Source organism: Pseudoalteromonas prydzensis (assembly GCF_001661495.1).
Lineage (GTDB): Bacteria > Pseudomonadota > Gammaproteobacteria > Enterobacterales > Alteromonadaceae > Pseudoalteromonas > Pseudoalteromonas prydzensis.
The window spans coordinates 57,672-100,334 of record NZ_BDDT01000016.1; the positions used below are offsets into that span (position 1 = coordinate 57,672).

Consider the following 42,663-nt stretch of genomic DNA (forward strand, 5'->3'; position numbering starts at 1 on the left):
TTTAGGGCAACGACCAATAATCTGCTCGGCAACGGTTTTTACTAAATTGCCAGAAACGCGAATAATACCAACGCCACCACGACCAGGGGCGGTTGCTTGTGCTGCAATTGTATCTTGATTGATCATGCTAGTAATTTACCAACTTTATGAATAACGATATGTGCGTATTGTAACCTATGCAGTTATTTGTAGCGAATAGCTGCGGCTAAAAACAGCCAATAAAAAAGGCGACCGAAGCCGCCTTTTTCTAAGTAAAAGAGCTATCAGCCCCTAACTTTTATTCCTTTCTTTTCCATACCGCGGTAAATGATCAGCATTTGCGCGATTGAAATCAGGTTAGACACTAACCAGTAAAGTACTAGGCCAGATGGGAACCAAAGGAAGAACACAGAGAAGATAACCGGCATAAAGGTCATCATCTTTTGTTGCATTGGATCTTGAACCGTCATTGGTTGTAGCTTTTGCGTCACAAACATACTTACACCAAATAAAACGGGTAATACGTAGTATGGGTCCATTGCTGATAAGTCAGTTAACCATAATACAAACTCAGCATGACGCAGTTCTGTTGATTCTAAGAATACGTAGAATAAGGCTAAGAAGATTGGCATTTGTAGCAAAATAGGTAAGCAGCCACCCATAGGGTTTACTTTCTCTTTGCGGTACATTTCCATAGTCGCTTGACCGAATTTTTGACGGTCATCGCCATACTTTTCTTTTAGTGCAGCCATTTTAGGTTGTAGGGCACGCATTTTCGCCATTGACGTATATTGCGCTTTAGTCAGTGGGTACATTAGTGATTTAATGATAATAGTGATGGCAATAATTGCTACACCCCAGTTACCTAAAATGCCGTGTAACCACTTCAATAGCACAAATAAAGGCTGAGAGATAAACCATAACCAGCCGTAATCTACAGTTAAATCTAAGTTCGGGTGAAGTGCAGCTAGTTTGTCAGACTCTTTCGGGCCCATGTAGTAAGTAGCACCAAGCGTTGCTTGCTGGTTAGCTTGTACATTTACCGGCTCACCTTTAGCACCAATAATTGCTGCGTTGCCCTTAGCTATTAAGCTGTAAAGGGTATTTTGCTGTTCTTGCGAAGGCACCCACGCACTTACAAAGTAGTGCTGAATAAAGGCAATATAACCACCTTGGGTATTAATGCTAAGGTTTTTGTCGGCCATATCAGAAAAACTGTATTTTTCGTATTTTTCATCGCTTGAGCCGTAAGCCGCACCTAAGTAAGTTTGATCAACTAAGCTGCCTTTTTCTTGTACTGTGCGCTTTACTTGCGTATACAGCTGTACTTGAATTGGCTCGGCGGTGGTGTTGTTTACTGTGTACTCTAAAGCTACATCGTATTCACCTTTTTTGAATACATATGTTTTAGTAAAGGTAACACCTTTGCTATCCGTAAACGTTAAAGGAACGCGTAACTCATCACCCGTTAGAGCAAATGTTTTTTGCTCAGTGTGATAAACAGGGCGACCTTCTGCTGATGCGTCAGGGCCATTTAAGCCTATTAAACCACTTTGCGAGAAGTATTGGTTGCCATCTAAGACACCCAATAGCATATAAGGTATGCCACTATCTTTTTTATCTTCGTATTGCAGTAAGTCGGCTTCAACAATATCACCACCACGGGTGTCAATTTTAACTTTGAAAACGTCAGTGGTAATTTCAATAACCGAACGTTTCGCGGTTGTTGCTGCAGTTGGTAATTCACCGTCAGTTGATGATGGAACATAATCATCTGAGTCAGGGGAATTTGTTTGTAGTGTTTGTGTGTTGGCACTAGGATCGACTTTTGGTGCGTTGTAGTCATTATTCCACTCTTGGAACAATAAAAACGATACAAGCATCAAGCCGATGAATAAAAACGTGCGTTGCGATTCCATAACAGCTCTTATTTCTCGTGTTGGTGGTTAATATGGGTTAATTTTTCAGGTACGGGATCATCCCCACCTGAATGTAAAGGATGACATTTTAATATGCGTTTAACCGCTAACCAACTCCCTTTTACTGATCCATGCAAATTAATTGCTTGAATAGCATAACTGGAGCAGGTTGGATTAAAACGACAATGCGGACCTAACAGCGGACTAATCCACTTTTGATAACCACGAATTAATAACACTAAACAGCGCTTAGGAAAAGCAACAAGTGGTTTTAGTAACCTCATGATGTTCTAGCCTCTGCGTAATATTTAGTGAATGGATACCATGAATTTAAACGCCCAATATAGAATTTTAAATGCATGATTAAAAGGTGAGCTAAAGATACCTTAATTAACCCTATAATTCTATTGCTATTGGCTTTGTTTATTGGATTTAGCCGATTTGTTGGGGCGTTTTTTAAACGGCGGTGGTTTTGGTGCACCTGGTTTACAGCGTTCGTTAATTTTACGCCATAATTTAGTGAGTTGTTTGGTTAGCTCTTCATTTGACTGTTCATCTATACCACTTTTAACCATCAGCACAATATCGATATTATCAATAGTATGTTGGTTTAAACGAAAACTTTCGCGAGCAAGACGTTTAATACGGTTTCGTTGGCAAGCTTTTTTAACCCGTTTTTTAGCGACTGTGAGTCCTAAGCGAGGTTTTGCTTGGTCATTGGGTTTTGCTAATAAGGTAAAGAAAGGAGTTGCGGCCCGAGCGGGTTCATTAAAGATGCGAGAGTAATGCGAGGGAGTTAACAGACGTAACTCCCTGCCAAAGTTAAAGTCTTCCACTTATATATTAAGCAGAAAGAACTTTGCGGCCTTTAGCGCGGCGACGAGCTAATACTTTACGGCCATTTACAGTTGCCATGCGAGCACGGAAACCGTGTGCACGTTTGCGTTTTAAAACGCTAGGTTGAAAAGTTCTTTTCATAACAATTCCATCCGATCGGTTAAAGGTTAAAACATCCTATGCAGGTCGCGATCCTGGCACAGGTGCCATTGCGAGCGCGAGATATTATCGATGAAGCGCCTTAAAGTCAACCATAATCGCACTTATAATAGAGAGGGGATAATAGATAGAGTTGCGGGATCTGCTAGGATCCTTATATTTAAGAAGTTTTCCACAGGCTCTGTATAAAAAGTGCATAAAAGCTTGGGGTAACTAAAATAGATCACATAATTTGATCGCGATCTAAGCCCTTTTTTGCTATGATCATGGTTTCGAGTTAAAAATAATTGTTGTTTAAAATCAGTGTATTGATTGTTTTTTATGGCGAGATCATATTTTTCAAAAAAATCAATCTTGTACTTGTGGATAAAGTGCCTTCATAATACTCGGTCTTGGGTTAATAAATTGCCTAAATAATAGTAATAAACGTATGATTTTCCATCATTAAAGATGAACGGGAATAAATACTAAATCCTTGGGAGTTTAACTGTGTATCTGTCGGTTTGGCAAAGTTGTTTATATGTATTGCAAGATGAACTGCCTTCGCAGCAGTTCAGTATGTGGGTAAGACCACTTCAAGCAGAAAGTACCGAAGATACCCTGACGATTTACGCACCTAATCGTTTTGTACTCGATTGGGTGAGAGAAAAGTACTTAAACCGCATTAACGAGCTACTCGTCGAAATATGTAAAGATGAAGCACCAGAGCTACGATTTGATGTTGGTAGTAAACCAATTTTGAATACACAAGTAGCAGCACCAACTGGAGCCAGTGTTTCTTCAGCGCCTACAAACCAGTCTGCCACTAATAAACAGCAACCAAAAGCAGCTAAAGTTGTGGTTGAGCCAGCGCCTAAGTCTGGTTATAAATCAAACATTAAAGAAAACTACACCTTTGATAGTTTTGTTGAAGGTAAATCTAACCAGTTAGCTAAAGCCGCCGCAACTCAAGTGGCTGATAATCCAGGTGCAGCCTTTAACCCGGTATTTATATACGGTGGCACTGGTTTAGGTAAAACGCATTTATTACACGCCGTTGGTAATGGCATCATGGCAAATAAGCCAGACGCTAAAATTGTTTACATGCATTCAGAGCGTTTTGTGCAAGACATGGTGAAAGCATTGCAAAATAATGCCATTGAAGAATTTAAACGTTATTACCGCAGTGTTGATGCATTAATGATTGATGACATCCAATTCTTTGCTAATAAAGAACGTTCTCAAGAAGAATTCTTTCATACTTTCAACGCGTTACTTGAAGGTAATCAACAGATTATTTTAACCTCAGACCGTTATCCAAAAGAGATTGAGGGGGTTGAAGACCGCCTTAAATCACGCTTTGGTTGGGGTTTAACCATTGCGATTGAGCCGCCAGAGCTTGAAACGCGAGTGGCTATTTTGATGAAAAAAGCGCAGCAGAGTAAAATTAATTTACCCCATGAGGTGGCCTTTTTTATCGCTAAAAAATTACGCTCAAATGTACGTGAGTTAGAGGGCGCACTTAACCGTGTGATTGCCAATGCAAACTTTACAGGCCGACCAATTTCGATCGACTTTGTAAAAGAAGCACTGCGAGACTTGCTTGCTCTGCAAGATAAGCTGGTCACCATCGACAACATTCAGCGTACTGTGGCAGAGTATTACCGTATTCGTGTTTCAGACTTGCTATCAAAGCGCCGTAGCCGCTCTATCGCAAGGCCGCGTCAAGTCGCTATGGCATTGTCTAAAGAACTCACTAATCACAGCTTACCTGAGATTGGCGATGCCTTTGGTGGGCGTGACCATACCACGGTATTGCACGCGTGCAGAAAAATAAAATCACTACGTGATGAAAGTCACGAAGTAAAAGAAGATTACCAAAACCTAATAAGAACATTGTCATCTTAGGGCTGACTTTATTATGCAAATAACTATATCAAGAGAACAATTTTTAAAACCTTTGATGCAAGTGTCGGGTGCAATTGAGCGCAAACATACCTTGCCTATTTTATCTAACGTGTTGTTAGAGGTTGAAAATGGTGAACTTTCAATGACAGGGACAGACCTTGAAATTGAACTGGTCGCAAAGGTTTTTGTTGGCGATGATACCGCCGATGCTAAATTGACTTTGCCAGCTAAAAAATTACTCGATATTTGTAAAAGTCTGCCAGACGGTTCAGATTTAACGTTGAGCAGTCAAGATCACCAATTATTATTGACCAGTGGTAAAAGCCGCTTTTCATTAACCACACTTGCTGCTGAAGATTTTCCTAATCTTGAGCAATGGGATGGTGAGGTTGAGTTTCAACTTACTCGCTTAGAACTACGTAAGTTATTAGAAAGCACTCATTTCTCAATGGCTAACCAAGACGTACGTTATTATTTAAATGGTATGTCGTTTGAAGTTGATAATGCGGATATTAAAACAGTGGCAACAGATGGCCACCGTTTAGCGATTGCGCAAAAGCAATTACCGCAATCGTTAAATACTCAACGTCAGCTAATTATTCCGCGTAAAGGCGTGCAAGAAATTATGCGCTTGATGGTTGCTGATGATGAATTGGTAACCATTCAATTTGGCGCTAATCATATTCGTATTTTAGATACTGAATTTACTTTTACCAGTAAATTAGTGGATGGCCGTTTTCCTGATTACCGTCGAGTATTACCGCGTGGTGGTGATAAAGTGATTACTGCTAATCGGGAATGGTTACGCAGTGCTTTTCAACGTGTATCTATTTTATCAAACGAGAAGTTTAGAGGTGTACGCTTAAACTTATCGAATGGACTACTAAAAATTACTGCCAATAACCCAGAGCAAGAGCAAGCTGAAGAAGTGGTTGAAGTTAGTTACCAAGGTGATGACTTAGAAATTGGCTTTAACGTATCGTATGTTTTAGATGTATTAAATACATTAAAAACAGAAGACGTTTTATTTACGCTTGCTGATTCTAACAGTAGTGCGTTGATTGAAGGTGCCGGCGATGAAGAAGCCATGTATGTTGTTATGCCAATGCGCTTATAAGGCACTATGAGTTTAAGTCATTTGAGCCTCAATAATTTTCGTAATATTGAGGCGATCACTGTAGAGCCAGTGAATGGTATTAATGTAATTTATGGTGAAAATGGCAGTGGCAAAACCAGCCTTTTAGAGGCTATTTATTACCTTTCTCATGGCAAGTCTTTTCGTACGCCAAAGCACAAAAGTATCATTCAACACCAGAAAGAAAAATTTACCATTCATGGTCGCAAGTCACTTTATAACTTATCGATACCGATTGGGATTAGTAAGACACTAAGTGGCGAGACAGAATTAAAAATACAGGGTAAGTCCAGTCGTCGCGTGTCTGAACTTGCCCAGTTAATGCCAGTACAAGTGATCACCCCAGAAAGTTATTCATTATTTTTTGGTGGTCCAAAAGAGCGCCGTAAGTTTTTAGATTTAGGATTGTTCCACGTGGAACAAGATTTTTTTTATCTTTGGCAATCGTTTAATAAAGTTTTAAAACAGCGCAACGCATTGCTGAAAAGTAAACCTAAGAATTATTTTGACCAAATCAAGTTTTGGGATAAAGAATTTGTTAGACTGGCAGAACAAATAAATAATTTACGAATTGCGTATATAAGTAGGTTTAAGCAGCAGTTTTTTGATAAAATGTGTGCAGAATTAACGCTTATACGCGATTTAGAAATAAGTTTTTATGCGGGCTGGAAAGAGAGCGAATCTCTAACTGAGGCGCTTGAGCAAAGCTTTGAGCGCGATAGTCGCCAAGGCTTTACCAATAAAGGCCCCCATAAAGCAGATTTCAGTTTTAGTGTCGCTGGCAACAGTGTGGAAAATACCTTTTCACGTGGTCAATTGAAACTATTGCTTTATGCGTTAAAAGTAACGCAAAATAGTTTGATTGAGTCAGAGACAGAAAAGCAATCAATATTGCTAATAGATGATCTACCTTCAGAGTTAGGGGAAGATACGAAAGAGAAAGTAGGACAATTATTGTCACACTGTAGCTCTCAAATATTTATCTCTACAATTCAATCTGAAAGTATTTCTGCTGTGGTGGAACCCATGCAACGAGAACTACAAATGTTCCACGTGAAACATGGCAACCTAATAACAAGATAAGTGGGATTAACCATGTCTGAGAATTACGATTCGTCGAGTATTAAAGTACTAAAAGGATTAGACGCAGTAAGAAAGCGTCCTGGAATGTATATAGGGGACACCGATGATGGCACAGGCTTGCACCACATGGTGTTTGAGGTCGTTGATAACTCTATCGATGAAGCTTTAGCAGGTCATTGTGATGACATCTACGTTACTATTCATTTAGATGGTTCTGTCTCTGTTCGAGATAACGGCCGTGGTATTCCAACTTCAATTCATGAAGAAGAAGGCGTATCAGCTGCTGAAGTAATCATGACGGTACTGCATGCCGGCGGTAAATTTGATGATAATTCTTACAAAGTATCAGGTGGTCTGCATGGTGTAGGTGTATCTGTAGTAAATGCATTATCAGAAAAATTGAAGCTAACAATTCGCCGCGAAGGCAAGTTACACGAACAGTTTTACACTATGGGTGTGCCAGACGCTCCTCTAGCTGTGATTGGTGAGTCGGAAACGACAGGTACTGAACTACGCTTTTGGCCCAGTGGTGAAACATTTACTAATTTAGATTTCCATTACGATATTTTAGCGAAACGATTACGTGAATTATCATTCCTGAACTCGGGCGTGAGCATCATCTTAAATGATGAGCGCGAAGAAAATAAAACGGACCACTTCAAATATGAAGGGGGTATTCGTGCCTTCGTTGAATACTTAAACCGTAATAAAACACCAGTTCATAAAGGTGTTTTCCACTTCACTCACGAACGTGAAGAAGATGGTATTAGCGTTGAAGTTTCAATGCAGTGGAACGACGCATTCCAAGAAAACATCTATTGTTTTACTAATAACATTCCACAACGTGATGGCGGTACTCACTTAGCCGGTTTTAGATCTGCGCTTACTCGTACGCTAAACAACTATATGGAAAAAGAAGGCTTTAACAAAAAAGCTAAAACAACTAGTAATGCTACAGGCGATGATGCCCGTGAAGGCTTAACTGCTGTTGTTAGTGTTAAAGTTCCTGATCCTAAGTTCTCGTCACAAACCAAAGATAAGCTCGTTTCTAGCGAAGTTAAATCTGCGGTTGAGCAAGCAATGGCTGAAAAATTCACTGAGTTTTTATTAGAAAACCCAATGGATGCGAAGATTGTTGTTGGCAAAATTATTGATGCCGCTCGTGCTCGTGAAGCAGCGCGTAAAGCCCGTGAAATGACACGTCGTAAAGGTGCAATGGACTTAGCCGGCTTACCTGGTAAGTTAGCTGATTGCCAAGAAAAAGACCCAGCACTTTCTGAACTATACATAGTGGAGGGTGACTCTGCTGGCGGTTCAGCTAAGCAGGGCCGTAATCGTAAGAATCAAGCGATTCTGCCACTTAAAGGTAAAATCCTTAACGTAGAAAAAGCACGTTTTGATAAAATGTTGTCTTCACAAGAAGTAGCAACATTAATCACAGCATTAGGCTGTGGTATTGGCCGTGATGAATATAACCCTGAAAAGCTACGTTATCACCGCATTATTATCATGACCGATGCTGACGTCGATGGTTCGCACATTCGTACGTTACTATTGACCTTCTTCTATCGTCAAATGCCAGAAATCGTTGAACGTGGCTATATTTATATTGCTCAGCCGCCACTTTATAAAGTGAAAAAAGGTAAGCAAGAACGCTACATCAAAGATGATCCTGCATTAGTAGATTACCTAACTTCATTAGCCTTAAACGGTGCCGCACTTTATACCAGTGCCGATGCGTCAGCGCTTGAAGGTGAAGCATTAGAAAAAGTGGTTCACGATTATCAAAACACAGTTAAAGTAATTGAACGCTTAAAACGTAAATATCCAAATACGGTAATGGAGCGTTTAATCTATCAAACAGAGCTGAATGAAGCTGACCTTGCTGATGAAGCGAAAGTAATCGCTTGGACTAAAGAGCTTGTTGATGATTTAGTAGACCGCGATGAAGATGCAACAATCTTTGCTGCGGCAACTGAGCATGACACTGAACGTAATTTATTTTACCCAGTGATCAATATTCGCCAACACGGTGTAGATAAAGCACATGTTCTTAGCCATGATTTCATCACTTCTCGTGACTATAAACGCATTGCAGTGACGGGTACTAACATTGCAAATATCCTTGAGGAAGGTGCGTATATTCAGCGTGGTGAGAAAACATTAGCTGTTGATAACTTTGTGGATGCATTGGAATGGTTAATTGCTGAATCTAAGCGTGGACTCTATATCCAGCGCTATAAAGGACTTGGTGAGATGAACCCTGATCAGCTGTGGGAAACAACCATGGATCCATCAGCTCGTCGCATGTTGCAAGTTACCATTGAAGATGCAGTTGGTGCAGACCAATTATTCGCAACCTTAATGGGTGACCAGGTAGAGCCACGTCGTGAGTTTATCGAAACTAACGCACTACGTGTAGTTAACCTAGACGTATAATTGCGAGTAATAATTTTGAAAAGGAGCCAATTGGCTCCTTTTTTATTGGCTGCAATTGCACAAACTGCTTAAAACATGACTACGCACAAGGTATACTGAGGGTAATTTTCACGCTACATCACAGCAGATACTAAAAGCCAAATATGCAAAAATATGACGTTAAAACCTTTCAAGGTTTGATCCTGGCTTTACAGGATTACTGGGCACAGCAAGGCTGTGTCATTATTCAGCCACTTGATATGGAAGTTGGCGCGGGCACATTCCACCCACAAACATTTTTAAAGTCGATTGGCCCTGAGCCGATGTCGAGCGCGTATGTACAACCATGTCGTCGTCCTACTGATGGTCGTTATGGTGAAAACCCAAATCGCCTGCAACATTACTATCAGTTCCAAGTAGTATTAAAACCATCGCCAGAGAACATCCAAGAGCTCTATTTAGGCTCTTTAGCCGCTGTTGGCATTGATACCCTAACTGACGAAGTACGCTTTGTAGAAGACAACTGGGAGTCACCTACATTAGGTGCGTGGGGACTAGGTTGGGAAATTTGGTTAAATGGCATGGAAGTAACTCAGTTTACTTACTTCCAGCAGGTCGGTGGCTTAGAGTGTTCGCCAGTAACGGGCGAGATCACATACGGTCTTGAGCGTTTAGCTATGTACATTCAAGGCGTAGATAGTATCTATGATCTAGTTTGGGCTGATGGTCCAATGGGACGTGTTACTTACGGTGACGTATTCCATCAGAATGAAGTTGAGCAATCAACTTACAACTTTGAACATGCAAATGTAGAAGACTTATTCGCACAGTTTGATAAATGTGAAGCCGAAAGCCAAAAGCTAATTGAAGCAAGCCTACCATTACCCGCTTATGAGCAAGTAATGAAAGCATCACATGCATTTAACTTATTAGATGCACGTCACGCGATTTCAGTAACAGAGCGTCAACGTTATATCTTACGTGTTCGCGCGTTATCTAAAGCGTGCGCTCAAAGTTATTATGATAAACGCGAAGCGCTTGGTTTCCCGCTGTGTAAGGATAAGTAAGCATGTCAGCACAAAATTTATTAGTAGAAATTGGCACTGAAGAGTTGCCACCAAAATCATTGCGTAAACTTGCTGAAGCATTTGCAGCAAACTTAACCGCTGAGCTTGAGAGCTTAGAGCTAGCTCACCAAGGTGTGAGTTGGTATGCATCGCCACGTCGTTTAGGTTTACAAGTAACCGCGCTTGAAGCACAACAACAAGATAAAGAAGTTGAAAAACGTGGCCCGGCAACCAAAGCCGCATTTGATGCCGAGGGTAATCCAACTAAAGCAGCAATAGGTTGGGCACGTGGTTGTGGTATCGAAGTTAAGGATGCCCAAACACTTGAAACCGACAAAGGTGCTTGGTTGTTACACATCGCAAAAGTAGCAGGGCAACAAACAACGGCATTAATGAATGACGTTGTAAATAAAGCGCTTGCGAAATTACCTATCCCTAAACCAATGCGTTGGGGTGCGAATAAAACACAGTTTATTCGTCCAGTTCATACCGCAACTATTTTGTTTGGCAGTGAGTTAATCGAAGGCGAAGTGCTTGGTAAAACAGTGAGCAATAAACTGCAAGGCCATCGTTTTCATCACCCAGAAAAAATTAGTATTAACCATGCTGATGATGTTTTTGAGGTGCTTAAATCTGCATACGTTGTTGCTGATTACCAGCAGCGTAAAGCACAAATCCGCAGCCAAATTGAAGCCGCGGCAAAAGCAGTTAATGCAGTAGTTGCAATGGATGAAGATTTACTTGAAGAAGTAACCTCATTGGTTGAATGGCCTGTCACATTGACAGCTACATTTGAAGAAGCGTTTTTAGATGTACCAGCCGAAGCGCTGATCTACACCATGAAAGACGACCAAAAATACTTCCCGTTATTAGATCAAAACGGCAAGCTACTTAATAAGTTTTTATTTGTTTCAAACATCGAAAGCAAAAACCCAAGCGTGGTTATCTCTGGTAACGAAAAAGTAGTACGTCCACGTTTAGCGGATGCACAGTTCTTCTTTGAAACAGATAAAAAGAAAACCCTAGAAAGCCGCTTAGAATCGCTGGATAGCGTATTATTCCAAAAACAACTGGGTACGTTGAAAGATAAGTCAGAGCGTATTGCTGCACTTGCTGGTTACATTGCTGAGCAACTAGGTGCAGATAAAGCACTGGCTGAGCGCGCCGGCTTACTAAGTAAAACAGACTTAATGACCGAAATGGTGATGGAGTTTACTGATGTTCAAGGTGTTATGGGGATGCATTACGCGCGCCATGACGGTGAAGCCGAAGATGTAGCAATTGCACAAAATGAGCAATACATGCCACGCTTTGCAGGCGACAGCTTGCCAACAAACTTAATCAGTTGTGCAGTTGCTATTGCTGATAAGTTTGACACGCTCGTGGGTATCTTTGGAATTGGCCAAGCACCAAAAGGCGATAAAGACCCGTTTGCACTTCGTCGTGCTGCGATTGGTGCTTTGCGTATTATGGTAGAGAAAGAGCTGCCGTTAGACATTCTAGACTTAGTTGCTAAATCACAAAGCTTATTTGGCGAAAAGCTAACTAACTTAAATGTATCAACCGACGTATTTGAGTTTATGCTTGGTCGCTTCCGCGCTTGGTATCAAGATGAAGGTATTGAAGTCGATGTTATTCAAGCTGTACTTGCACGTCGTCCAACGAAACCTGTTGATTTTGACCGTCGTGTTAAAGCGGTAAGTCACTTCCGCACACTAGACGCCGCAGAAGCGCTTGCAGCGGCTAATAAGCGCGTAAGCAATATTCTCGCTAAGAACGACATCACCAGTCAAGGTACTGTGGAACAGAGCTTACTAAGCGATGATGCTGAAAAAGCCTTAGCATCACAAGTGGCTAAATTTGCTACTGAGTTAGCGCCACTTTATGCCGCTGGTAATTATCAAGAAGCGCTTGCACAATTAGCAGGTATCCGCGAAAGTGTTGATAATTTCTTCGACAACGTGATGGTAATGGCGGACGACGAGGCCGTGAAACAAAACCGTTTAGCATTACTAAGCCAGCTTAGTGGTCTATTTTTAGATATTGCTGATATTTCTGTTTTACAGAAATAATATCAATTCAGCTTAGCTTAAAAAGCCAGCAGCTACGCTGGCTTTTTTGTATAAGGGATAACCGATGAAACGTATATTAACAGTGGCTATGGTTGCTTTATTAAGTGCTTGTTCAAGCCAAATACAATTACCAGATATTAGCGACGTACTGCCAGATCAAGAGCTTGATCGCAGCATGTACTTACGTGGTGATTTCAATTTATGGGATGCGGAAACGCAATACGAATTTGCCCAAGTTGCACCTGCGCTATACCAAGCAAATGTGAAATTCTCAACACCAGGCAAAGTATACGAATTTAAAATTGCCGATATGGATTGGAGCGCAGGTTATAACTGTGGATACAGCGAACAAGATCCATCTGGCCAAGCGTTGACTCTTGGACAAAGTGTTATCGCCGATTGTGATACGACCTATAACTACTTCAGCTTCACCCCAGCAATAAAAGGCAGCTACATCGTCAGTATTGATTATAGTAACTATGATCAACCGAAAGTGACGATAACTAAAAAATAGCTGTAAGCTATAAGCCGTCAGCTTTCAGTTGCCCGAGTGAATTGATAGATTTATTAGTAAAGAGGTTTAGTTGAGCAAATGAAAAACTATATAGAGTATTACATTCAGGAAGGTGACGGCCAAGGCTATAGCATCAAAGCTAAAGAGCTAACAATTGATGAAGCTGTAGAGTATCAGAAGAAATATAAAGCACTGTCTCGAAAATTTGAAATTGAAAATATTTTTGATGTTTTTATAGAAGAGTACAAAAGTTTTAAGGGATTACTTTATGAAGCTCAATTGTCCCAAGAGATGGATAATCATTCAGGGCTCAGTGCTAATATCGAGGATCATAGGACACGAACAAAGCTCAACGTATCCTATTTAGGTGTCCTAAATACAGGGAAGCTATTGCTTGATCGTTTATATTATAAAAACAATGGAATAATAAAAAAAATAGATGAATCAGCTTTTTCTGAGTTTATAACTGAAAGAATAAGTGTTTTCAACAATAATCAGCTTTATGCTTTTGCTTGCAACTATAGAAATATTTGTCAGCATAAAGTTCTTCCAATAAACAGGTTCTCCTTATATGAAAATCTAAAACAAAATGCAGTCAAATTTACCATACCTCTAGACCTTACTTCTTTTAATGATAAAGATAGGGAGCAACTTTTTTCAAAACTTGATCCTGACTTTAAAAAATTTCTCAAAAGAGAGGGGAAAATAGACTTGAATCGGGTCATTGATGGTTACTTTGAAGGTATATTTGATTTAATGATAAGTTTAAGAAGATTGGTTAAACCAGCTGTGAATGAAGCTGAAAATTATTTAAAAAATAACGATGATAATTTTGGTAAGCAATTAAAAGCACCTACTTTATATATAAATGAAAAGGAAGAATTTAATTTTAATTTCGAGTGGTTTGAGGTTGCTCACTTTTTAGAAAAAAAGAATTCAACATACCTTAAAAGCTCACAGGTAACTAGAACACAATATATTGAAGAACCTAGAACCTAGAACCTAGAACCTAGAACCTAGAACCTAGAACCTAGAACCTAGAACCTAGAACCTAGAACCTAGAACCTAGCACCTTTCTACAATCCTTTCTTCACTAAGTACCTATACGGCAAGGCATCTACTTCTTTGGCGACTAATGTGTGATCCATAAAGCGGCAGAAGCTGGGGATGTCGCGGGTGGTGGAGGGGTCGTCGGCGATAATTAATAAGGTTTCGCCATTTTCCATTTTGCGTACCGCGCTTCTGATCATCATTACAGGCTCTGGGCAACGTAGGCCGATGGCGTCTAATTGGTGATCGGGGTTATCAAAACTCATGGCGGTGACCTTAAAGATAGTGGCGCTTAACGATTAATTTAAGGTTGCTAGTTTAACGGCCTAATCGCAATAAATAAAGTCACATCACGAATGCATATTCGGCCATAAAGGTAATTTGAAAAAGCACATAAAAAAACCGCGTTGATTTGTAAATCAACGCGGCTTTTTATACCAAGAGATGGTTAACGTGTTTCAGCTAATTAATCTTGAACACGTTCAAAAACGGTGGCGATGCCTTGGCCTAAACCAATACACATTGTCGCTAAACCGTATTTTGCGTTTTTGTCTTCCATTAAGTGGATTAATGAGGTGCTAATACGTGAGCCTGAACAACCCAAAGGATGACCAAGAGCGATAGCGCCGCCGTTTAAATTCACTTTTTCGTCAACTACATCGGCAAGACCTAAATCTTTTAATACTGGTAGTGATTGTGCTGCAAATGCTTCGTTAAGCTCAGCAACGTCGATATCATCAATAGTGATACCGGCTTGCGCGAGTGCTTTTTTACTTGCTGGTACTGGGCCGTAACCCATGATTGATGGATCGCAACCAGCAACCGCCATTGCTTTAACACGTGCACGAATTGGCAAGCCTAATGCTTTAGCTTTTTCTTCGCTCATTACTAACATTGCTGATGCGCCGTCAGAAAGTGCAGAAGATGTTCCCGCTGTTACTGAGCCCGATGCCGGATTAAACACAGGGCGAAGCTGTGATAAGCCTTCTACGGTTGTTTCTGGGCGAATTACTTCGTCATCTTCAACTAAAATCAGTGAGCCGTCTGCGTCATGACCTTCCATCGCAAGAATTTCACGGCGGAAACGTCCTTCAACTGTTGCTGCATGAGCACGTTGATGTGAGCGATAGGCAAATTGATCTTGCTGCTCACGGGTAATACCGTGAATAGTTGCAAGGTACTCTGCGGTTAAGCCCATTGAGCCAGATGCTTGTGCAATTGAAGTTGCTAAGCCTGGGTGAAAATCATTACCGTGAGTCATTGGCACGTGGCCCATGTGCTCAACACCACCAATTAGGTAAGTATCACCGGCGCCGGTCATAATTGCGCGAGCTGCGTCATGCAATGCTTGCATTGATGAACCACATAAACGGTTAACGGTTACCGCAGGCACTGTGTGTGGAATGCCAGCAAGTAATGCGGCATTACGAGCAACGTTAAAACCTTGCTCTAATGTTTGCTGTACACAACCCCAATAGATGTCGTCAATCGATGCTGGATCAACCGCTGGGTTGCGATCAAGTAGGCCCTTCATTAAGTGAGCACTTAAATCTTCAGCACGCTTATTTTTAAATACACCGTTTTTTGAACGGCCCATTGGCGTACGGATACAATCTACAATTACTGGAATATTCATGGTCTTATCCTTCCACCTTATAGAAAACACGGCCTTCTTCAGCCCATTTACGAGTTTGTTCTGATACTTGGTAAATCGCACCAAGGTGAGCGTATTTGTCTGCCGTAGCAACAAAATTAGCCAGTCCTGTTTGATCTAAGTAACGGAACGCGCCGCCTCTAAATGGAGGGAAACCAATACCGTAAATAAGCGCCATATCAGCTTCTTGTGGAGAAGCTACAATGTTCTCTTGCAAGCAAAGCAGTACTTCGTTGATCATTGGCACCATACAGCGGTCGATAATTTCTTGCTTATCAAACTCTTTTGGAGCATCTGTGATTGAGCTAAGTAATTCAACTGCTTGCGGGTCTTGGGCTTTTTTCAAGCGACCACGTCTGTCGGGCGCATATTGATAGAAACCTGCTTTGTTCTTTTGACCAAAACGTTTTTCGTTAGCAAAAACAGTCACAGGATCTTTCTCTGCACGAGACATGCGCTCAGGGAAGCCGTCAGCCATTACACCAGTGCAGTGATAAGCCGTATCAATACCGACAACATCAAGTAGGTAAGCCGGGCCCATTGGCCAGCCAAATACGTTTTCCATCACTTTATCTACTTTGGCAAAGTTAGCGCCTTCAACAACTAATTTACTAAAGCCTGCAAAGTATGGGAATAAAACGCGGTTTACAAAGAAGCCAGGGCAGTCGTTAACTACAATTGGTGATTTACCTAGCTTTAAGGCGTAATCAACAACTGCATTAATGGTTTTTTCAGACGTTTTCTCGCCGCGGATAATTTCCACTAATGGCATTTTTGGCACTGGGTTAAAGAAGTGCATACCACAGAAATTTTCAGGCTTCTCAAGGGCTGTTGCTAACTCGTCAATACGAATAGTCGAAGTGTTAGAGGTTAAAATAGTGCCTGCTGGCATGTCTTTTTCTAGCTGTGCTAACACTGATTGCTTAACTTTCGGGTTTTCAACAACCGCTTCAACGATAATATCAGCACTTTGTAAGTCGCTATCGTTAAGGGTTGGTTTGATTTTGCCTAAAGTCGCAACCATTTTTTCCATAGCCATATGGCCACGTTGTACTTTTTGACCAAGCAGCTTAGAGGCTTCACCCATACCTAAATCAAGCGCATCTTGTTGGATGTCTTTCATGATAATAGGCGTGCCTTTATACGCAGATTGGTAAGCGATACCGCCGCCCATGATACCAGCGCCAAGTACAGCGGCTTGATTAATTGTTACATCACTGCCTTTAGCTTGCTTACGTGCTTTACCTTTGATGAACTGATCAGCAAGGAATATACCCGTTTGTGCGGCCGCTTCTGGGGTGCGAGCAAGCTTAGCAAAGTTGGCATTTTCGATTGCCATTGCTTCAGCGCGCTCACTGTTAGCGGCTGCTTTAATGGTGCGAACCGCCATTACCGGCGCTGGGTAGTGGCCTTTGGTTTTACCCATTACCATACCTTCAGCCATTGCAAAGCTCATACCTTGCTCAACGCGGTTTAATTTAAGAGGTTGCAGCTTAACATTGCGTTTAGCTTGCCAATCTAGCTTGCCAGAAATGGCTAATTCAAGCGTTGAAATACCTGACTCTAAAAGTTTGTCAGCACTAACTACTGCATCAACTGCACCTACTTTAAGGGCATCTTCAGCGCGGTTTTCAGCACCTGAGGTGATCCAAAGCATGGCATTATCGGCACCAACGATGCGTGGTAAACGAACTGTGCCACCAAATCCAGGCATTATGCCTAGTTTCACTTCTGGAAGACCAATTTTAGCGTTAGAGCTTGCAACGCGATAATCGGTAGCAAGTACCCACTCACACCCACCACCAAGTGCTAAGCCGTTTATAGCGCTTAGAGTTGGGAAAGGTAAATCTTCTAATGCATCAAAAACATCAGTAGCATCTTTGATCCAGGTAACTAATTCAGTTTCTGGTTTAGTAAAGGTAGGTAAAAACTCGAAAATATCGGCACCAATAATAAAGTGGTCTTTATCACTGGTAAAAATCATGCCTTTGATATCAGTATTTGCTGCTAATTCTTTTAATGCAGAGGCGCAATCTTTCAAGGTTTGCTGAGACAAAGTGTTTACAGAACCTGCAACACAAAACTTGAACTCGGCGATATTATCCTTGATGAAAGCAACTTCAAAGGAATCGCTTTTATATAACATTATTATTCTCCCTAGTGTGTGAACTAAGACTGGTACGATGAGTTTGCATTTCAATCAGTGTGCTTGCTTTAAATTAAAAATGCAACGAAAAATTTACCCACCAAGCTTTCTACTGGTTAAAATATAGCTTGTTTGGTGCTAAGGTGTAGGAGAAGTGTTTGTCTTTTATTTACCTTTGAATATTTAAGGTCATCATGAAAAAACAATTTTTAAGCTTTGCGGCAGCTGCATTATTATTTCCTTTATTTTCTGCCGAGGCTAATACAGAACATGACGCATTTTTAGATGCGGAGAAAACAGCTAGATATGGAAGCTATCAAGAGTTTAAGGAAGCTGTTGAGCAACTCGAACACCCATTAAAGCCTTATGTTGAAAAAGCATATTGGCAACGCCATCCAGATATCGAACACCAATCTGAAATTGAGCGTTATTTAACTATTTATGAAAATACGCCCTTGGAATGGCCAGTGCGTAAAGCCTGGTTGCTGAATTTACAAAAGCAAAATCGCAAAGCGGCTTTTATTAATAATTACCGCGAAACCTCAAACAGTGAATTGACCTGTACTTTTTTGCAATATCAGCTTGATCTAGGAGCGCCTGAAAAAGCGATTATGAATCAAGTGACTGATTTGTGGGCTGTTGGTAAGTCACAACCAGAAGAATGTGACCCACTATTTAATACCTGGCGTAAAAAAGGTTATATGAGCCAAGCGCTAATATGGCAGCGTATTACTTTGTCTGCACAAGGTGGCTCACAAAGTTTACTGCCATACTTAAAAACCTTATTACCGAAAAATGAGCAATACTTAGCTGATTTTTATCGCAAAGTACGTAGCGATCCGAGTGCCGCTGCGGGCATGTACCGCTATAAAAATAAAACAGCGAAAGAAGGTGAAATTGCCCATTACGGTATTCAGCGGTTAATTTGGCGAGATAAAACCTTAGCGCTTAAAGCATGGGAAAAGCTAGATAAAATGTTTGATTATTCAGACGAGCAAAAAGCCGATGTGTATTATACCTTTGCTTTAGCGCTGGCATCAAGTGGCCACCCCGAGGCGCGTTTTTGGTTGAGTAAAGTCCCTAAAGATCGTCAAGATCGTAAACTAATGCAATGGCAATTAGGCAACATGCTGAAAACCCGAGACTGGCCAGGTATCATTGCGTTTTTTACTGGCAAAGAAAACTTAAGTCTTGGCCAACAGTATTGGTTGGCTTACAGTTTAGAGCAACGTGGCGATAGTGAACGCGCTAAAGTAATTTGGCAAACCGTAGCGAAAGAGCGCGATTATTATGGCTTTTTAGCTGCTGCACGATTGGGTTTACCAGTAGAGCTTAATAACCAGCCATTGCTTGTTAGTGATAAATTAGTGGCTGACGTAGCGCAGGCACCCGGTTTTAAACGAGCAAAAGCTTTTTATGAACTTGAGCGTTTTACTTCAGCGCGCAGAGAGTGGAACTACTTAACGGGTACCTCGAGTGATGAAGAAAAGTTAGCCGCATCAAAACTAGCGGCAGAATTAGATTGGTACGACAGTACAATTTATACCTTGGCGCAAATTAAAGCATGGGACTATGTGGAATTGCGATTTCCATTTGCTTTTCAAGATTTATTTGAGCGCTACAGTAAACGCAATCACATTGATGTAACATGGAGTATTGCTATTTCGCGTCGAGAAAGCTCTTTTGCACCTGATGCGCGCTCCCATGCTAATGCCCGTGGATTAATGCAGTTACTGCCAAGTACAGCAAAATATGTAAATAAAGGCACAGTCTCTAGTAAGCGGTTAAATCAGCCGAAAACGAATATACGCTTAGGCACTGAGTATTTAGAGTATTTAAAAAAGAAAAATCACGGTAATGAAATTCTGGCAACGGCTTCGTATAACGCGGGTTATCATCGAATCAAGAAGTGGCTACCTGATGAGGCTATACCGGCTGAATTATGGATAGAACTTATTCCGTATCGTGAAACGCGAGAGTATGTAAAAAATGTTTATGCTTATCGTCAGGTTTATCACACGCGTTTAGGACGCGAAGGAAACATATTGGCACCAATATTGGATATGAAGATGGGCGGCTAAGGTACAAGTGCTTTAGCGCATCTGCATTGGGGTTAAACAGGGTCTATGTTAGACTTGAAATAAGTTAAATTTAACAGATGGGTTTTCTATGGATAAATTAGCCGTTTTATACGCCGAACATATTGCAACACTGCAGCAGCGTACTCGTACTATTATTGAGCGTGAAGGATTAGAAGGTTTAGTGATCCATTCTGGACAAGCTAAACGCCAGTTTTTAGACGATATGTATTATCCGTTTAAAGTTAACCCGCATTTTAAAGCTTGGTTACCGGTCATTGATAATCCACATTGCTGGATTGTTATTAATGGCAGTGATAAACCAAAGCTTATTTTTTATCGCCCGGTTGATTTTTGGCATAAAGTACCAGATGAACCTCGCGATTTTTGGGCTGATTATTTTGATATCGAATTATTATTAAAGCCTGATCAAGTTGAACAGCTGTTACCTTACGATAAAGCAAATTATGCGTATATTGGTGAGTATCTAGAAGTAGCCCAAGCACTTGGTTTTAGCGTGATGAACCCTGAGCCGGTATTAAACTTTTTTAATTACCACCGTGCCTATAAAACGCAATACGAGCTTGAATGTTTACGCCAAGCAAACCGTATTGCCGTAGATGGCCATAAAGCTGCACGCGATACGTTTTTTAATGGTGGCTCTGAGTTTGATATTCAGCAAGCCTACTTAATTGCGACACGCCAAAGTGAAAATGAAATGCCATACGGCAATATCGTGGCACTTAACGAAAATTGCGCGATTTTGCATTACACTCATTTTGAGCCGCAAGCTCCGCATACACATCATTCATTTTTAATTGATGCGGGCGCCAATTTTAATGGCTACGCTGCCGATATTACGCGTACTTATGATTTTAAAAAATCTGGTGAGTTTGCTGAATTAATTGCAGCTATGACACAGCATCAAATCGCTTTGGGTCAAGCATTAAAGCCTGGCATGTTATATGGTGAGCTGCATTTAGATTGCCATCAACGTGTTGCGCAAGTACTAAGTGATTTTGATATTGTTAAACTACCAGCGGCTGAAATTGTTGAGCGTGGCATTACTTCAACCTTCTTCCCACATGGTCTTGGTCACCACTTAGGGCTACAGGTTCATGATATGGGCGGTTTTATGGCTGACGAGAAGGGCACCCATCAAGCGCCACCAGAAGGGCACCCATTCTTACGTTGTACTCGCTTAATTGAGAAAAACCAAGTGTTTACAATTGAGCCTGGTTTATACTTTATTGATTCATTATTAGGTGATTTAGCGCAAACCGACCATAAACAGTTTATTAACTGGGATAAAGTTGAAGCGTTTAAGCCATTTGGTGGGATTCGAATTGAAGATAACATCATCGTTCACGAAGACACCCTTGAAAATATGACTCGCGATCTCGCATTAGATTAATCGTTTGTCAGGGTTAGAATTGGGGCCTATCGGCCCCATTTTTGTATAAGTACATAAAATAATGCCTGAATATAATTACCCCGCAGCTCCTGTTTTTTATCAAGAAGAGATAAAAAAAAGTACTTTTATTGTGCATATTGCACACACGCCTGATCTAGCATCAGCAAAAGCGTTTATTCGCGAAATTGAAAATAAATACAGTGATGCGCGTCATAATTGCTGGGCACATGTCGCAGGTAATCCAGGTGGCAGTCATGTTTATGGCTTTTCTGATGATGGCGAACCCAATGGTACTGCTGGCAAACCTATGCTCAATGTGTTGATAGGCTCTGGGCTCGGCGAAGTGACTGCAGTCGTAACTCGTTACTTTGGCGGCATAAAGCTGGGCACTGGCGGCCTCGTTAGAGCATACGGTGGATCGTTGAATAATGCTTTGGCGCAGTTAACAACGACAGTAAAGGTACCGAGTGTTGAGTTGATTGGCTATAGTGATTACAGTGCTCAAGGGGCAATCGAGCAGTTATTAAAAACACAATTTCAAGTTCTTAATATAGAAAAGCAATTTACTGCTAATATTGAATGGATTATCACTATTGATAGCCGCCAAGCTGCGCAAGCGATTAAAGATATTTTTGATTTGAGTCATGGCGCGGTTGAGTTAAGTATTAAACAGTAAGACAATAACAATACATCAGAACGATTAACTAATAATAAAAGCGATAGCTACATGCAATTTCGTACCATCATTAAAATTCTCGGCCAACTGGTTGTCCTATTTAGTATTACTATGGTGCCGCCGGCAATTGTATCGCTAATTTATAAAGATGGTGGCGGTGTCCCTTTTGTATTGGCGTTTATCTTTAGCGTTATTATTGGCTTAATTGCTTATTACCCAAATAGGCAAGAACATGGTGATTTAAAGGCGCGGGAAGGCTTTTTAATCGTGGTGTTATTTTGGTTGGTACTGGGCGCGTTCGCATCACTGCCTTTGATTTTTCTACAAGAGCCTAACTTATCCTTAGCTGATGCGGTCTTTGAAGCCTTCTCTGGCTTAACCACAACGGGTGCCACTGTGCTTACCGGAATTGAATACTTACCAAAATCAGTATTGTTTTATCGCCAGCAACTGCAATGGCTCGGCGGCATGGGGATAATCGTACTTGCTGTTGCGGTACTGCCAATGTTAGGCGTTGGTGGTATGCAGTTATATCGCGCCGAAACGCCAGGGCCGGTTAAAGATTCAAAGATGACGCCACGAATTGCCGATACCGCTAAGCACCTTTGGTATATTTATGTATCACTCACTATTGCGTGCACATTGGCATATTGGGCGGCTGGAATGGACTGGTTTGATGCAATTTGTCATTCATTTTCCACAGTCGCGATTGGTGGATTCTCCACTTACGATGCCTCTATGGGACATTTTGATAGCCCATTAATTAATTTTATTTGTGTGGTGTTTTTGATAATTGCAGCGGTTAATTTTTCTTTGCACTACGCTGCGGTATCAAGTCGTAATTTGCGTGTGTACCTGCGTGACCCTGAGTTTAAAGTATTTTTGTTTATCCAATTAGCGCTTGTGGTGGTGTGCTTTGCGGTGCTGTCATCGAATAATATTTATGCCAATGGCGACGAAACGCTTGATCAGGCACTGTTTCAGGCGGTATCAATTAGCACCACTGCAGGCTTCGCTACAGATAACTTTTCAGCTTGGCCGTTGTTCTTGCCTATTTTGCTGATCTTTTCTAGCTTTATAGGTGGTTGTGCAGGCTCTACGGGTGGTGGCATGAAAGTCGTGCGGGTATTTTTGCTTTACCTGCAAGGGGTGCGTGAGCTTAACCGCCTTGTCCATCCTCGTGCTATTTACTCAATAAAACTGGGGCGTAAGGCATTACCAGATAAAGTCGTTGAAGCTGTTTGGGGGTTTTTCTCTGCTTATGCTTTAGTGTTTGTGATCATCATGTTGGCATTAATGGGCACAGGGATGGATAACATAACGGCGTTTTCTGCCACCGCCGCCTGCTTAAATAACTTAGGCCCAGGCCTTGGCGATGTTGCTGCACATTATGGTGCAATTAGTGACGGCGCTAAATGGTTACTAACCATTGCCATGGTGTTTGGGCGGTTAGAAATATTTACGTTATTAGTGTTGTTCACACCGACATTCTGGCGTGGCTAATAAAGAGTTAGCTATAGTGTTGTAAAGCTTGTTATGTGTTCTTAATTATTGTAGTTGGAAAGGTAAATGCCAAAAACAAGACACCAATTAAATTTAGAAAATCTTGCACTGATCACTGCTGGTAGTATCGTTGATGTTGAAATATTAACGCCAACAACCAGCAAGCGAATTAAAACGGAGTTTGTTGGCTTACTGCATGACCGCTTTGTCATTTTAAATTACCCAACGGCAAAGCGTTTAAGTAATGCCACTGAGTACCTTAAAGATGGTGTGGTAGTGATTGTTAGAGCCGTACTTGAAAGTGGCGGTGGGCAAGTTATCGCATTTCGACAGCACGTTATGTCGGTATCATCACACCCCGCACGGCTTATTTATCTCAACTTCCCAAGCCAAGTACAATTATTTAGTTTACGCTCAGAAACTCGGATCCCCACTTTATTGCCTGCAAAATTAAAGCTCAGTGACGAACGTGAACTACATGGCGTTATTAAAGATATCTCCGTCACAGGGGTTATGTTTGATATAAAAGGTCAAGATGATCTGAGTGAATTAAAAAATACCCAGTGTAATATTGTCCTCGATGAAAAAGATAAAGGCATCACTGAATTAAGCGGACAAATATGCAGTATTAAAAGCCGAGCCGCTGGCGCGCAGTTTGGAATTCAATTAACTGCCAGCGAAGACGAAATGAAAGCCTTTATGAAAAAACACTTTATTGACCTCTCGGTGCTCGAAACGCTAGTCTAAATCTGTAGATATTCGCTATTTTGCAACAAAATAGCGAATAACACGCAACCCCACTCATTTCCCTGTGAATTTATTTTAATAGTCGTTGTTTATCAATGAGTTATTTTGTGTTTTTTATTTCAGTATTTATTTCCTAGTGTATTAATCCTGCCGGCTATCATTCCACTTGCGCGTATTAAAGTGAACTTTATTAAATTTGCGTCTTTTTTGTTTTTTATAACTTTTTGATTTTAAATGATAAAACTTTTATAACACATTGCGTGTTGCTAAATAGCAACAAAAAATAGTAAAAATATTCAATAAAAACTCAAATTTAATTTTAACTTTATGATTTTTAATGTGTTTTAAATTGTGGCACTGAAGTTGTAATAGTCTAGTTGTACAGAACGAAATGGTGATTACCACTAACGTTCGAAACCATAAACATTGAAGGAATATTAATTATGAACACATTAAATAAAACATTAGCACTTATCGCATTAGCATCTTCATCAGCAGCATTTGCTGGTACTGACTTTGACACATTAGATGTTGATGGCAACGGCGCAATCAGCCAAAGCGAAGCATCAGTAGATGCAGAGCTACTGAGCAAATTTGCAGAGCTTGATACTGACGGCAACGGTGAACTTTCAAAAGAAGAGTTTTCTAAAGCGTAATTTAAGTAGCAGTTTCACAACAGGGATCCCTGAAAAGGACTTCCACTCTTAATTGATTTGCGAGGAATATAGTATGAAAACATTAAATAAAGCGTTAGCACTTATTGCACTGGCATCTTCATCAGCAGCATTTGCTGCTACTGACTTTGACACATTAGATGTTGATGGCAGTGGTGCAATTAGCCAAAGCGAAGCATCAGTTGATGCAGAACTTATGAGTAAATTTGCAGAGCTTGATACTGACCAAAACGGTGAGCTTTCAAAAGAAGAATTTTCAAAAGCGTAATTATGCTTTTTGACAAGGAGCAGTGAAAAGGACTTCGTAGCACACAATTTATCATCTCAGGTGAAAGGAGAGAAGTAATGAACACACTAAATAAAGCGCTAGTGCTTGTCGCATTAACTTCTTCATCAGCAGCATTTGCTTTTGAAGCGTTAGACTTCGATACGCTGGATGTTGATGAAAATGGTGCAATCAGTCAGGTTGAAGCAGCAGAAGATGCTGAACTTTTAAATAGATTTGCAGAACGTGATACTGACCAAAACGGTGAGTTATCAAAAGAAGAGTATTCAAAAGCTTAATAACTTAATACAGAGTTTATCCTGAGTTGCCAAAGACAACCTAAGTGGGAAAGGAGCCCATGATAAAGGATAACAAGGAAGGCTTTACTCGCATTGAAAACCAGTATTGAAACCAATTTTTTGATAGTACATTGAAGGAATATTAATTATGAACACATTAAATAAAACATTAGCACTAATCGCACTTGCATCTTCTTCAGCAGCATTTGCTGCAACAGACTTCGATACCTTGGATGTTGATGGCAGTGGCACAATCAGCCAAAGGGAAGCGTCTGTTGATGCAGAGCTTATGAGCAAGTTTACTGAACTTGATACTGATGGTAACGGTGAGTTATCAAAAGAAGAGTTTTCAAACGCGTAATTCAACCTTCGCGCACAAGGAATCTCGAAAAGGATTTTACATTGATTACGTTCAAAAGCAGCCACCACCCCCGGGCTGCTTTTTTTCTGTTGGTATAATTTGGTAGCAATTTACAGTTTAACTAAATCAGCTTACTATCAAGTTCTTGATTCAAGGATGGACGTTGATTATGTTAAGTTACTTTGGCTTATACGGTGCATTTATTGCCAGTGTCTGGATTGTTGTTGGGGTGTATACCGCTGGCAAGCTTTATCCTGGCTATAGCCATACAAAACAGTTTTGCAGCGAGCTCGGAGCTGCTGGTAGTCCTACAGAAAAACTCTCTCCTATTATTAATAACTACCCACTTGGTTTATTGTTTTGCTTGTTTGGCTGGTATGTCTTGCAGCTGGAAAATGCCCCTCTATTAATTGCGTTGGTCGGTTGGTTAACCATAAGCCACGGTGTCGCTACTTAGTTTGCAGGGTACTTCCCAATGGATGGCGATCCTCAAACAAAAACACCGACTTTGAGTTGTCGAATTCACTCTTGGGCTGGCTTGGTAATGCTGATGTCTTTACTTATTGCGCCAATTCTTGTTGCTGTAAGTTCATATACTAGTATTTCATTTCGGCTTTTTTCAATTTTGTGTGTGTGTATTACCGGCTATCTTGTAATTTTGTTGGCAAGTGCTTTTAAGCAACAAGCTAATGCCGGCTTGTATCAACGGCTTGCCTATGGTGTGCAATTACTATGGTTAAGCGTATTTTCGTTAGTGATTTAATTCTCGTTTTTTAGTAGGAGGTACTTAATGTCTGAATATGTAGCAAGTGTTGTCTGGTCTCGCCAAGCAGAAGAGTTGTTTATTGATAATAAATATAGCCGAGCTCACCAGTGGCAATTTGATGGTGGAGCAACTATTGCTGCATCGTCTTCACCTGATATCGTACCATTACCTTATTCAGTTGCGGCAAATGTTGATCCAGAAGAGGCGTTTATTGCTTCACTATCCAGTTGTCATATGTTGTTCTTTTTATCTATTGCGGCAAAAAATAAATTTACGGTTGATAGCTATCAGGATGACGCGGTTGGTTTGATGCAGCGCGCAAATGATGGGCGTATGTCGATGACTCAAGTAACTTTAAAGCCCTGTGTGCAATTTGCTAATAATGAGCAACTTAGCATAGTGGATTTGGAGGCCATGCATCATCAGGCTCATGAATTGTGTTTTATCGCCAATTCAGTGAAAACCGCTATTGTGATTGAAATTGTCCAACCTTAACTAACTCCTGTCATATCGTTGCTATTGTTTTCGCATAATGGCAACAATCCCCACTTTTTAAATAAAAAAGCCTGCTTTTCTTATTTGTTTCGCGAATTTTATTTTATTTTTATTATCTTTCAATTGGTTATAAATTAAAAAATATTTATTTTTTCTCAACTAAATTTGCTGTTCAGTTGTGGTTTGGGTCGCTGGGGTAGAAAATTCAATTGTTTTTGCTAGTACAGCTGTTTATGTGTCATTTTAATTGATTTTAACTATTTGATTTTAATGTGTTTATTAATCCTCATGAAATCTGCGTTGCTAAATTGCAACAAGTAAAGTCGCAAAAATTTCAAAAAACCACCAATAAATAAGTGTAAATCATTGATTTGTAAGGTTAATTAAATGTTGGCATCGAAGTTGTAATACTCTAGTTGTATTGAACGAAAAGGTGATTATCACTACAACGTTCGCCACCATAAACTTTGAAGGAATATTTATTATGAACACATTAAATAAAACATTAGCACTTATCGCATTAGCATCTTCTTCTGCTGCATTCGCTGGCACTGATTTTGATACGTTAGACGTTGATGGTAGTGGCACTATAAGCCAAAGTGAAGCGGCCGTTGATGCTAAGCTGATGAGCCAGTTTGCAGAGCTTGATACTGACCAAAACGGTGAGTTATCAAAAGAAGAATTTTCAAAAGCGTAATTTCAGTTTCCACAAACAGGGATCTCTGAAAAGGATTTCTCTCATTTTAAATTATTAGGAATAACACTATGAAACACATTAATACAGCACTTGCAATTATTGCCCTAGCGGCTTCATCAACTGCGTTTGCAGCAGTTAGCTTCGATACTTTTGATACAGATGGCGATGGCGTTATCAGCCAAAAAGAAGCATCAGTAAATGCACAATTAGTTGAAATTTTCTCTGATTTAGATACTGATAGCAACGGTGAATTGTCAAAAGAAGAGTTTGCCAAAGTACAATAAACTGATAGAAATAACACTCCTACACAAAAAAGCAGCTTAGTTAAGCTGCTTTTTTTTGGTTAACTTGAATGGTTATAAGCTGTAGTCAAACTGCAGGGAGAATTTTCGCGGGGTGCCGTAGCGATATTGGTTATAAAAACCAATTTGGTTGTAATAGGTTTTATCAAATAAGTTATCTATATTTACGCTAACAGACATTTGAGAGTTAATTTGATAACTACTCATAAGGCTTGCGATGCCATAACTTGATTGCTCTACTTCAACTTGACCGTGTACTGGGTTTTTTACTTCATCATAGCTGCGACTTTGCCAGCGATAACCGCCACCGACTTTCAACCCTGTTACGAGGTGATCTAATTTATAAGTGGTAAATAACTTAAATTGATTTTTTGGGTTTGTAGTATTGAGATTGTCACCTTCGGGCGTTTCACCTTCGCTATAAGTGTAGCCAAAATAACCGTTCCAACTATCAGTAAATGCACCATTAAGTTCAAACTCAAGCCCTTGGGTGACTGTACCATCAATTGGTTGATAAATTGCCTGAAGAGTGTCTGGAATTGTTTCGCCAGTATATTCGCCCACATTGTCTTGCTGAATTTCAAACCCCGATAGTGCAATGTCTAAACGCTCGTCCAATAATGAGCCCTTGATACCCAGCTCATAATTCTGACCTTGAATTGGGTCAAGGTAATTACCATTTTTATCGACGCGGCTTTGCGGGGTAAATATATCGGTGTAGTTAGCATAAAGTGCCCAATTATCTGCCAAGCTATAAGTAGCACCTAAATAATTGGTCAGCTCGTTATCTAATTTATAATCATGTTGGCTGCCAAAGTTATCTTGGTTTGTTTGCCATTGATTTAATCGGCTTCCTAAAACTAATGAAAGTGAATTTGTTAGATTAAGTTGTGAAGCAAAGTACAAAGCATTTTGCTCTGTTGTGCCATAAGAGCCAAAGGCGGGGGTAGCTTGCCAAGTTGGTTTTGGGTAGTCATAATTTGGGGCTGTAAAATCGCCGATGATTTCTGCCTTTTCTTGCCCCGGGAAGTAGGGGGTTGCAAAATCTTGCTCTTGGCTATTGTAACCAAACATGGCTTGGTGGCTTTGACCTAACCAGTTAAATCTACCGGTAAGCTCTATCTCGTAGGTGCGCTGAATCCGCTTGGCATCGATAAAGTTTAATGAGCCTGGCGTCATACCTATATTGGTTTGTGCGTCAGGGTGGCCAGTTGCCCAAAATACATCGTATTCTAACTCGTTGTTACCATATATATAGCTAGCACTGAGCTGCCAGTTTGCATTGAAGTAGTGTTCAATCTTCATAAAGCTATTGAGGGCGTCGGTTGTTGATGATGACCAACTAGGCGCTGTTGAAGTTTCTCGGTCATAGTTAGTACGGCTGCCATCGCTATAAAAAATAGGCAAACCGCCAGACATCGTGCCTTTAGGCGTTGTTTTTTGGTTATCAATAGCCACCGTTAATAGCGTGTTATCGGTTAAATCAGCTTCAACAATACCGTATAACGTGGTTTTTTCTTGGCTAAACCTATCTTGATATGATTGCTGATCTTGATAGGCGAGTACGGCACGGGCACGCACTGTTTCACTGCTATTTAAACTACCCGATACATCAACAACAGCGCGATAATTCTGCCAAGATCCCACGGATGCAGTGAATTTTACTTGGTTTTGTACGGTAGGGCGCTTACGTATTAAGTTAATTGCTGCTGATGGATTACCTGCACCGAGCATTAACCCTGTGGCACCACGAACAACTTCAATCCGCTCATAAATAGCAGTATCTGTTAAGTTATCGCCGTAATTAAATCGGGTATCATAAGTTGTTGCTATGCCATCATATAAAATACTGGTAACGCTAATCCCTCGGGCTGAAATTGAATATTTACCGTTGTCGGCTTCTCTGGCGTTGATGCCGGTTACGCTGGTGATGGCTTCAATAGCGCTATTTAATTGTTGATCGGCCATAAATTCACTGGTGATAGCGATAACCGATTGCGGGGTTTGTAGATGGGACAAATCTAACCCCGTCGCTGAGCTCATTGAGCTGACTTTATAGCCGCTATTTTGCTCGCCAACCACGGTGAGCTTTTCAATGTCTTTTTTTACTTCGGCATTGGCATTAGCTGAGAGCCCAAATAAAAGAATACTAGCAACGCTGCAATATGTAGCGCAAAGAGAGGTTTTTAAAGCTGAGTGCATCATCTGAAGAAATCCATTTAAATATAAAACAAGTGAAATTAACTTTTCACAAAAAGAATCAGAGCTTGATTTTCAAACAGCGTGAGGGTAATTTATTTGGGTACAAAAGTAAAATGCTTTTGAGATTGATTTGCATTTAGGTGTGGCATCTTTCGCTATATGAATTTATCGCGAAAGATGCACGGGCAGTTTTATAAGAAAATAGCGCTAACTTGGAATAGTTTTTCCACGACATTAATATGTTTTTTATCGATCAAAAACATAATAACGTGGTCGCCAGAGTGGATAATGGTATCGTCGTGGGCAATCAGTACATCATCGTTACGTACAATTGCGCCAATGGTGGTACCGGCAGGCAGCTTAATATCAGCAATGGCACGGCCAACCACTTTTGAGGTGTGTTCGTCGCCATGAGCTACTGCTTCAATGGCTTCTGCTGCGCCTTTACGTAATGAATACACATTAACAATATCACCGCGGCGAACATGGGTAAGCAGGGCTGAAATCGTGGCTTGCTGTGGTGAAATAGCAATATCAATTTCGCCACCTTGCACTAAATCAACATAGGCGCCGCGCTGAATAAGCACCATGGTTTTTTGCGCGCCCATGCGTTTAGCGAGCATGGCTGACATAATATTAGCTTCATCGTCATTGGTCACCGCGATGAACACATCAACTTGCTCGATATGTTCTTCTGATAACAACTCTTGATCCGAGGCGTCACCACAAAATACTACTGTGTTATCAAGCATTTCCGAAAGCTGTTCGGCACGCTCTTTATTACGCTCAAGCAATTTTACACTGTGGTTTTTTTCAAGGGAGCGAGCAAGCCCTGCGCCGATGTTACCACCACCTGCAATCATAATCTTTTTGTATGAACGTTCTAGCTTTTGCAGTTCGTTCATTACAGCGCGAATATGCTTGGTCGCGGCAAGGAAAAACACTTCATCATCTGCTTCAATGACAGTTGTGCCAAGCGGCTTGATGGCTTTACCTTGGCGGTAAATCGCGGCAACACGAGTTTCAACGTTGGGTATGTGCTCTTTTAATGCTGACAGTGCATAACCGACTAATAAGCCGCCGTAATAGGCTTTAACGGCCACCAGTGAGAGCATACCATCGCCAAACTCTAAAACTTGTAACGCACCAGGGTAATCAATCAAGCGACGAATATATTTAGTCACCAATTGCTCTGGTGCAATATAGTGATCAACTGGTAAGTCGTCATTTTGAAAAAGCTTTTCGCGGTACTTTAAGTATTGCTCTGAGCGAATTCGCGCAATTTTAGTCGGTGTATTAAAAATACTATAAGCGACTTGGCAGGCGACCATGTTCACTTCATCTGAACTGGTCACTGCGATGATCATATCGGCGTCTTCCGCACCGGCGCGGCGTAATACATCAGGGTGGGCACTGTGGCCTGTCACACCCTGTAGATCGTATTTATCTTGTAACTCACGTAATCGGTTGCCATCAATATCTACAACCGTGATTTCGTTTTGTTCACCTACCAGGTTTTCAGCGAGTGTACCGCCTACTTGCCCTGCACCGAGTATGATTATTTTCATGGTTTACTAACAGCTTCTTATGAGTGTGTTTTTACAAGCTTGGCATAATAAAATCCGTCACTCTCGCCTGGCAGTAACTGCAGCCCAGGGTTGCTTGGGGTATCGTTATCATGAAGCGGAATATGTTCAGCATCGTTATTATTTGCTAAAAACTTAGCGACTTGCAGTTGGTTTTCTTGCGGTAACACTGAGCAGGTTGCATAAATTAGTGTGCCGCCTGGTTTTAATAACGGCCAAATGCTATTTAAAATATCGCCTTGCAACGTTGCTAGATCATTAATATCAGACGCTCGACGTAGCCATTTAATATCTGGATGACGACGGATGACACCCGTTGCTGAGCAAGGCACATCGAGTAATATACGGTCAAACTGACGTTCATCCCACCACTTATGTGGCTGTGACGCGTCGGCGCACTGCAAATCGGCTCCTAAACCAATACGTACCAAGTTTTGCTTAACGCGTTCAAGACGAGTGGCATCACTATCTAGTGCAAGTACATCGGCATCTGCTAATTCTAAAATATGACACGTTTTACCGCCAGGTGCGGCACAAGCATCTAAAATATGCTCGTCAGCTTTTGGCTCTAAAAAGCGCGCTGCAAGCTGTGCTGCGGCATCTTGTACTGAACATGCACCGGTATCGAATTCTGGTAATGAAAATACATCGCGAGGTTTATCTAATTTAATACCATCGGGAAAGTCTGGGTTTAGCGTATGTTCAATATCATTTGCGCTAAGCATTTCACTATATTCAGCAGTGCTGTATTGCGCCTGATTAACTCGCAACCACATTGGCGCTTGTTGTTGATTGGCCTCTAACAGTGCTTGCCAAGACTCTGGGTAAGCCTCAGTAACTTGCTTAATAAACCAGTTTGGGTGATTGTATAAGCACACCGGTATTTGTTTAGCTTTTTCTTCCAGCTCAGCTTGTTGGCGCTGAAAGCTACGTAAAATAGCGTTAATCAACCCCTTTAAACCCAATGCACGTAGTTGTTCTAAAGCATTAACCGTTTCGCTTATAGCTGCATGCGGTGGAACTCGCATATGTTGTAGTTGGTAAATACCAACATACAGCAAAAACTGGAAGATACGGCGTTTGCCTTTAAGTGGTTGCTCAACTAAGTGTTGGCAATAGTTATCTAAACTTGGTAAATAACGTAATACGCCATAGCAAATTTGTTGTAAAAGGGCTTTATCTTTAGGTGATAAACTTTGGCTCGCAAACGGCAGCTCTTGATTGAGAGACGCGCCTTTATCAACCACGTTATATAAAGTTTCGGCGGCCAGCGCCCTGACATTACTCATTGTGTTCGCCTATTAGTGTGCCAGGGGTTACCCAGTCTGCTCGACCATTTAAAAAGTCTGTAATGGCCATTGGCTTTTTGCCTTGTGGCTGTAGTTGGGTGATGTTCAGCGCGTTTGTCCCGCAGGCAATAACAATACCGTGTTTATCGCTTTGTAGCACAGTACCTGCATTACCTTGTTGTTCAACCACATTCGCTTGGTAGATTTTAACGGTGTTGTTGCCCATTTGTGTAAAACACACGGGCCAAGGATTGAAGGCGCGGATATTACGCTCAATCTGCGTGGCATCCATAGACCAATCGATATTAGCTTCTTCTTTAGATAGCTTTTTGGCGTAGTTTGCTTGCTGGTCATCTTGTACTTGCGCAGTGATCTCGCCATTGGCTAGCTTAGCAATGGTTTCGATTAACGCACTTGGACCTAAATCAGCAAGCTTAGCGTATAAACTCGCGCTGGACTCAGCTGTATCAATAGGGCAGCGGCTGATGTGCAGCATATCGCCAGTATCTAAGCCTTCATCCATTTGCATAATGGTGACGCCGGTCTCTTTATCGCCAGCCCAGATAGCGCGTTGAATCGGCGCAGCTCCACGCCAGCGTGGTAAAATTGAGCCATGTACATTCAAACAACCAAGACGCGGTGCCTCTAAAATAGCTTTAGGTAATAACAGACCATAGGCGACTACAATCATGATATCGGCATTTAAACTGCTTAGCTCGCTAAGTGCGTCGTCGCTTTTTAATGAAGCGGGTTGGAAAACAGGTAAGTCGTGCTGTAAAGCCAGTTCTTTTACTTCACTGGCTTTGAGTTTTTTACCGCGACCAGCGGGGCGATCTGGTTGGCTGTAAACACCAACTATTTGATGCTCAGAATCAATTAGAGCCTGTAAATGGCGGGCAGCAAAATCGGGCGTACCGGCAAAAATAATGCGTAATGGTTGTGTCACTGAGTTTTCCTAAGGTGCTTATTATTGTGCTGCTAGCTTAGCTTCTTTTTCAAGCTTTTTACGAATACGTTGGCGCTTTAGTGGCGATAAGTAATCGATAAATAACTTGCCTTGTAAGTGATCTAATTCATGTTGAATACAAATTGCTAATAACTCATCGGCATCTAAGCTGAACTCTTCGCCTTGTTCGTTTAGTGCGGTCACAGTGACAGTTTCAGCACGGTCAACTTTTGCATATGAGTGAGGTACCGATAAACAGCCTTCTTCACTAACAGTGTTGCCATCTTGTTTAGTGATAGTGGGGTTGATCAGCACTAATGGCTCATTGCGTTCTTCAGAGACATCAATGACCACAATTCGTTGATGAATATCAACTTGTGTGGCAGCTAATCCAATGCCGTTTTCATCATACATAGTTTCCAGCATGTCTTTTACAATTTGGCGAACTTGATCGTCAACTTGTGTGACTTCTTTTGCTATAGTACGTAAACGCTCATCTGGAAATCTTAAAACTTCTAACCTAGCCATAGTAACCTTTTTCACTTGTGCTTAATTTAGGGTATTGTATGCTCTTATTTTAGCCATTCGCGTTCACCTTTAACAGGTTTTGGTTGATAATAATGAAAAAACACCACAAGGAAGCTCAATGAGATACCCATTATTCGCGGCAATGTTGGCATTAAGTGCTACTTTTCCATCGTTAGCTGATGTATTAACAATAAAAAAAGATGCGCCTAAACAATACGTTGTAAAAAAAGGCGATACGTTGTGGGATATTTCTGGAATATATTTGGAGCAGCCGTGGCAATGGCCTGAGCTTTGGCAAATGAACCCGCAAATTAACAATCCGCACCTGATTTATCCGGGTGATGCGCTATCTTTGATCTATGATGAGCATGGTAATCCGCGTTTAGTGGTTAATTCTGGCTATAAAAAGCTTTCTCCACATGGTCGTATTACGCCAAAAGGTAAAAATGCGGTGCCGACCTTACCACTTGAGTTATTACGTCCTTACCTGACCTACGAGCAGGCAATTGATGCAAAAGAAATTGCCGAGAAACCGTATATTCTAGGTGCCAATGTTAATACTAAAATGAACACTGAAGGGCATATTGTTTACGTAAAAGGTGATTTAGAGCTTTATGAGTCATACGCTATTTATCGTAAAGGCCAAGAGTTTGTTGATCCAAACACCAATGAAGTGCTTGCCAATAATACACAGTTGGTGGCTGTAGGGCGGGTATTTAGAAAGGGTGATGTTGCAAACGGTGTACCCGCTTCAGTGAAACTTGAACAGGTAAAACAAGAAATTAAACCGGCTGACTTTTTAATGCCGGCAATGGATGGTCAGTTATTACCAGCCTATTTTAATATCCACCGCCCTGAGCAGCCAGTAGACGGGACAATCATTTCATCAGTCAGTGGTTTGCGAGAATTCAGCACGATGGACATTGTAGTGCTAAACTTAGGGTCAGAGCAGGCAATTGAAGAAGGCCATATTTTGGATATTGAGCGTCAATCACCAACGGTTTTTGATGGTCGTAATGGTCCGCGTTATAAAGAAGATTCAAATAGTCTTGAAAAATTAGTGACAAATACCAACGAATTTTTTGGCGCAGAACCAGATGAAGATACCCAAGTATGGCATATGCCAAAAGAAAAAGTCGGTGAGTTAATGGTATTTAAGGTTTATAACAACGTTAGCTACGCTTTAATCGTAAAAAACCAGCACCCAATCCGAGTCGGTGATTTTGCAGTTATAAATTAAATCAGGTTTGAGTGCTCTAAGGAGGGAGCATGAAAGATTCATCAGGCAAGCTAAGTCATTGGCTTGCCTTTTATTTGTGTAAAGGGTTAGGGGTGAAAACCCTACTCGCATTAGCGCAAAAGCAGCCGCTTGATACTTTATTTAAGCTTACTCATCAGCAACTCACTGAATGTGGTTTAAACCCGCAAGTGGCCAGTAATTTGCTGGCCACAAATTGGCAACAGGTTGAGCACTACCAAGGCTTAATTAAGCAATCACAGATAACCACAATTGATTATTTCGATCCATTATACCCTGCGTTACTGAAAGAAATTGCTACTGCGCCTTTATTATTGTTTTGTCGTGGTAACGTAGAGTTATTGGCTAGCCCACAAATTGCGATTGTTGGTAGTCGTAATGCGACGCCTACCGGGCTGGAAATTGCTGCTGAATTCGCTCATCAACTGACACTGGCTGGGCTTACAGTTACTTCTGGCATGGCGCTTGGTATTGATGGTGCTGCGCACAAAGGGGCGTTAGCAGGTAATGGTAATACCATTGCAGTGTTAGGTACTGGTGTGGATGTTTATTATCCTAAGCGGCATAAGTTACTTACCGATCAAGTCTGTGAGCGAGGGTTATTAGTCAGTGAGTTTTTACCCAGTACTGCCGCTAATGCGAATAATTTCCCACGCCGTAACCGTATAATATCGGGGTTATCGCTTGGGGTATTGATTGTTGAGGCGCAAATTAAAAGTGGCTCGCTTATCACTGTACGCTATGCGCTGGAACAAAATAAAGAGGTGTTTGCGGTACCCGGTTCAATCAAAAACCCACTCTCAGAAGCCAGTCACTTTTTAATTAAACAAGGAGCAAAATTGGTTGAAAATGTCAGTGATATTCTCGATGAAGTGAGCTTTTTCTGTGAAAGCAGTCTATATAATATAGAAGAGCTAACAGTTGAGGAGGCTAGCTGTAAAGTACTCAACAGTGTTGGTTATGAAGTGACAGCAGTAGATCTAATTGCTCAACGTAGCCAGTGGTCAATAGATAAAGTACAAGCTCGTTTGCTTGATCTTGAACTAGAAGATAGAGTAGAGCGTGTATTAGATGGCTATATTAGAATTCGATAAGCGTTAGTGTACTAGTTTGGAGGAAAGTAACATGTTCGATATCCTCATGTATTTATTTGAAAACTATATTCACAGCGAAGCTGAAGTCTTTGTTGAGCACAATGAACTCACTGATGAGTTACTAAGGGCTGGCTTTAATAAGCCCGAAATATACAAAGCACTTGATTGGCTGGAGCAGCTTGCTGATTTACAGCATAGCGATGAATTCCCCTATTTAAATGCCCATCCACAGCATGCAGTTCGCATTTTTACTGACAGTGAATGTCAGATGCTCAGCACTGAGTGTCGTGGCTTTTTGATGTTTGTTGAGCAAGTCGGAGTGATCAATAGCGCCACCCGTGAGATGGTAATGGACCGTTTGTTCGCGTTAGATAAGCCTTATATATCACTTGATGATTTAAAATGGGTGGTACTGATGGTGTTGTTTAATGTACCAGGGTCAGAGCAAGCTTATGCGCAAATGGAAGAGCTAATTTTTGATGAGCCAGCAGAGGTATTACATTAAGCGAGTACTGTACTTGTATCTTTAATTAGTTTGGGTATATTAGGCGAAAATTAGTCAGCTGCTTAGGAAACACATGAGTAAAATCGACCAATCGCTTTTCTCTGCAAACCAACATGCCTTAGAAAAAGAATACGAAGTGTGCCCGCAATGTGGGTCAGAGCTTGTTATTCGTAATAGCAAGTCAGGTCCTTTCCTTGGTTGTGCAAGTTACCCTAAATGCGACTTTATTCGCTCCTTAGCCCAGCATGATAATCACCAAATTAAAGTGCTAGAGGATAGCCCATGCCCAGATTGCGGCAATCCATTGGTGGTTAAAAATGGCCGCTATGGCATGTTTATTGGTTGTACTGATTATCCTAATTGTCATTATATTGCCCATGATGAGCCAGAGCCTAATGAGGAAACCCTGCCAGCTTGCCCTAAATGTAAAAAAGGCCAGTTGGTCGCTCGTAGCAATAAATATGGGAAAACTTTTTATTCATGCAACAGCTACCCAAATTGCAAATATACCTTGAACTTCAAACCCGTTGCACATAGTTGCCCTGCATGTCAGTGGCCGGTGATGATGCAAAAACAAATGACTAATAGTGTTGTGTTACAATGCCCGCAGAAAAACTGTTCGCATAAACTTACTGTCGATCAATGATTACCCGCTTATTATTAGTTTTGGAGATTTCTTGTGGCTGATTCAACCTCAGTTCCTGTCACGGCCGTTGCTGCGTTAGAGCAAGGTGGCGTTATTGTTTATCCAACCGAAGCCGTTTATGGTTTAGGTTGCGACCCTGATAATCAACAAGCGGTTGAGCGCTTGCTAGCAATTAAACAACGCCCAGTCGAGAAAGGCCTCATTTTAATTGCTGATAATTACGGGCAATTATTAAAATACGTTGATGACGCAAAAATTCCTATGGACAAACGCGCTGATATTTTTTCACAGTGGCCAGGTGCAATAACTTGGGTTATGCCAGCGGCTAAAAACACGCCAAAATGGTTAACAGGTCAGTTTGATACCATAGCTGTACGCGTTACCAATCACCCAACAGTAAAGCAATTATGCCAACAATTTGGTAAGCCGCTTGTCTCTACCAGTGCGAACTTATCAGGCCAAGATACAGTAACCAGTATTGCAATGGCAAAAACAGAGTTTGGCCAGCAAGTGGCGTTTTATGTTGATGAAGCGCTCGGTGGTAACACTCAGCCAAGCACCATTAAAGATGCCATGACAGGCAAAGTATTTAGAGGATAAACATGCACAGTAATTTACTAGAGCAAGTAAAAACCTACCTTATGGCTCTGCAAGATACAATTTGCCAAGGCTTAGAGCAAGCTGACGGCGAAGCGCAATTTGTGGAAGACAGTTGGCAACGTGCAGAGGGTGGCGGAGGTCGTACTCGAGTAATTCGTGATGGCAATGTCATAGAGCAAGGTGGGGTTAATTATTCTCATGTGTTTGGTGCTTCAATGCCAGCATCTGCTACAGCGCATCGCCCAGAACTTGCAGGTCGCAGTTTTCATGCCTGTGGCGTATCCTTGGTTATTCACCCTAAAAATCCACATATTCCAACCAGTCATGCCAATGTACGCTTCTTCATTGCAGAAAAAGCCGGTGAAGAGCCAATTTGGTGGTTTGGTGGTGGTTTTGATCTAACACCGTTTTACCCAGTTTTTGATGATGTTAAACATTGGCACCAAGTTGCCAGCGATCTCTGTGCGCCGTTTGGCGATGAAGTTTATCCTAATTATAAAAAATGGTGTGATGAGTATTTTTACATCAAACACCGTAACGAAACCCGTGGTGTCGGCGGTTTATTCTTTGATGACTTGAACGAACACGGATTTGAAAAGAGCTTTGCCTTTATGCAAGCGGTTGGAAATGGCTTTTTAGATGCCTATTTACCTATTATTGAACGACGTAAAAATGACGAATACAACCAGCAACAGCGTGACTTTCAGTTGTATCGCCGTGGCCGCTATGTTGAGTTTAACCTGGTGTGGGATAGAGGAACCTTGTTTGGCCTGCAAACAGGTGGTCGAACAGAGTCTATTTTAATGTCGATGCCGCCACTTGCCCGCTGGGAATATAATTATGTTCCTGCACCTGATAGTCACGAAGCTCAGCTGTATCAGTATTACTTGCGTCCGCAAGCGTGGTTAACCAGTAAACCAAGTGAATTAATAGCCAGACAGTGGCAATTATAAATAATAAAAAGGCGCATAATGCGCCTTTTTAATGCTGGTTGATCATATGGCTGGCTAATTGTGCTAGCGATTTGCGTAGTCCTTCACGCAGTAATGGGTTATCAATTTCAGCATCCAATGCTTTATTCATACAATGCATCCATTGATCGCGTAAGTCCTGATCAATCGGGAATGGCATATGGCGCTTTCGTAACATGGGGTGGCCGTGCTTTTCTACAAACAGGTCTGGGCCGCCTAACCAACCGGATAAAAATTCAAAAAATACTTGGCGTATACGATCTAATGGTTGAGGATGCATATCATATAACGGTTTAGCGTATTCATCGCTCGCCATTATATCGTAGAATCTATCAGATAGAGCACGTGCACCTTGTTCGCCACCCATCATCTGGTAGGGTGTTTTTTCTGGCGTGGGGGCTTGTTGTGGTTCAGCTGGTTTCGATTTTGAGAAAAGTCGTCTAATCATAATTTTATCATCGTTAGTTTACTAAAAAGAGGTTGCTTGAACATGGACAAATATGCGGTTTTTGGAAACCCAATCGAACACTCAAAATCACCCGCAATACATACGCAATTTGCAGCCTCATTAGGTGAACAAATCGACTACCGCGCAATATTAGCACCGATTGACGGCTTTAAAAAATCAGTCACTGATTTTTTTGCTCAAGGAGGCCTTGGTGCAAATGTGACTATGCCATTTAAAGAACAAGCCTATGAGTTAGTCGATGAGCGTACTGAGCTTGCCACTATCGTTGGTGCCGTGAATACCATTAAATTACTTGATGATGGCCGCTTATTGGGTGATAACACAGATGGAGTCGGCTTCGTTAATGACTTATTAGCAAATAAAGTTGCTATAAAAGATAAGCGCATCTTATTAATTGGTGCTGGTGGTGCAGCCCGTGGCGTAGTGTTACCACTATTAGAACAGCAGCCAAGAGAGATTGTTATCGCAAATCGTACTGCGGCAAAAGCCAAAGCGCTTGCTGAATTATTTACTCAATACGGCAAGGTAACTGGCTTTGGTTTTGATGATTTGCCAAAAAGTGATTACTCGCTAATCGTAAACTCTACGTCTAGCAGTATGCTAGGTGAACTCCCTGCGCTTGATAAAAAACACCTTAGCGGCTGTGACTGCGTTTATGATATGTTTTATTCACTAAAAAGCACCTTGTTTATGCAGTGGGCTCAGGACAATAAAGCAGATATTTCAGTATTAGATGGCAGTGGTATGTTGGTTGGTCAAGCAGCTCAAGCTTTTTATGTATGGCGTAATAAAATGCCTGAAATATTGCCAGTGGTAAGCGCTTTGAGGGCGGGAGAGCTTAAATGAATCAAGCTATTCAGTTTATAGATAGAGTTGAGTTCAACGCACAAAATCAGTTGCTCACATTTTACGCGCAAGTGAGCGGTTTAATGGTGGAGTGTATTATTGATACGCAAAGCTTAGCGATTCCAGATAGTGCCGCAGCAAAGCAATACTTTGAATTATGGCGCTTTGACTATGAGGAGCTTGCCGAGCAACAAATTGAAGAAGAAGCGTATAACTCGGCAGGACAAATTATTGTTACTGTACTGAATTAATCTTCAGCTAAATATTCATCTTTAAGTTCAACATAATTAGTTGCTGATATTTTTAAAAAGCTAAGCTCTTGCTCCGTTAAGGGGCGAGCTTGTTTTACAGGACTACCAACATAAAGGTAACCTGACTCTAAACGTTTATTTGGCGGCACTAGTGAACCACCGCCAATAATCACATCATCCTCGATAATCGCGTTATCCATCACTATGGCACCCATGCCTACTAATATACGGTTTCCTAAGCGACAACCATGTAGCATTACTTTATGCCCTACGGTTACATCGTCACCAATAATTAATGGATAACCATCAGGGTTGCTTTTACTGGAACGAGTTAGATGTAATACGCTGCCATCTTGTATATTTGTACGTTCACCAATACGGATATAGTTCACATCGCCTCGTGCAGCAACTAAAGGCCATACACTACTATTGTTTCCCAAAGTTATATCACCGGCTAAAACAGCAGACTCATCAACATAGACTGATTGATTAAAGGTAGGAGTCATTCCTTTATAAGAACGGATTGTCATTCGAGCACCTAAAAATATTGGAGTAAATAATACTGAGTGTATCAGTAGAGCCTACAAAATGGCCAGAGGAGAGCTGGCCTGCTCAGAAAACTATCACTTTTGATACCTTTAGCTCGTAAAACAGGCGAACAGCACTTTATTTAAAGTTTTCTTTAAAAAACGCTTGCGTAAAATCAGTCGCGCCCTATAATGCGACCCCACTGAGACGGCAGAGCGCAACGCATAGCGGAGCACTAGCTACTTAGTAAGTCGAGTAAAACTTGAGTTTAGATTTTTTAGAAAGTTTAAATTTAAGTGTTGACAAAAAAATAGGAAAGCGTATGATTCGCTTCCCTTGAGTCGCTAAGGCAACTCAAACGTTCTTTAACAATATAAAGCAATCATCTGTGTGGGCACTCGTACAGATTGAGTTCTAACAGTCGAACTACTCCGGTAGTAAGACAAAAAATTTAGAGTCTCAATGTGTTTTCTCGAAAGAGAAGCTGAGTGACCAACAGCAATAACTTACTTAGGTTTTACTTAAGAAAAGAATTGCAGCACAGTCAATTCAATATCGAAAGATATTAAATAAATTCAGAATTCATTGAGCGTGTCGGCTCTCTTTATGGGAGAAGACAGAAAAAACTTTTAATTGAAGAGTTTGATCATGGCTCAGATTGAACGCTGGCGGCAGGCCTAACACATGCAAGTCGAGCGGTAACAGAGAGTAGCTTGCTACTTTGCTGACGAGCGGCGGACGGGTGAG

43 protein-coding genes, 1 rRNA gene and 1 pseudogene (1 of these 45 cut by a window edge) are annotated in these 42,663 nt (G+C 41.2%); 30 read left to right on the forward strand and 15 right to left on the reverse strand.

The features are described from left to right. The 5 genes from mnmE to rpmH form a co-directional block, all read right to left on the reverse strand. Nucleotides 1-126, reverse strand: partial view of a tRNA uridine-5-carboxymethylaminomethyl(34) synthesis GTPase MnmE gene (mnmE, locus tag A7968_RS19705; RefSeq protein WP_064668253.1) — the beginning only. Its footprint begins 1,239 nt before the window's first position; 126 of the gene's 1,365 nt are visible here — the first part of the coding sequence; it begins with the start codon at nucleotides 124-126; its stop codon lies beyond the left edge, outside the window. Nucleotides 127-263: 137 nt separating this feature from the next. Continuing rightward, nucleotides 264-1,898, reverse strand: a complete 1,635-nt coding sequence (gene yidC / locus A7968_RS19710) for a membrane protein insertase YidC (protein WP_064668254.1) — start codon at nucleotides 1,896-1,898, stop codon at nucleotides 264-266. Between the two features lie 8 nt (nucleotides 1,899-1,906). Continuing rightward, complete coding sequence (gene yidD, locus A7968_RS19715) at nucleotides 1,907-2,182, reverse strand: membrane protein insertion efficiency factor YidD (RefSeq protein WP_064668255.1); 276 nt, start codon at nucleotides 2,180-2,182, stop codon at nucleotides 1,907-1,909. Between the two features lie 126 nt (nucleotides 2,183-2,308). Then, the gene (gene rnpA / locus A7968_RS19720) at nucleotides 2,309-2,734 is read right to left on the reverse strand and encodes a ribonuclease P protein component (protein ID WP_016710423.1); all 426 of its coding nucleotides are present in this window, start codon (nucleotides 2,732-2,734) and stop codon (nucleotides 2,309-2,311) included. Nucleotides 2,735-2,741: 7 nt separating this feature from the next. Then, a complete protein-coding gene (rpmH, locus tag A7968_RS19725; protein WP_004335215.1) occupies nucleotides 2,742-2,876 on the reverse strand; it encodes a 50S ribosomal protein L34 in 135 nt (44 codons plus the stop codon). A gap of 507 nt (nucleotides 2,877-3,383) precedes the next feature. Here rpmH and dnaA point away from each other — a divergent pair. The 8 genes from dnaA to A7968_RS19765 all read left to right on the forward strand — a co-directional run bounded on the left by dnaA (nucleotide 3,384) and on the right by A7968_RS19765 (nucleotide 14,069). Further along, entirely contained in the window at nucleotides 3,384-4,781 is a 1,398-nt protein-coding gene (gene dnaA, locus A7968_RS19730) for a chromosomal replication initiator protein DnaA (RefSeq protein ID WP_064668256.1), read from the forward strand. Between the two features lie 13 nt (nucleotides 4,782-4,794). Continuing rightward, nucleotides 4,795-5,898 carry a DNA polymerase III subunit beta gene (gene dnaN, locus A7968_RS19735; protein WP_064668257.1) on the forward strand — a complete coding sequence of 368 codons (1,104 nt, stop codon included), beginning with the start codon at nucleotides 4,795-4,797 and terminating at the stop codon, nucleotides 5,896-5,898. Nucleotides 5,899-5,904: 6 nt separating this feature from the next. Beyond that, nucleotides 5,905-6,999: a DNA replication/repair protein RecF gene (gene recF, locus A7968_RS19740; protein ID WP_064668258.1), complete on the forward strand. Its 1,095-nt coding sequence runs from the start codon at nucleotides 5,905-5,907 to the stop codon at nucleotides 6,997-6,999. Nucleotides 7,000-7,011: 12 nt separating this feature from the next. Continuing rightward, nucleotides 7,012-9,438 carry a DNA topoisomerase (ATP-hydrolyzing) subunit B gene (gyrB, locus tag A7968_RS19745; RefSeq protein ID WP_064668259.1) on the forward strand — a complete coding sequence of 809 codons (2,427 nt, stop codon included), beginning with the start codon at nucleotides 7,012-7,014 and terminating at the stop codon, nucleotides 9,436-9,438. Between the two features lie 143 nt (nucleotides 9,439-9,581). Beyond that, nucleotides 9,582-10,484 (forward strand): glycine--tRNA ligase subunit alpha, encoded by a 903-nt coding sequence (gene glyQ / locus A7968_RS19750; RefSeq protein WP_064668260.1) that lies wholly within the window; start codon nucleotides 9,582-9,584, stop codon nucleotides 10,482-10,484. A 2-nt stretch (nucleotides 10,485-10,486) separates the two neighbouring features. Beyond that, nucleotides 10,487-12,556: a glycine--tRNA ligase subunit beta gene (gene glyS / locus A7968_RS19755; protein WP_064668261.1), complete on the forward strand. Its 2,070-nt coding sequence runs from the start codon at nucleotides 10,487-10,489 to the stop codon at nucleotides 12,554-12,556. A gap of 64 nt (nucleotides 12,557-12,620) precedes the next feature. Next, nucleotides 12,621-13,070: an early set domain-containing protein gene (locus tag A7968_RS19760; RefSeq protein ID WP_064668262.1), complete on the forward strand. Its 450-nt coding sequence runs from the start codon at nucleotides 12,621-12,623 to the stop codon at nucleotides 13,068-13,070. Between the two features lie 78 nt (nucleotides 13,071-13,148). Further along, nucleotides 13,149-14,069, forward strand: a complete 921-nt coding sequence (locus tag A7968_RS19765; RefSeq protein WP_064668263.1) for a hypothetical protein — start codon at nucleotides 13,149-13,151, stop codon at nucleotides 14,067-14,069. A 77-nt stretch (nucleotides 14,070-14,146) separates the two neighbouring features. Here the strand turns inward: A7968_RS19765 and tusA are convergent, their stop codons facing one another. From tusA to fadB, 3 genes are all read right to left on the reverse strand, one after another. Then, nucleotides 14,147-14,386 carry a sulfurtransferase TusA gene (tusA, locus tag A7968_RS19770; protein WP_064668264.1) on the reverse strand — a complete coding sequence of 80 codons (240 nt, stop codon included), beginning with the start codon at nucleotides 14,384-14,386 and terminating at the stop codon, nucleotides 14,147-14,149. Nucleotides 14,387-14,586: 200 nt separating this feature from the next. Further along, nucleotides 14,587-15,756 (reverse strand): acetyl-CoA C-acyltransferase FadA, encoded by a 1,170-nt coding sequence (gene fadA / locus A7968_RS19775; protein WP_064668265.1) that lies wholly within the window; start codon nucleotides 15,754-15,756, stop codon nucleotides 14,587-14,589. Nucleotides 15,757-15,760: 4 nt separating this feature from the next. Then, nucleotides 15,761-17,920 carry a fatty acid oxidation complex subunit alpha FadB gene (gene fadB, locus A7968_RS19780; protein ID WP_064668266.1) on the reverse strand — a complete coding sequence of 720 codons (2,160 nt, stop codon included), beginning with the start codon at nucleotides 17,918-17,920 and terminating at the stop codon, nucleotides 15,761-15,763. 194 nt (nucleotides 17,921-18,114) lie between these two features. Here fadB and A7968_RS19785 point away from each other — a divergent pair, with 194 nt between their 5' ends. The 13 genes and pseudogenes from A7968_RS19785 (at nucleotide 18,115) to A7968_RS19845 (ending at nucleotide 28,179) form a co-directional block, all read left to right on the forward strand. Continuing rightward, the gene (locus A7968_RS19785; protein ID WP_064668267.1) at nucleotides 18,115-20,001 is read left to right on the forward strand and encodes a transglycosylase SLT domain-containing protein; all 1,887 of its coding nucleotides are present in this window, start codon (nucleotides 18,115-18,117) and stop codon (nucleotides 19,999-20,001) included. An 88-nt stretch (nucleotides 20,002-20,089) separates the two neighbouring features. After that, the gene (gene pepQ, locus A7968_RS19790) at nucleotides 20,090-21,412 is read left to right on the forward strand and encodes a Xaa-Pro dipeptidase (protein WP_064668268.1); all 1,323 of its coding nucleotides are present in this window, start codon (nucleotides 20,090-20,092) and stop codon (nucleotides 21,410-21,412) included. 61 nt (nucleotides 21,413-21,473) lie between these two features. Next, a complete protein-coding gene (locus A7968_RS19795; protein WP_064668269.1) occupies nucleotides 21,474-22,088 on the forward strand; it encodes a YigZ family protein in 615 nt (204 codons plus the stop codon). Between the two features lie 51 nt (nucleotides 22,089-22,139). Then, the gene (locus A7968_RS19800; RefSeq protein ID WP_064668270.1) at nucleotides 22,140-23,591 is read left to right on the forward strand and encodes a TrkH family potassium uptake protein; all 1,452 of its coding nucleotides are present in this window, start codon (nucleotides 22,140-22,142) and stop codon (nucleotides 23,589-23,591) included. A 66-nt stretch (nucleotides 23,592-23,657) separates the two neighbouring features. Further along, nucleotides 23,658-24,338, forward strand: coding sequence for a flagellar brake domain-containing protein (locus A7968_RS19805; protein WP_064668271.1), 681 nt, complete (start codon nucleotides 23,658-23,660; stop codon nucleotides 24,336-24,338). Between the two features lie 443 nt (nucleotides 24,339-24,781). Further along, nucleotides 24,782-24,994, forward strand: coding sequence for an EF-hand domain-containing protein (locus A7968_RS19810; RefSeq protein WP_064668272.1), 213 nt, complete (start codon nucleotides 24,782-24,784; stop codon nucleotides 24,992-24,994). Nucleotides 24,995-25,067: 73 nt separating this feature from the next. Further along, the gene (locus A7968_RS19815) at nucleotides 25,068-25,280 is read left to right on the forward strand and encodes an EF-hand domain-containing protein (RefSeq protein ID WP_064668273.1); all 213 of its coding nucleotides are present in this window, start codon (nucleotides 25,068-25,070) and stop codon (nucleotides 25,278-25,280) included. A gap of 77 nt (nucleotides 25,281-25,357) precedes the next feature. Then, entirely contained in the window at nucleotides 25,358-25,576 is a 219-nt protein-coding gene (locus A7968_RS19820) for an EF-hand domain-containing protein (RefSeq protein WP_064668274.1), read from the forward strand. Nucleotides 25,577-25,724: 148 nt separating this feature from the next. Then, nucleotides 25,725-25,937, forward strand: a complete 213-nt coding sequence (locus tag A7968_RS19825) for an EF-hand domain-containing protein (protein WP_064668275.1) — start codon at nucleotides 25,725-25,727, stop codon at nucleotides 25,935-25,937. A gap of 169 nt (nucleotides 25,938-26,106) precedes the next feature. Continuing rightward, nucleotides 26,107-26,700, forward strand: a pseudogene (locus A7968_RS19830) (DUF998 domain-containing protein). A gap of 27 nt (nucleotides 26,701-26,727) precedes the next feature. Next, a complete protein-coding gene (locus A7968_RS19835; protein WP_064668276.1) occupies nucleotides 26,728-27,198 on the forward strand; it encodes an OsmC family protein in 471 nt (156 codons plus the stop codon). Nucleotides 27,199-27,682: 484 nt separating this feature from the next. After that, nucleotides 27,683-27,895 carry an EF-hand domain-containing protein gene (locus A7968_RS19840; protein ID WP_064668277.1) on the forward strand — a complete coding sequence of 71 codons (213 nt, stop codon included), beginning with the start codon at nucleotides 27,683-27,685 and terminating at the stop codon, nucleotides 27,893-27,895. Nucleotides 27,896-27,963: 68 nt separating this feature from the next. Beyond that, nucleotides 27,964-28,179: an EF-hand domain-containing protein gene (locus A7968_RS19845; RefSeq protein WP_064668278.1), complete on the forward strand. Its 216-nt coding sequence runs from the start codon at nucleotides 27,964-27,966 to the stop codon at nucleotides 28,177-28,179. Between the two features lie 72 nt (nucleotides 28,180-28,251). On the opposite strand, the gene A7968_RS19850 is transcribed toward A7968_RS19845, so the two are convergent. The 5 genes from A7968_RS19850 to def all read right to left on the reverse strand — a co-directional run bounded on the left by A7968_RS19850 (nucleotide 28,252) and on the right by def (nucleotide 34,748). Next, on the reverse strand, nucleotides 28,252-30,402 hold the full coding sequence (locus A7968_RS19850; protein ID WP_227008868.1) for a TonB-dependent siderophore receptor: 2,151 nt from the start codon (nucleotides 30,400-30,402) through the stop codon (nucleotides 28,252-28,254). Nucleotides 30,403-30,590: 188 nt separating this feature from the next. Then, on the reverse strand, nucleotides 30,591-31,967 hold the full coding sequence (gene trkA, locus A7968_RS19855) for a Trk system potassium transporter TrkA (RefSeq protein WP_064668279.1): 1,377 nt from the start codon (nucleotides 31,965-31,967) through the stop codon (nucleotides 30,591-30,593). A gap of 17 nt (nucleotides 31,968-31,984) precedes the next feature. Next, entirely contained in the window at nucleotides 31,985-33,274 is a 1,290-nt protein-coding gene (gene rsmB, locus A7968_RS19860) for a 16S rRNA (cytosine(967)-C(5))-methyltransferase RsmB (protein WP_064668280.1), read from the reverse strand. After that, nucleotides 33,267-34,220: a methionyl-tRNA formyltransferase gene (gene fmt / locus A7968_RS19865; RefSeq protein WP_064668281.1), complete on the reverse strand. Its 954-nt coding sequence runs from the start codon at nucleotides 34,218-34,220 to the stop codon at nucleotides 33,267-33,269. Before fmt ends, rsmB begins: the two co-directional genes overlap by 8 nt. Before the next feature lie 21 nt (nucleotides 34,221-34,241). Continuing rightward, the gene (gene def, locus A7968_RS19870) at nucleotides 34,242-34,748 is read right to left on the reverse strand and encodes a peptide deformylase (protein ID WP_064668282.1); all 507 of its coding nucleotides are present in this window, start codon (nucleotides 34,746-34,748) and stop codon (nucleotides 34,242-34,244) included. 118 nt (nucleotides 34,749-34,866) lie between these two features. On the opposite strand from def, the gene A7968_RS19875 reads away from it, so the two are divergent. From A7968_RS19875 to hemF, 6 genes are all read left to right on the forward strand, one after another. Continuing rightward, on the forward strand, nucleotides 34,867-35,988 hold the full coding sequence (locus A7968_RS19875) for a LysM peptidoglycan-binding domain-containing protein (protein ID WP_064668283.1): 1,122 nt from the start codon (nucleotides 34,867-34,869) through the stop codon (nucleotides 35,986-35,988). A 29-nt stretch (nucleotides 35,989-36,017) separates the two neighbouring features. Then, complete coding sequence (gene dprA / locus A7968_RS19880) at nucleotides 36,018-37,100, forward strand: DNA-processing protein DprA (protein WP_064668284.1); 1,083 nt, start codon at nucleotides 36,018-36,020, stop codon at nucleotides 37,098-37,100. A gap of 31 nt (nucleotides 37,101-37,131) precedes the next feature. Next, entirely contained in the window at nucleotides 37,132-37,605 is a 474-nt protein-coding gene (locus A7968_RS19885) for a DUF494 family protein (protein WP_064668285.1), read from the forward strand. 73 nt (nucleotides 37,606-37,678) lie between these two features. Next, a complete protein-coding gene (locus A7968_RS19890) occupies nucleotides 37,679-38,251 on the forward strand; it encodes a DNA topoisomerase family protein (protein ID WP_064668286.1) in 573 nt (190 codons plus the stop codon). A gap of 33 nt (nucleotides 38,252-38,284) precedes the next feature. Continuing rightward, on the forward strand, nucleotides 38,285-38,851 hold the full coding sequence (gene tsaC, locus A7968_RS19895; protein WP_064668287.1) for an L-threonylcarbamoyladenylate synthase type 1 TsaC: 567 nt from the start codon (nucleotides 38,285-38,287) through the stop codon (nucleotides 38,849-38,851). A 2-nt stretch (nucleotides 38,852-38,853) separates the two neighbouring features. Beyond that, on the forward strand, nucleotides 38,854-39,804 hold the full coding sequence (gene hemF, locus A7968_RS19900) for an oxygen-dependent coproporphyrinogen oxidase (protein ID WP_064668288.1): 951 nt from the start codon (nucleotides 38,854-38,856) through the stop codon (nucleotides 39,802-39,804). Between the two features lie 28 nt (nucleotides 39,805-39,832). On the opposite strand, the gene A7968_RS19905 is transcribed toward hemF, so the two are convergent. Continuing rightward, on the reverse strand, nucleotides 39,833-40,270 hold the full coding sequence (locus tag A7968_RS19905) for a group II truncated hemoglobin (RefSeq protein WP_064668289.1): 438 nt from the start codon (nucleotides 40,268-40,270) through the stop codon (nucleotides 39,833-39,835). Between the two features lie 42 nt (nucleotides 40,271-40,312). Here A7968_RS19905 and aroE point away from each other — a divergent pair, with 42 nt between their 5' ends. Continuing rightward, a complete protein-coding gene (gene aroE, locus A7968_RS19910; RefSeq protein ID WP_064668290.1) occupies nucleotides 40,313-41,137 on the forward strand; it encodes a shikimate dehydrogenase in 825 nt (274 codons plus the stop codon). After that, complete coding sequence (locus tag A7968_RS19915; protein WP_064668291.1) at nucleotides 41,134-41,388, forward strand: DUF1488 family protein; 255 nt, start codon at nucleotides 41,134-41,136, stop codon at nucleotides 41,386-41,388. Before aroE ends, A7968_RS19915 begins: the two co-directional genes overlap by 4 nt. Here the strand turns inward: A7968_RS19915 and A7968_RS19920 are convergent. Continuing rightward, the gene (locus A7968_RS19920) at nucleotides 41,385-41,918 is read right to left on the reverse strand and encodes a gamma carbonic anhydrase family protein (RefSeq protein WP_064668292.1); all 534 of its coding nucleotides are present in this window, start codon (nucleotides 41,916-41,918) and stop codon (nucleotides 41,385-41,387) included. The two genes, A7968_RS19915 and A7968_RS19920, sit on opposite strands and share 4 nt — an antisense overlap. A gap of 628 nt (nucleotides 41,919-42,546) precedes the next feature. Here A7968_RS19920 and A7968_RS19925 point away from each other — a divergent pair. Beyond that, nucleotides 42,547-42,663: ribosomal RNA gene (locus tag A7968_RS19925) — 16S ribosomal RNA — on the forward strand; the annotation flags it as partial.

Excerpts from the sequence above, each read along its gene's own strand:
- yidC (WP_064668254.1), bottom strand. The coding sequence starts at position 1,898 with ATGGAATCGCAACGCACGTTTTTATTCATCGGCTTGATGCTTGTATCG.
- yidD (WP_064668255.1), bottom strand. The coding sequence starts at position 2,182 with ATGAGGTTACTAAAACCACTTGTTGCTTTTCCTAAGCGCTGTTTAGTG.
- rpmH (WP_004335215.1), bottom strand. The coding sequence starts at position 2,876 with ATGAAAAGAACTTTTCAACCTAGCGTTTTAAAACGCAAACGTGCACAC.
- dnaN (WP_064668257.1), top strand. The coding sequence starts at position 4,795 with ATGCAAATAACTATATCAAGAGAACAATTTTTAAAACCTTTGATGCAA.
- recF (WP_064668258.1), top strand. The coding sequence starts at position 5,905 with ATGAGTTTAAGTCATTTGAGCCTCAATAATTTTCGTAATATTGAGGCG.
- gyrB (WP_064668259.1), top strand. The coding sequence starts at position 7,012 with ATGTCTGAGAATTACGATTCGTCGAGTATTAAAGTACTAAAAGGATTA.
- glyQ (WP_064668260.1), top strand. The coding sequence starts at position 9,582 with ATGCAAAAATATGACGTTAAAACCTTTCAAGGTTTGATCCTGGCTTTA.
- glyS (WP_064668261.1), top strand. The coding sequence starts at position 10,487 with ATGTCAGCACAAAATTTATTAGTAGAAATTGGCACTGAAGAGTTGCCA.
- A7968_RS19760 (WP_064668262.1), top strand. The coding sequence starts at position 12,621 with ATGAAACGTATATTAACAGTGGCTATGGTTGCTTTATTAAGTGCTTGT.
- A7968_RS19765 (WP_064668263.1), top strand. The coding sequence starts at position 13,149 with ATGAAAAACTATATAGAGTATTACATTCAGGAAGGTGACGGCCAAGGC.
- tusA (WP_064668264.1), bottom strand. The coding sequence starts at position 14,386 with ATGAGTTTTGATAACCCCGATCACCAATTAGACGCCATCGGCCTACGT.
- fadA (WP_064668265.1), bottom strand. The coding sequence starts at position 15,756 with ATGAATATTCCAGTAATTGTAGATTGTATCCGTACGCCAATGGGCCGT.
- fadB (WP_064668266.1), bottom strand. The coding sequence starts at position 17,920 with ATGTTATATAAAAGCGATTCCTTTGAAGTTGCTTTCATCAAGGATAAT.
- A7968_RS19785 (WP_064668267.1), top strand. The coding sequence starts at position 18,115 with ATGAAAAAACAATTTTTAAGCTTTGCGGCAGCTGCATTATTATTTCCT.
- pepQ (WP_064668268.1), top strand. The coding sequence starts at position 20,090 with ATGGATAAATTAGCCGTTTTATACGCCGAACATATTGCAACACTGCAG.
- A7968_RS19795 (WP_064668269.1), top strand. The coding sequence starts at position 21,474 with ATGCCTGAATATAATTACCCCGCAGCTCCTGTTTTTTATCAAGAAGAG.
- A7968_RS19800 (WP_064668270.1), top strand. The coding sequence starts at position 22,140 with ATGCAATTTCGTACCATCATTAAAATTCTCGGCCAACTGGTTGTCCTA.
- A7968_RS19805 (WP_064668271.1), top strand. The coding sequence starts at position 23,658 with ATGCCAAAAACAAGACACCAATTAAATTTAGAAAATCTTGCACTGATC.
- A7968_RS19810 (WP_064668272.1), top strand. The coding sequence starts at position 24,782 with ATGAACACATTAAATAAAACATTAGCACTTATCGCATTAGCATCTTCA.
- A7968_RS19815 (WP_064668273.1), top strand. The coding sequence starts at position 25,068 with ATGAAAACATTAAATAAAGCGTTAGCACTTATTGCACTGGCATCTTCA.
- A7968_RS19820 (WP_064668274.1), top strand. The coding sequence starts at position 25,358 with ATGAACACACTAAATAAAGCGCTAGTGCTTGTCGCATTAACTTCTTCA.
- A7968_RS19825 (WP_064668275.1), top strand. The coding sequence starts at position 25,725 with ATGAACACATTAAATAAAACATTAGCACTAATCGCACTTGCATCTTCT.
- A7968_RS19835 (WP_064668276.1), top strand. The coding sequence starts at position 26,728 with ATGTCTGAATATGTAGCAAGTGTTGTCTGGTCTCGCCAAGCAGAAGAG.
- A7968_RS19840 (WP_064668277.1), top strand. The coding sequence starts at position 27,683 with ATGAACACATTAAATAAAACATTAGCACTTATCGCATTAGCATCTTCT.
- A7968_RS19845 (WP_064668278.1), top strand. The coding sequence starts at position 27,964 with ATGAAACACATTAATACAGCACTTGCAATTATTGCCCTAGCGGCTTCA.
- A7968_RS19850 (WP_227008868.1), bottom strand. The coding sequence starts at position 30,402 with ATGATGCACTCAGCTTTAAAAACCTCTCTTTGCGCTACATATTGCAGC.
- trkA (WP_064668279.1), bottom strand. The coding sequence starts at position 31,967 with ATGAAAATAATCATACTCGGTGCAGGGCAAGTAGGCGGTACACTCGCT.
- rsmB (WP_064668280.1), bottom strand. The coding sequence starts at position 33,274 with ATGAGTAATGTCAGGGCGCTGGCCGCCGAAACTTTATATAACGTGGTT.
- def (WP_064668282.1), bottom strand. The coding sequence starts at position 34,748 with ATGGCTAGGTTAGAAGTTTTAAGATTTCCAGATGAGCGTTTACGTACT.
- A7968_RS19875 (WP_064668283.1), top strand. The coding sequence starts at position 34,867 with ATGAGATACCCATTATTCGCGGCAATGTTGGCATTAAGTGCTACTTTT.
- dprA (WP_064668284.1), top strand. The coding sequence starts at position 36,018 with ATGAAAGATTCATCAGGCAAGCTAAGTCATTGGCTTGCCTTTTATTTG.
- A7968_RS19885 (WP_064668285.1), top strand. The coding sequence starts at position 37,132 with ATGTTCGATATCCTCATGTATTTATTTGAAAACTATATTCACAGCGAA.
- A7968_RS19890 (WP_064668286.1), top strand. The coding sequence starts at position 37,679 with ATGAGTAAAATCGACCAATCGCTTTTCTCTGCAAACCAACATGCCTTA.
- hemF (WP_064668288.1), top strand. The coding sequence starts at position 38,854 with ATGCACAGTAATTTACTAGAGCAAGTAAAAACCTACCTTATGGCTCTG.
- A7968_RS19905 (WP_064668289.1), bottom strand. The coding sequence starts at position 40,270 with ATGATTAGACGACTTTTCTCAAAATCGAAACCAGCTGAACCACAACAA.
- aroE (WP_064668290.1), top strand. The coding sequence starts at position 40,313 with ATGGACAAATATGCGGTTTTTGGAAACCCAATCGAACACTCAAAATCA.
- A7968_RS19915 (WP_064668291.1), top strand. The coding sequence starts at position 41,134 with ATGAATCAAGCTATTCAGTTTATAGATAGAGTTGAGTTCAACGCACAA.
- A7968_RS19920 (WP_064668292.1), bottom strand. The coding sequence starts at position 41,918 with ATGACAATCCGTTCTTATAAAGGAATGACTCCTACCTTTAATCAATCA.